The organism is Acinetobacter sp. YH01004, from assembly GCF_013420455.1.
Lineage (GTDB): Bacteria > Pseudomonadota > Gammaproteobacteria > Pseudomonadales > Moraxellaceae > Acinetobacter > Acinetobacter towneri.
In genome coordinates this window covers 1-56,361 of sequence record NZ_VOXZ01000009.1, presented here as the reverse complement: position 1 = coordinate 56,361, position 56,361 = coordinate 1, and the positions used below count along the sequence as shown (strand labels likewise).

Sequence of the window (56,361 nt, the reverse complement as noted above, 5' to 3'; positions counted from 1 at the left end):
TGAATTGCTGGCAGATGATGTGGTGTTTCGTTCACCTGTAGCGTACCAACCTTATGCGGGTAAACAAGTGGTATTTTTTATTTTGACCAATGTAATTCAGGTCTTTGAAAACTTTACTTATCACCGTGAGTTTTATACTGAAGATGGTTGCAATGTTGTACTTGAATTTTCCGCCAATGTGGGAGATAAAAAACTTAAAGGAATTGATATGATTCAATTCAATACACAAGGACAAATTGTGGACTTTGAAGTGATGATTCGCCCGAAAAGTGGTTTAGAGGCATTGGCTGTGCAAATGGGACAACGTATGGCTGCCTTTATGCCAACCGAAAAATAAAATACCGCGTGTGTATGGCAATGAAGTTGTTTTATAGAAATCGGTTTCGGGTTGGCATGCTTGAAAGTGCATGTATTGCTTGGGAGTAAAATGATGTCTACATTACAAAAAATAGCGAAAATTACACAAGCGGTTTTAGATCAGGTCACAGGCGCAGATTTACCGACGTTGTATTATCATCCACATGGAGAAATCCGTCGGGTATTGGATTATTTACCACAGCTCAAAGAAAAATACCGTCCAACACCGTGGCTGTCCAATACACATGCGCATCTTTTATATTTTGATTTAATTAAAAAGAAAACCATTCGTCAGCAGTATGATCGGGTTGATCAACTCACTATGCAAGATGGCGGTATCACCGCAGTTGCTTGGGTGGGTTATGACTTACCTGCAGATACTCCCACAATTGTTTTAATGCATACCATTACAGGTTCTTTGGAAAGTATGCGTGAGTTGGTGCGCGATTTACATCAGCAGACACAGTGGCGTATTGCCTTATGTTTACGTCGTGGGCATGGCAATTTACCTATGCCTGTACCACAAATGAATCTGTTTGGTTCGACGCATGATTTGCGTGAACAAATAGTGTTTATTCAGCAACAATTTCCACAATCTGAATTATATGCTGTTGGTTCTTCCGCAGGGACAGGATTATTGGTGCGCTATTTGGGCGAAGAAGGCGAGCAAACCCCAATTAAAGCCGCGTTTGCACTGTGCCCAGGATATAACACTGAACTAGGCTTTCAGCATGTGCATCCTTTTTACAGTAAAGTGATGACCAAAAAATTATTCCAGTTTTTTATTCAGCCCCATCAGGACATTTGGCAAAACGTAAAATCTTTATCGCAAGTGTTAAGTGCGACTACATTGGCAGAGTTTGAAAAGGCGTATTTTGAATTGGCGGGTTTTGAAGATTATGACAGCTACACACAAGCCATTAACCCAATTTATGTGTTTGAGAATGTCAAAATTCCGCTTATGGTTTTAAATGCAGAAGATGACCCAGTGTGCCACATCAAAAACTTTGACCCTTATAAAGAAACCATACGGAAAATGCCAAATATTATGGTAGTGACGACCCGTAAAGGCAGTCATTGTGGTTTTTATGAAGGTGTCGGTTTTACTAAATCTTGGGCATCGCGTTTAATTTCTAATTATTTTAAAGTGCAATCGCAGTTGCTGCAGGCAAGTTAAAGTGAAGCGCACAAACCTATATAGAAATAGGTAGCTGTATTGCAAATGTATTCACGAGTTATCTCAGCGAAGACTCATCCAAATGAATAAAAAACCCAGTACACAATGACTGGGTTTTTTAACGTCAATTCAAATCTAAGATAAGAACTTACACCTTAAAACTGACTTTAACTTAAAGCTTAGTTTTAAGTGAGCACTTAGTTCTCAAGTGCTGGGGTTGCAGCAGCAATCGCAGCGGCAACAGCATCATCTTCAGATTGAGCACCTGTGTTATTGCTTGGACGTGCTTGAGTTGGTTTATCTTCTGCTACAGGAGCTGCCGCTTTCGGCGCAGGCGCAGGTGCAGCAGCAGGTTGTGCAGGTGTTTCACGACGGATTTCAGTTGTGGTGTTCACTGTTTCAGTGCGCTCCACTTCTACCTGTGCAGGCGCTTCTGGTTCAGCATCTTGAATGTTTTCAACAGGTTCTAGTGGTTCAAATTGAGCAGTTTCAGTAGTTTGTTCAGTTTGAACCTCTACTTGTTCTTGCTCATCTTGCTTTGGCTGTTCTTTTTTTACACATGCAGTTAATAACAACGCCGTTGCAATTGCACCACAAATTAAAAGTTTCTTATTCATAATTGCACAAAATAAAAGATCGGATAGACGGACGTATTATAGCAATAAAATGACAGATGAAAATCCTCTCAAGAAGTTCTAATTTTTTATAGGAAATGCTGATAGAATAACCAATTGTTTATTGTTCTATGAATTGATGCGGAATGACTTTGCTTTATTGGTGCAGAGTAAAGTAAAATTGCGCAACATTGCAGGCCGATTTAGGCTCGATTGTACGAGAAACCCAATGACCCATTTTATTTTCGTGACTGGTGGTGTAGTTTCATCACTAGGTAAAGGTATTTCAGCTGCTTCAGTTGCTGCACTTTTAGAAGCCCGTGGTTTAAAAGTAACCATGGTCAAAATGGATCCATACATTAATGTCGATCCAGGGACAATGAGTCCTTTCCAACATGGTGAAGTTTTTGTCACAGAGGATGGTGCCGAAACTGACTTAGATTTGGGTTATTACGAACGTTTCTTGCGTCGTGCGAAAATGACCAAGTTAAATAACTTTACATCTGGTCGCGTGTATCAAGACGTTCTAAACAAAGAGCGCCGTGGTGATTACTTGGGCGGTACTGTTCAGGTGATTCCACACATTACCGATAATATTAAAGAACGTGTACTTCGCGCTGGCGAAGGCTACGATGTCGCAATCGTAGAAATTGGCGGTACAGTAGGCGACATTGAATCTCTCCCATTCATGGAATCTGTACGTCAATTGATGGTGGAATTAGGGCATAAGCGTACTATGCTCATGCACTTAACTTTATTGCCATATATCAAATCTGCGGCAGAGTTAAAAACCAAGCCAACTCAACACTCAGTTAAAGAATTGTTATCTATCGGTATTCAGCCAGATATTCTCATCTGCCGTACTGAACATGATGTTGATGCTGACACTACCCGTAAAATTGCGTTATTTACCAACGTAGAAGCACGTGCGGTTGTGGTATGTAAAGATGCCAAAACCATCTACCAAATTCCGCGTACATTCTATGAACAAGACGTTGATGATTTAATTTGTGAGCGTTTTGGCTTCAATGATCTTCCAGAAGCAGATTTATCTGATTGGGATAACGTAGTTGATGCATTATTGAACCCTGAATACAGCGTTCGTGTGGCGATGGTGGGTAAATATGTTGAACTGCCAGATGCCTATAAATCTGTAAACGAAGCATTATTGCATGCGGGTATTCAAAACCGCGTCAAAGTTGAAATTGACTATGTCAATGCAGAAGACCTTGAAAGCCAAGACGTTAATACTGTACTTAAAGATGCCGATGCAATTTTAGTTCCGGGCGGCTTTGGTGAGCGCGGTACCGAAGGTAAAATGCAAGCCATCAAATATGCACGTGAAAACGGTGTCCCATTCTTGGGAATCTGTTTGGGTATGCAATTGGCTGTTATTGAATATGCACGTAATGTGGCAGGTATTGCCGATGCAAGTTCAACAGAGTTTAACCGTTCGACTAAGTCGCCACTTATTGGTTTGATTACTGAATGGTTAGATGAGCGCGGCGAAGTTCAACAGCGTTCTGTCGATTCTGACTTGGGCGGCACTATGCGTTTAGGTGCACAAAAATCTGAATTGGTTGAAGGTACCAAAACTCGTGAAGTGTATGGTTCTGCAGAAATTGTAGAGCGCCATCGCCATCGCTATGAAATGAATAACCGTTATATTCCTGTGCTTGAAGAAGCAGGTCTTAAAATTTCGGGTTATTCACCAATTCAGCACTTGGTTGAAACTGTTGAAATTCCGCAACATCCTTGGTTTATTGCGGTACAATTCCACCCAGAATTTACCAGCTCGCCACGTGATGGACATCCATTGTTTGCTGGCTTTATCGGTGCGGCAAAACAACAGCATCAAAAAACCAAATAAGATGGCTTTAGGGATAAACTAGGAAGTTGAAATGTCACAATTAAAACCACAAGAAATTGTACGTTTGGGTGATATACAAATGGCGAATCATTTGCCATTTGTATTGTTTGGCGGCATGAATGTACTTGAGTCTAAAGACCTTGCATTTGAAATTGCTGAAACTTATGTGGATATTTGCACACGCTTAAATATCCCGTATGTATTCAAAGCCAGTTTTGACAAAGCCAACCGTTCTAGCCTGAACTCATTTCGTGGTCCCGGTTTAGAAAAAGGTATTGAATGGCTGGCTGACATTAAAAAGCATTTTAATGTGCCAATTATTACCGATGTGCATGAGCCGTATCAGGCTGCGCCTGTGGCAGAAGTGGCAGATATTATTCAGCTTCCTGCGTTTTTAAGTCGCCAAACCGATTTGGTTGAAGCGATGGCAAAAACTCAAGCCATTATCAACATCAAAAAAGCACAATTCCTTGCGCCGCACGAAATGCGTCATATTTTGCATAAGTGTTTAGAAGCAGGGAATGACAAATTGATTCTTTGTGAGCGTGGTTCAGCATTTGGTTACAACAACTTGGTTGTCGATATGCTGGGCTTTGACATCATGAAAGAAATGAATGTACCTGTGTTCTTTGATGTAACCCATGCTTTGCAAACTCCGGGTGGTCGTGCAGATTCGGCAGGTGGTCGTCGTGCACAAATTACCACCTTGGCACGTGCAGGTATGGCAACTGGCTTGGCAGGTTTATTCCTAGAAGCACATCCTGAACCAGAGCAGGCAAAGTGTGATGGCCCATGTGCATTGCGTCTATCACAACTTGAGCCGTTCTTGGCACAGCTTAAAGAATTGGATACCTTGGTAAAAGGTTTCCAAAAGCTAGATACACACTAAATTAGATCCATATTAAATTATAGACTCATTGATGCCTAAAGCATCACGTTATTAATCAACTGAGGAATTGTTCATGAGCCAAATCGTTGACATTCGTGCACGTGAAATTTTGGACTCTCGTGGTAACCCAACCATCGAAGCAGACGTAATCTTAGCATCTGGCGTAGTTGGCCGTGCATGTGCACCATCAGGTGCTTCAACTGGTTCTCGTGAAGCTCTAGAACTTCGTGATGGCGATAAAGCACGTTACTTGGGTAAAGGCGTTAAAACTGCGGTAAATAACGTCAATACTTTAATTCGTGATGCTTTACTTGGTAAGTCTGTGTTTGAACAAAAAGACATCGACAACACCATGATTGCGCTTGATGGTACTGAAAACAAAGAAAAATTAGGTGCTAACGCAACTTTAGCCGTGTCTTTGGCTGCTGCGCGCGCTGCTGCTGATGAAAAGAAAATTCCTCTTTTCCAATACATCGCAGACCTTCGTAACAACAGCATTTTAACCATGCCTGTACCAATGATGAACATCTTAAATGGTGGTTCACACGCAGACAACAACGTTGATATTCAAGAGTTCATGATTGAGCCAGTGGGCTTTACTTCATTCTCTGAAGCATTACGTGCTGGTGCAGAAATTTTCCACTCATTAAAATCTGTATTGAATCAAAAAGGTTTAAACACAGCAGTGGGTGATGAAGGTGGTTTTGCGCCAAACTTACGTTCTAACGAAGAAGCAATCACAGTTATTCTTGAAGCTATTGAGAAGACTGGCTACAAAGCGGGTTCTGACATCATGTTGGCGCTTGACTGTGCATCTTCAGAATTCTACAAAAATGGTCAGTACATTCTTGCAGGTGAAGGCAACAAAGCATTCACAAGCAACCAATTCTCTGACTATTTAGCTGGTCTTGTAAATCAATATCCAATTATCTCAATTGAAGATGGTTTAGATGAGTCTGATTGGGAAGGTTGGTCTTACCTCACTTCGATCTTAGGTGACAAGATTCAATTGGTCGGTGATGACTTGTTCGTTACTAACCCGAAAATCTTACAACGCGGTATCGATGAAAAAGTAGGTAACTCAATCCTGATCAAGTACAACCAAATTGGTACTTTGACTGAAACGCTTGATGCAATTTACCTTGCGAAAGCCAATGGTTACACAACTGTTATTTCACACCGTTCAGGTGAAACTGAAGATTCTACAATTGCGGATCTTGCAGTAGGTACAGCAGCAGGTCAAATCAAGACTGGTTCACTGTGCCGTTCTGACCGTGTAGCAAAATATAACCAATTACTTCGTATTGAAGAATTGACGAATGCTGCATATCGCGGTAAAGCTGAGTTCAAAGGTTTGAACTAAGCGAAATCAGTAGATGTCATTATTAAATGTATTTGACTCCAAAGCGAGTAAAGCATTGTTGGGCCTTGCGATCTTTTTGATCGCAGGGTTTCAATATTTACACTGGTTTGGTGAAGGTGGTTATCGTGACCATGCTGCACTGACAGAAAAAATCCAACAACAAATAGAATTAAATACAGAGCTGAAGGAGCGCAATCGTGTACTTGCAGCAGAAGTTTATGATTTAAAAAATGGGGTAGAAGCCATTGAAGAGCATGCCCGTTTAGATTTAGGCTTAATTAAGCCACATGAAACCTTTGTGCAAATGAGCACCATCAGCACACAATATAAACCAATTTATATTCAACCAAATTCCACAGTAGATTTACGCACCAATGAATCACAACAACCTGCAGCAGCAACCGCCCCGACACCCTAAACTTTGGGCGGTTATTCCCGCAGCGGGTTCTGGTAGTCGTTTTTCTAGAACTGAACTTAAACAATATCAGTATATTCAAGATCAAACAGTCTTAGCGCACAGCATCGCACGTTTAAATCACTTGCCTTTAGCGGGTTATGTTTTGGCGATTGGTCAAGCAGATGATGTGGCGCAAAACCTAAACTTGGCAGAAAAAGAAAAAGCACATTTTTGCGTAGGTGGTGCAGAGCGAGTGGATTCAGTCTTGAATGCACTGCATTATTTATCTGAAATCGCCCATGTAGATGACTGGGTTTTGGTGCATGATGCAGCGCGTCCTTGTGTGACAGCTGCTTGCCTTGAACAGTTGTATCAGACTGCACTGGCAACAGATCAAAGTGCAATTTTGGCTATTCCAGTGCGTGATACTTTAAAAAAGGTAAGCCAAGGCACAAAAATTGAAACCACGGTAAGCCGTGACCAACTTTGGCAAGCGCAAACTCCGCAAATTGCTAAACTTGATGTGCTTAAAACAGCCATTGAATCTGCATTAAAACAGCAATTGACGATTACCGATGAGGCCAGTGCTTTAGAAGCAGCAGGGCAAATTGTAAATGTTGTGCACGGTCGTTCGGATAATATTAAAATCACCTATCCCGATGATTTAGAGCTGGCACGTTTAATTTTAGCCTCACAACAACATGGATGATAAAAATCTAGTGTAATTAACACCGCGTTAAACTTGAATCTTCAACGATTAAGCTTTAATGATTCACTCTGTGCCGCTTTGCTTCTATAATTGTCCATCCTGTCTATTTTAAATACCTTTGAGTCGCATGAATCCATCGCAGCAGTATCGTTTTTTACGTCACTCATTACGTGATGGTAGAAGCATTAAAAATGATTCCTCACGCTGGACTAAATTACATTTAGATCCATGGTTGCTGTGTTTTCTGATTTTAAATGCGATTCTGGGTTTAATGGTGGTATATAGTGCCACCGCGCAAGATATGGGGATGGTGCTGCGTCAAGCAACCAGTTTTGGCATTGGTTTTATCGCCATGATTATTTTGGCGCAAATTCCGCCTAAGGTATATCAAGCTGCCAGTCCATATTTTTATATCTTTGCAGTCATCATGCTGGCTTTGGTTTTGGTCATTGGTGAAACCCGTATGGGGGCAAAACGCTGGATCAGCTTGCCGGGTATTGGCAGTATGCAACCCAGTGAATCTATGAAATTTGCCATGCCATTGATGATGGCGTGGTATTTTTCGCGTCGTGCTTTCCCGCCTAAATTGATCCATATCATTGTCGCTTTAGTGATTATGATGATTCCTTTTGTCTTGGTGGCATTGCAACCCGATTTAAACATTGGTTTGATTATTCCTGGTGTCTTTGCGCTATTTTTAAGTGGCATGTCATGGCGATTAATCTTAGGAGCAATCACTGCATTGGCGCTCGCAGCACCATTGCTTTGGATGTTCTTTTTGCAGGAGTACCAAAAGAAAAGGGTACTAACCTTATTTGACCCAGAGTCGGATGCCTTGGGGGCAGGCTGGAATATTATTCAATCTAAAATTGCCATTGGTTCAGGCGGCTTTACAGGTAAAGGTTATTTAGAAGGAACGCAATCACATTTGGGTTATCTGCCTGAACATCATACTGACTTTATTATGTCGACCTATGCCGAAGAATTTGGTTTTATTGGCGTATTTTTACTGTTCAGTTTGTTTGCTGCCATTATTTTACGTTGTTTGATGATTGGGATGAATTGTTTCCATAATTTTGGACGTTTGTATGCAGGCACGGTTGGTCTGACTTTCTTTTTCTTTGTATTTCTAAACTCAGGGATGGTGAGTGGTATTTTACCTGTAACGGGTGACCCATTGCCGCTGATGAGTTATGGTGGAACGGCTGTTATTTCCATGTTGGCGAGTATGGGGATTGTGATGTCTATCCATACTCATCGTTAATACAGAATCCATCTCAAAGATGATGTAGGTGAGTTTTGCTATTATCATCTTTTTCTCTTTTTGTGGTTTTAAAAAGCCTAAGCAATTAGGATAAACACAAAACAATCCTTATAATATCCAGTAAATTTACTTTATTTATTAAGCAATAATTTAAAAAGAACAGCATAACAGTAACACAGAGCACCCCATGACCCATTTAATTTTTATTGCACTTTTCCCTTTGATTGCCTTAATTGCAATGGGTTATCTGCTTAAGCAATCACGTATGTTGGATGAGCCATTTTGGAAGGGTGCAGAAAAGTTAAATTACTATATTTTGTTTCCTAGCATGTTGTTTTTAAACCTCGCTACAGCAAACATTGAAGCGAAATCAATCGCACAGATTTTGTCGGTCGTAGGGATTATTGTGGCTTTAGTAAGTTGTCTGTTATATGCCTTGCGCGGCTATTTCAAAACACCCGCAGTCCGTTTTGGGGTGTATATGCAAAGCATGGTACGTTTCAATACGTATATCGGTTTGGCTTTGGTCGCAGCATTGTTTCAGGTGCAGGGCATGGCGCTGTTTGCGATTATTTTGGTGTTCTGCATTCCATTGGTGAATGTTTTATCTGTGCTGGCTTTAAGCGATACTAAGACTTTACAGGCAAAGCAAATCTTATGGTCATTAATGAAAAATCCATTAATTTTAGGGTGTATTGTTGGCGGTCTATTTAATTTATCAGGTTTGAGCTTGTGGGAAGGTGCAGCGCATTTTATTCGTCAAATAGCGTTATGCAGTTTGCCTTTGGGATTAATGTGTGTGGGCGCAGCATTACAATTTAATGGCTTGCAACGAGATGTATTCGCATTGGCATTGAATGTGTTCGGGCGTTTGTTATTTATGCCTGCTTTGGCTTGGCTAATTTGTCAGAGCTTAAATGTTCCAGTGTTGGAGTCGCAAATTTTAGTCTTGTTTTTTGCTTTACCTACTGCATCGGCAGCTTATGTACTTACACAAGTTTTAGGGGGAGATAGTCGTTTAATGGCTTCAATTATTAGCTTGCAAACCGTATTCGCCGCATTAACTTTGCCAATTGTGTTGTGGTTGCTCATTTAATCTGTCTAATACAATCTATTGTTCAGCATTAATCGTATAAACGATAGATGCCCGCAAAGCGTTCACAACCTTTTTGTTTGGTTTGAATTTTTAAGATTGCTTTAGAATAATTAAACTCATAACTGCAATCGTGCTCATTGTCGATGATTTTGTTTTTTTGATCAGGTGTTGTATAAGCTAAAAAGGCAATACTTTGGCTTTCAAGGCGGTTATTTGGATTGCGATAAGCAATACCTTCAATTTTAATGCTGTTTTTATTGAGTTGATGAATTTGTAAATGTACGGGTTGTGCAGCAAATTGACCATTTTCATATTTTAAATAATGTTGAGTCATGCTTTGATTCATTGAAGTGAAAAAATTCAGTTGATCAATTCTAAAATCAAATTGCTGAGTATAACAATTTAAGCTTTTGCATTGCTGTAAGCGTTGGATCCACAATTGCTGAGTATCTTCTAACAAGCGAATAGGCGCATCACTCATCAAATAAGCTGTTAAATGTTGATCACTTAATTTTTCACGCAATTCTGAGAAATTTTCTGTGCACACCTGCGCCAACTTTTTATTGGGTGTAGATCTACAATCAATCCCTTGTGCATAAGAGAAAGATGAATATAAACAGCCAAATAACAGCAGTGTACTTAAGTTTTTGATAAGATGAATCTCAGATTTCAACAGCATGATCGCTTATACTTTCACTATGTTGCGCTAGGTCTAATATAGCGAAATCGAAAGTATGAATACAAGATTTCAATGATTTATTTCTACAGGAGTTGAACATGGTTGCACAGATTCGTATTGGACAAGGATTAGATGTTCATGCCTTTGAAGCGGGAGATTTTGTGACGCTTGCAGGTGTTCAAATTCCTCATACACAAGGTTTAAAAGCACACTCAGATGGTGATGTAGTGCTGCATGCACTATGCGATGCATTATTAGGTGCTTTGGCGCTGGGGGATATTGGGCAGCATTTTCCAGATACTGATCCAAATTATAAAGGTGCAGATAGTCGGGTATTGCTTAAACAGGTTTATCAACTCATTTTAGACCGTGGCTATAAACTGAATAACGCCGATATTACTGTGGCGTGCGAACGTCCTAAACTTGCACCGCATACGCTAGAAATGCGCCAAAGTGTCGCTGATGTATTGGATGTAGAGGTCACACAAATCAGTATCAAAGCGACAACCACTGAAAAATTAGGTTTTACTGGGCGTCAGGAAGGTATTTTAGCAACAGCGATTGTATTGATTTCTCATACAAAATAATCGCGTTAGAATTTTATCTATACAATCTGCTGAATTAAGAAAGTTCAGCAGATTCTAAAGCTTGTTGTAAATCTTGCGTGGCTTTACGACCTTGTAATTGCAAAGAAACGGCGTGAATTAAGCCTGTCCAAGTTTCATTGGGTTTCCAGATATCATGTAAAAAGTCTTGAGCCGTTGCAATATCCACATCCATAAAATATTGACGATACAAATACATTAAACTACTGACGTGGTTGTTATTGCTGCAATGTACCCACACCATTTGGCTTTCTAATAAATGATTGACCAAATCGAGCAATAATAAACATTGATCAGAGGATGGTGTTTCCCATGAAATTGGCAGTTGAATATAGTTTAGTCCAACATCCAGACAAATTTTGTCTTCATGGGGAAGGGCGTGTTCCGCATCACTTTCAGCCAAATTAATGACAGTGCCAATACCATATTCTTTAATTTGTTTTAATTCTTCAGCCGTAGGCTGACCTGAAGAAAACAAACGCTCATGAATGAACTGGAAATTTTTAATTTGGCTAAGTTGGGTTTCAATGTCATTCATGCGCGCAGAATTTCCTATGCTACAAATAGAAACGCCATCATGAAGATGGCGTTTTTAAATCTTAACGATTCACTAAAACGTCTTTTAATGCTTCATGCATTTCAAGCAATGCTTTTTCAGTGGTATCCCAGTCGATACAACCGTCAGTCACAGACTTACCATACTCTAAATCGCATAAGTTTTCAGGAATATCTTGACGACCACCTTTCAGGTGACTTTCGACCATAATCCCAACAATAGACTTATTGCCATCTAAAATTTGCTCAGTGATATTTTTTAATACCAATGGCTGTAAGAATGGGTCTTTGTTTGAGTTAGCATGGCTGGTGTCAATCATGATTTTGGTGCTGACTTTGGCTTTGTTTAATGCATTTTCAGCATCTGCAACAGAGCCTGCATCGTAGTTAGGCTTGCCATTACCACCACGTAAAACCACGTGTGCATACGGGTTGCCGCTAGTACGAATTACTGAAACCTGACCTTGATCATTAAGACCCAAGAAGCTGTGACCGTGTTTTACCGACTGCATGGCATTGGTAGCAACTGTTAAGCCGCCATCTGTACCATTTTTAAAGCCGACTGGAGAAGAAAGACCAGATGACATTTCACGGTGCGTTTGGCTTTCTGTAGTGCGTGCACCAATTGCAGACCAAGAAATTAAATCTTGATAATACTGCGGAGAGTTTGGATCAAGTGCTTCAGTCGCACATGGCAAACCTTTTTCATTTAACTCAAGTAAAAGTTTACGACCAAGACGCAAGCCTTTTTCAATATTAAAAGAGTCATTCATGTCTGGATCGTTAATTAAGCCTTTCCAGCCCACTGTAGTACGTGGTTTTTCAAAATAAACACGCATCACAATATAAAGAGAATCTTTTACTTTTTCGCTTAATACTTTTAAACGATCTGCATATTCATGTGCAGCAGCAGGGTCATGAATAGAACATGGACCAATCACCACAAATAGACGCTTGTCTTTACCATCTAAAATATTGCGGATTGTTTCACGACCACGAAGAACGGTTTGATAAGCATTTTCAGTCAAAGGTAACTCAGTTTTTAATTCTGCAGGAGTCACGAGTGGCTGAATACTTTCAATATTCACGTCATCGATGTCTGATTGTGTAAGAGGATTAGACTGTAAAGTATTCATTGCCGTCACTGGTTTGATCATACAAAAGATTGTTTAATAGTCTGAATATAACATGAATTTCACTGTATTTTGTTATAAAAAGATGAATACTTCTTTAAAAAATAAGTGATGAATCGGGTAGATAAATTAAACGGTCTGTTTTAGCAAAATCCTGTCAGATAAAGCATTCATTATTGGCTGGCTTGTGCCTCAGAAACTGCTGTTGCAGTTTCTGGTGTGCTGATAGGTTTTGATTTCACAGGATTGACCATAAAGTTAATCCCGATAATAAATAAGGTAATACCTAAAACTTTACGAATCACTTTTTCAGGTAAACGTGAACTGACTAAAGTTCCCACCACAATTGCAGGAATCGAGCCAACCAACAACCAAACCAATAGGTGAAAGTCGACATTGCCTGAACTCATGTGACCTAAGCCTGCAACTAGGGTAAGTAAGACGGCATGCACGACATCTGAACCGATAATACGAATCATCGGTAGATTCGGGAACATCAGCACCAATGCCATGATGCCAAAAGCACCTGCACCCACTGAAGAAAGTGTGACAAATACACCCAGTACAACTCCCATAATTACAATGAGGGCACGCTTATCTGCAGCCTGTAGTTTGACCTTTTCAAGGTCTTGGGTCATATCGGGCAATTCTTGTTTATGGTATTTATTAAAAAACGTTTCAATTTGACTGCGAAACACAATTGAGATGCCAGTTAAGGTCAACATAAAGCCCAGTACCACGGTCAGTACCATTTTGTAATGGGTAGATTGGCTTAAATAATTCTCTAAAACCCAGTGGGTCGCAAATGAAGCAGGGATACTGCCCACCGCAAGCCAAATGACAATGGGCCATACAATATTCATTTTTTTGGCATGAACCAATGAGCCGCAGAATTTTGAAATGGCGGCATAAAGTAGGTCTGTTCCAATTGCGATATGCGGTTCAATTTTAAACAAGCTGATCAGAATGGGAGTCATCAGTGAACCGCCACCTACGCCAGTCACACCCACGCAGAAGCCGACCAATACACCTGCCAAAATAAACTCTAAAGGACCAACCATGAAGATATGCCGAAGTCAAAAATCGTGAATATATTATGACTTTTGGCAATAAGCTGTTGTCTTGATTAATGATTTACTTATTCTTAAAACAGATATAGTCAATGTGGAAAATCAGTGCAAAAGATCGCAGATTCAAGCCACGGCTTACTTTCTGTTTCTTACAAAATACAGTGGCTATGCTAAAATGCGAAAATTCATATCCATTAAAATTTAGAGGACAAAACGCTTGCAAAATCGGAAACTTAAAATAGGTATCGTTGTGGGAGAAGTATCGGGTGATACTTTAGGGGCACAACTCATGCGACGTTTTCGTGAGCAAGGCATTGATGCAGAGTTTGAAGGCATTGGTGGCCCACAAATGATTGCGGAAGGTTTTAAAAGTTATTATCCGATGGATATTTTATCGGTAATGGGCATTGTTGAAGTGCTGAAAGATTTGAAAAAACTCTTTGCAGTACGGGATGGTTTGGTCGAAAAGTGGACTCAACATCCCGTCGATGTCTTTGTCGGAGTTGATGCGCCTGATTTTAATTTACGTCTTGCCAAAAGTTTAAAACAGAAAAACTTGCCGATTAAAACCGTGCAATATGTCAGTCCTTCGGTATGGGCATGGCGACAAGGTCGGGTACATGGCATTAAAGCCAGTATAGATTTGGTACTGTGTTTATTTCCGTTTGAAAAAGCCTTTTTTAAAAAATGGGATGTGCCTGCAGCCTTTGTCGGACATCCTTTGGCGAGTCAGTTGCCGTTGGAAAATCCAATTGCTGCAGCAAAACAAGAATTGGGTTTAGACCAACAGCAACAACATATTGCGTTATTGCCTGGTAGCCGACGTGGTGAAATTGAGCGTTTAGGGCCGTTAGTTTTAGATGCGGCTTATATTTTGACGCAAAAATATCCGCAGTTTAAGTTTTTAATTCCTGCAATTAATGATGCACGTAAACAACAAATTGAAGCGTTACTGCAGTCTTATCCGAGTGCATTACAAGACAAAGTGCAATTGATGGAAAATCGTGGCACAGAATCCAAAATTGGTCGTCAGGTAATGAATGCGTCCGATATGATTGCACTGGCTTCAGGCACGGCGACGTTAGAAGCGATGCTATTACATCGTCCAATGGTTACGTTTTATAAGCTCAATCGCATTACGTACTGGATTGCGAAACTGTTGGTGAAAATTCCTTATTATTCATTGCCAAATATTATTGCAGGTAAAAAGGTTATTCAGGAATTAATTCAGGATGATGCAACACCAGAGCGTTTGGCAGCAGAAATTGAAAAGTTAATTTATATCGAAACTGCACAAATTCAAGTGATGCAACATATCACTATGCATAAGCAATTATTGTCCGATAACAGCGAAGACCCTGCACAAGCAATTTTGGCGATTTTAGATCGTTAAACTGTTCATTTCGTGATTGCATTGTTGTTTTGAAACTGCTGCCGATATTGGCTAGGTGTTAGCTCAAATTGCTTTTTAAAGGTTTGGCTAAAGGCAGTTTCAGAAGAATAACCGACACGGTGGGCAATTTGTTGAATCGACAATTGTCCTTGTTGTAAATAATGTGATGCCAAGCGAAGCCGATGTTGCTGTAAGTATGCCAAAGGCGGTTCACCAATCACCTGATTAAATAAATTGGCGAATTTAGAACGTGACATGCAACATTGTTCTGCCAAACTTTCTACCGTCCATGCTTGTTCAGGTTGACCATGAATAGCTGCGAGTGCATTGGAAAGTTCAGGATGTGCCAAAGCGCCGAGCCAGTTATTCGAGTCATCAAGCTGAGAAATATAATCACGCACACATTCAATTAGTAAAATACTGACTAGGTGATCTAAAATTTTATCTCTTCCTGGTCGGATTTGATGACTTTCCACCGCTAAAAATTGCAAGCCAATTTGTAACCATTCAGGTGCAGTGCTACACATGATATGCGGAATATGCAGATATTCGGGGAGGGCACTTAAAAGCGGTTTTGCCATGGTGGTATCCATGTGGCATTGAATCACCAAAATAAATGCGTCTTCAGCTTGTGTGTGATTTGTAGTGCCAAATTTTATTGACTGCTGTGACTGAATTTGAAATAAATCTGAAATATCAAAGTGTTCTGCCCAGTGGGTGTCTGCATCTGCACTTGCGTAATGGCTGCAACCCGATGGAATCAGGACAATATCACCTGCATCAATGTGAAGTTGTGTCTGTGCAGATAAATGAATATGCAACGAGCCTTGCAGCACGACATAAGCCAGCATTGCCCCTTGGTCACGATATTGAAATGACCAATCTCCTTGAGGATTTAAATAGATATATTCTGATTGGTGCAGATGTATATCATCAAAAATTTTACTTAAAGCATCCATATTTTAAGCATAAATCATTATAAAAAATAAACCTGTGATTTCAGGACAATATAGCGCATTTTTGCGCCAAAGACTTTTGCATAGCTTTTTTGGACGTCTGCAACTGTTCATTCTCGTGTCTTTCCTCAAATATATAGGTAGAACAGCGTAGAAGGAAGAAAATAAGATGAACGCACCACTTCATTTGCTTAAAGAGATGGAACAGGATGTTCCTTATAAAAGCGCGGCTCAACTCGATAAAAAGCGTTATTTATGGTTGATCAGCCCATTTTTACCTGTATTGGGGATGGGGATTTTGGCGGGTTATCAATTCGCTCCGAAGCCTGCGAAAAAAGTTTTTGCTCTAGGTGGCCCTTTATTATTGCATGTGATTATTCCAACAATTGATACTTTAATTGGTCAAGATGCCAATAACCCAAGCAATGAAGATGTGAAACGACTTGAGGAAGATCGGTATTATTCGCGTTTGGTGAAAAGTTTTATTCCTTTGCAATATGCCGCCAATATTTATGCAGCTTATTTGGTTGGACGGCCACAAACCTCGTTAGTCGATAAAATTTTTCTGGGTATTTCCATGGGGATGGTGAATGGTATTGCTGTCAATACTGCGCATGAACTCAGCCATAAATCTTCAAAAATAGATCACTTACTGTCACATTTGGCTTTAGCACCAACAGGATATAACCATTTTCGGGTTGAGCATCCGTATGGGCATCATAAACGTGCTGCGACACCTGAAGACCCTGCATCTTCACGTATGGGAGAAACATTTTATGAGTTTTGGCCCCGCACGGTAAAAGGTTCGTTTAAGTCTGCACTGCAAATTGAAACTCAGCGTTTAAAACGTAAAGGCAAAAGTTTTTGGTCGAAAGACAATGAATTATTACAAGGCTGGGGCATGAGTGCGGCATTTTATGCTGCATTGTTGGCGCGTTTTGGTACTGGGATCATTCCGTATTTGGCGACACAGGCTTTTTATGGCATTAGCCTGTTTGAAATAATTAATTATATAGAACATTATGGCTTGCTTAGACAAAAAGATGCGCATGGCAAATATGAGCGCACTATGCCTGAACACAGCTGGAATAATAACAATATTGTGACCAATTTGTTTTTGTATCAATTACAACGTCATTCCGATCATCATGCTTATCCAACCCGACCATTTCAGGCTTTGCGACATTTTGATGAAGCGCCTGAATTACCAAGCGGTTATGCCAGCATGTTGCTGCCTGCCATGATTCCACCTTTGTGGTTTAAAATTATGGATAAACGTGTATTTGAACATTATCAAGGCAATTTAAACAAAGCCAATATTCAGCCTAAACGCCGTGCACGAATTTTTAAGAAATTTGGTGTGGTGGATAATTGATTGAATTATTAAGATTATTTTTTAATATTCATTTTGATATTTCTTTTGTATATATCTTTCAAAGGAAAGATTGAGATGTATACCAGATGTCTATTTTCACTCATCTTACTATGAATTGACTTCATCTCATTTTGGCGCATAATAAAGTTATATATTTATATAATATTGAGGTGGGTATGATTCATACAAACTTGAGAAAAGTAGGTGGTTCGGTCATGCTTGCCGTACCGCCTACATTATTAAAAAGTTTAGGTTTAGATGCGGGAAAGGAAGTTTCTCTGAGCATTGTGAATGGTAAGTTAGTGGTCGAACCTAAAGCGAAGCCATCTTATAAATTGGCTGACTTGCTGCAAGAGCATCAAGCTTTAGCATTAGAGCAAGATGCGTGGCATGATGTAAAAGCAGTTGGGCGAGAAGAAATCTAATGAATCAAGGCGATATTTATTTGATTTCATTAGATCCAACACTTGGACATGAACAACAAGGTAAGCGACCTGTATTTGTTATTTCACCTAAGTCATTTAATCTTATTACTAAAATGCCGATTGTTTTGCCTATTACTTCTGGTGGAAACTTTGCACGAAATATGGGTTTCGCTGTAGAGCTTATTGGTGGGAAAACTACAGGTATTGTGCGTTGTGATCAACCTAGAGCTTTAGATTTTGAAGCTAGACACGCGCGGTTTTTAGAATCCTCGCACGCAGATGTTTTGGATGAGGTTTTAGCAAGATATATCGCAATTTTTTCACCTGAAGATTAATTTATATAGAAAAAGACAGAAATTTATAGCAATATTTCTATGAAAATCTGTCTTTTATCTTACTTTACTATATGCCTTAAATCATAAAATCACTTGAGCTCACTCGAACTTTTACCTAATTCACGACGGGCAATAATCAATAGCTGAATCTGTTGCGTACCTTCAAAAATATCTAAAATTTTCGAATCACGTGCCCATTTTTCCAATAACTCATCTTCGTTATAACCCACCGATGCAGCTAACTCGACACACCTGAGCGTGATTTCATTACACACGCGACCAGCTTTGGCTTTGGAAATAGAAGCTTCGCGTGAGTTAGGCTGTTTATTGTCTGCCATCCATGCTGCTTTGAGCATCAATAAACGTGCGGCTTCCCATTCTGCTTCCATCCGATAAGTCTGTGCTGCGATATGTGAACACTGTAAATAGGGCGTGGCATAATTTGCATCTAATTGGTCTTTAAAAATTTCCTTAATCCGCTCTAAAGCGGCTTTGGCACAACCAACGGCCATAGCTGCCACCAAAGGGCGAGTGTTATCAAAGGTTTCCATCACACCTGCAAACCCTTTGGCAACATCAATTTCTGCATTGCCTAAAAGGTTGCTCGCAGGAACACGGCAATTTTCAAATCGAATTGTTGCTGTGTCCGAGGCTTTAATCCCTAATTTATGTTCTAAGCGTTCCACGGTCATGCCAGGTGTGCCCTTAGTCACAACAAAGGATTTGATCGCAGCACGTCCCAGTTTTTTGTCTAAGGTTGCCCACACAACAACGGCATCGGCGCGGTCACCAGAGGTCACAAAAATCTTTTCACCATTTAAAATATATTCATTGTCTACTTTGGTGGCAGTGGTACGAATAGCCGCAGAGTCAGAACCACAGTTGGGTTCGGTAATTGCCATGGCTGCCCAAACACCATTAAAGCGTTGTAATTGTTCTTCATTGGCCACCGCAGCAATCGCAGAATTACCTAAACCTTGGCGTGGCATACTGAGTAATAAACCTGTATCGCCATAACACATTTCGACAATACTCAGTGCGGTAGACATATTTACGCCATTTTTGTTACCTGTAGATGTGTCACCACGTTTGTTGACTGCTGCACCTGCATTCATGCCATCGCCCGCTTGGTTCATACCATCAACTAAGGCGGCAAGCATGTCTAATTCTTTCGGGTAGGCGTGTTCGGCTTTATCATATTTCCTTGAAATGGGACGTAATACATTTAAAGCAACTTCATGTGCCTGATCGACCAACATTTTGAATTTTTTTGGATTTTGTAAATTCATGGATGTATTCCTTATTTTTCTAGCTGGCTATCGTTTATTGATGGTGTGAGATTAAGCATGCAAGCCTGAATGCATAATTGCAGTCGCACGTAAATCACGATACCAACGCTCTACAGGATGTTCTTTGGTAAAGCCATGACCACCTAAAATTTGCACGCCATTGGTGGCAATTTGCATAGATTTTTCTGCACAGAGCAGACGTGCTAAATATGCTTCTCGATGAAAGTTTTTACCCGATTCGGCAAGACTCGCTGCATTCAGCAACAGCATGCGCATGGCTTCAATTTCAATGGCCATATCTGCAATCATAAAAGCCACACTTTGACGATGTGAAATTGGTTCGCCAAATGCAGTGCGCTCATTGGCATAGCGAATACAATAACTTTTCACTGCTTCACAGCAACCAACTGCCATGGCGCACCACATGAGATTGCCTAAATCTAAAAATGCGCTGTAATCGAAATCATCTGTGCCTAAACGCTCCGCAGGGGTTTGATTAAACTTTAAAGTCGCCGTTTCGCAGGCTTTTAAGCCCATTGCAGGCGCTGCTTTAAATTGAATAGAAGCATCACGTTGCACAATGAACACATCGGCTTGACCATTTAGCTCTGCACTAACCAAAAATAAATCTGCTGTTTCGGCCAAAATCACCAGCGTTTTTTCACCTGTAATTAGGTACTGTCCATTTTGCAAAGTCGCTTTGGTTTTTAGCTGATACGGATTAAACGCAGCAGTATTTTCCTGAATCGCAAAAGTGGCTTGAAGTGGCGTTGGATGGTTCGCGTCTGTTTCGGAAAACGCAGATAAATACTGATTTTGAACCTGTTCTGAACCCCAGCGAGTTATGGCATTCATTACGCCAAATGTGGAAAGTAATCCTGCGGTTAAGCCAAAGTCGCCACGTGCCAATTGTTCGGCAATTAAAATATGGCTGACAATATTTTGTTCAGTGGCAACACCGCCTAAAGCTTCGGGCAGAGCATAGGTGTTCAAACCTAAATCTGTGCTGTATTGCCATAATACTTGTGGGAATTTCGCATCATGATCTGCCTGATGTGCCAATGGATAGATCACTTCTGTAGCAAATTGCTGCATGGCATCGACCAGCATTTGCTGTTCTTCACTCAATGACAAATCAAATAAATCTTTGGATTGACGTGTCAGTCGTTGTTGCGGTAATTTTTGTGTGCTTTTAAAATTTTTTTGAGTGGTTTCAAAGGTTTTAAAACCTGCTTTGGCTGAGTGATATAGAGATTGTTCAACCCATTTGCGTAATTTGAATTGATCGAGCAGATCACTCGATGCCATTTTAGTGAGTAGCGCTAAGCCGAATCCTTGGGCTTTGTTTATCATTTGACTCATGATTGTGTTGTCCTACACAGAGAATGCTTGTTTTTTATGCTGACATGCAGACTATAAAAAAACTATGTCATTGCTGACATGCAGAATTGTCAAAGATAAACGGTAAAAATTTTCTTATAACTGGACTAATATGTGGATTTTTATAGATTATTAATTTTATAGAAATCTACGCTTTTAAAATAAATTGACCTAAATGACAATTGCATCGAGTGGGCAACAATCATTTAGGTCTATATAACAGCTTTGATCAAAGAAATAAAAGTTGGGACTTAAATAAACTTTTGAATCATTTTGCGGACATTGGTTTTCGCATCAATCACGGTCATAAAGGTGTAGGCACCAATAAATTTACGGCTAATAAACATAAATTCTTTAGGCGGCACACTAAAGTAACGCGAAGCCATCGATTTAGATGCTTGTTGCATGACACGGCTATGCAGCTGACTTTTTTTCCAGTCATAGCGCGATTGTTCATCCATCACGCCTGCAGGTAAATCGCGGTTATTGTCTAAGTGACTAAAGGCTTCGGTTGCCAATAGAAACACTTTTGCCATGTCAGGTTTAATGCTTTCAGGGATGCTGTCAAAAAACTCATAACCCGTCATGGCATTCACCATCATTTGTGGGTCGTGGTAATAACCCGCCTTGATCAAATTACGCGCCACAGTCAGCAAGTGTTGATCAAATTGACGAATAGCACCAAAGTCGAGCAGTACAATTTTATCGTGAATATCTTCACCATTACCTAAGCGAACTAAGTAGTTGCCAAAGTTCGGGTCAGTCTGCATTTCGCCCCATTCAAATACTTCACGCACAGCAATTTCTAAAGAGGCTTCGCCTAATTGGTTACGGCGTTCTTGAGGTAATGAGAGCATGACAGGGCTGTTAATCGGTACGCCACGTTCAAAGGTCATACACAGCACTTGGTCGCTACAGTATTCATCCACAATTTGCGGCACAATGTAGCGCGGATCATCTTTTAAACGGGCAGCAAAACGACGTGTCGTTTCCGCTTCAATTTGATAGTTGACTTCACGATGCATCATTTCACGCACTTCATCAAACCACTGATCAAATTCACGGGTTTGCGGCACCATGCGTGTCAATTTGAGCATATTTCTAAATAGGCTCATGTCTGAGTCAATCGCATCTGCTACGCCTGGATATTGGATTTTTAATACCAACTCCAAACCATCCGACTTGCGGGTCGCGCGGTGAACTTGAGCCAAAGAGGCTGTACCTAATGGCTCATGATCAATGGTGAGATCATCAAGTTTGGTACCTAACTGTGCCTGTAATTGCTGTTTAATCGCAGGCCATGCCAATGCGACAGTCTGGTTATTCAGCGTGTTGAGTGCTTGCGTAATTTCTTCAGGTAAAAAATGTTCGCCGTACAGCGCCATCATTTGCCCAATCTTCACGATAGAGCCTTTGAGTTTGCCAATTTCAGCCACCAAGTAATCGGCTTGTTCTTTCATGGCTTTTTTTCGTTTACGTTCTTTTTCTTCTTCGCTTGAAAACATAGAGGTGGCATTCGAGGCTGCCCATCGTGTTCCTGCAAGTAAAGATGCCTTTGCGATGGATAAGCGTCGATCCATAGAGGAAGTCTTGAGTTGTTTAAGCTTATCGTTCTGATCTGACATTAAAATCAATCCTTAAATCAGCAATACGCAGGAAAATTAGATTGTAACGGATATTAGCGCGTCTTAACGTATTAAAAAAGTTCAACTTGCTGAACGACGAGTTTCCTCGTGAAAAAAGTATGAAAAACGGCTTAAAAGTACTTTTACATCCGATATTGCACTTTGGTTTCGGCTTTTTTCATCAATTGCGCTTTGTTGTCTTGGATAAATTTGAGAATCATCAATTTTACAGAATCGTGTAAAAAACCATGCGCATATCCCTTAACAATAATCACGCTGGGCAAACTAAAAAATAGATATTTGGCATCATCTAATGACGAATTTTCAAAAATGCCGTTTTCAATCAAAATTTGCTGAAAAAATTGTTTTTCAATCAAGACTGCTTCGGAGTGGTTGTCGTTCCAATAGCTTTGGCGCATGGCCATCAAATTATTGTGTTTGTAGCTCATAAGGCTGAAAGTTTCATCTATAAAATGAGTAATTCAATTATTGGGATATTGTCACATTTTTCAATGATTGTTGTGCATTTATCATAGACTGAATCATAAAAAGCAGGGGATTGACTATATGCTTTTTAACCTGAATCTTGTAGCATCAATGCAGCAATTTGGGTTTTGTAAAATTATAAAATATTGAAAATTTACCGCGCTTTAAAAACAGACTGCGCTCAGGGGAAAATATGAAAGTTTGGATATTTACACTATTGGGGATGCTGACTTTGGGTACAGCTCAAGTTTGGGCGAATGGCGTTTCACAAGGCTATACGCAATGTATGAACAATAGTTATGGCAAAATTTCCCAATCGCAAAAATGTATTAAAACTGAGCAAAAAGCACAAACCAAACGACTCAAAAAACACTATAAAGCCTATGTAAAACGCAGCGCAGGCAATGCCAGTAATATTCAACAACAGCATCAACTTTGGGAAAACCGTGTAAAACAACGCTGTTATTTATCGACTCAAAGCGATTTTGCCGCATTACAACGTGCACAATGTGTTTTGCTGCAAACAGCAGAGCGCGCTGATTATTATCAAGGTCAGTTTGTGGGAATCAAATAAGTAAAACCATAGTAAATAAATTACTTGGAAACTGCTTAAACATTATAAAACCGAGCAAAACAAGGTATCATAAGGCGTTTTAAAATTTGACCTTGGAGCGCCTTAAGTGGATCGACCGACAATTAGCCCTGAACATTTGCAGGAAGCTGCTGAAAACCTATCAACCATTCGTGATTTTATTCGCTTTGGGGTTACAGCACTACGTCAATACGATGCACATTTAGGTCAAGGTACAGAAGATTATTTTGCAGAAAGTTCTGCATTGGTGTTACAAACTTTGTCTTTAGACTGGAATGCAGACGCTGAAATTTTAGATGCAAAATTATTGCCGAGCGAAGCAGCTGAATTTTTAAGCTTGCTCGAACGTCGTATCAATGAAAAAGTACCAACTTCTTACTTATTAAACTTGGCGTATTTCTTCGGAAAACCATTTTATGTCGATGAGCGTGTTCTAATTCCACGTTCACCTATTGCCGAGCTAATTGAAAATCGTTTTGCGCCATATTGCCTAGATGAAGAAGGTCAAATGCGCGAAGCAGATAACAATTTACCAGCCAATGCTGCGCCTAAAACCCCACAACGTATTTTGGATATGTGCACGGGTTCAGGTTGTATTGCGATTGCTTTGGCTTATGCTTTTCCAGATGCTGAAGTCGATGCAACTGACATTTCAAAAGATGCTTTGGAAGTCGCACAAATTAACTGTGAACATCACAACAAACAATACCAAGTGGCGTTGCTTGAGTCTGATTTATTCGCCAAAATCCCAGCCGAAAATCAGTATGATTTAATCGTATCTAACCCGCCGTATGTTGATGCGGAAGATATGGCAGATTTACCTGAAGAATTCCATCATGAGCCAGAATTGGCATTGGCAGCAGGGCAAGACGGCTTAGATTTAGTCCGTAAAATGTTGGCGCAGGCGGCAGATTACTTAACTGAAGATGGTCTGATTGTGATTGAAGTAGGTAATTCTGAATGGGCGATGAAACAGAATTTCAACACGGTTGATTTGCACTGGTTAAAATTCCAAAAAGGTGGTTCAGGTATTTTTGCATTGACTGCAGCACAATGCCGTCAATATCGCGATTTATTTATTCAATCTGTTCAAGCATAAGGAGTCGTTGGACGTGGCAGGTAATAGTATAGGGCAACTTTTCCGTGTAACGACTTGTGGTGAATCTCATGGCGTAGGTCTGATGGCGATTGTCGATGGCGTGCCACCGGGGATTGAACTGTCTGCAGAAGATTTACAAAAAGATTTGGATCGCCGTAAACCGGGTACGTCTAAGTTTGCGACACAGCGTAAAGAACCCGATGAAGTTGAAATTATTTCAGGTGTCTTTGAAGGTAAAACCACTGGAACTTCAATTGGTTTACTGATTCGTAATACTGACCAAAAATCGAAAGACTACGGTAATATTGCACAGACTTTCCGCCCTGGGCATGCAGATTATACCTATACGCAAAAGTATGGTTTCCGCGATTATCGTGGTGGTGGACGTTCAAGCGCACGTGAAACAGCAATGCGCGTTGCAGCAGGTGCAATTGCAAAAAAATACCTGTTCGAAAAATTTGGAATTGTGATTCGTGGTCACGTCACTCAAATTGGTACAGAAAAAGCTGAAAAGCTAGATTGGAACGAAGTACCAAACAATCCATTTTTCTGTGGCGATGCCGATGCTGTACCACGTTTTGAAGCTTTGGTAACGTCTTTGCGTGAACAGGGTACAAGCTGTGGTGCAAAACTGGAAATTGTGGCTGAAAAAGTTCCTGTGGGTTGGGGGGAACCTGTTTTTGATCGTTTAGATGCCGATATTGCCCATGCCATGATGTCTATCAATGCTGTGAAAGGCGTTGAAATTGGAGATGGTTTTGCAGTGGCAGCGCAGTTTGGGCATGAAACCCGTGACGAACTGACCACTGACGGCTTTTTGGCGAACCATGCAGGCGGTATTTTAGGCGGTATTTCTAGTGGTCAAGATATTCGTGTTGCGATTGCTTTAAAACCAACAGCCAGTATTACTACACCTGGTAAAACCATTAATTTAAACCGTGAAGATACGGATGTACTGACCAAAGGACGCCATGATCCTTGCGTAGGTGTGCGTGCAACGCCAATTGCAGAAGCTATGCTTGCGATTGTATTGATGGATCATTTCATGCGTCATCGTGCGCAGAATGCCGATGTGGTTGCACCGTTTGCACCCATTGAGCCGAAATAACAATATGCTTTAAGCAAGGTGCATAATCATTGCCAAGTGCGAAAATATGTTGTGAAAAAAGCCAAACCGTAGTGTTTGGCTTTTTTCTGCCTGAGTTTTGAGCTTAGTTCTTCTTTTAGATTGTAAGTTTCAAAATTTTATACGCTGTTTTATATGGTGAAGATGCAGAGGAATGATCTGCGGCTCCTAAATATTAAGCCAATAAAAAAGAGCGCATATTGCGCTCTTTTCAAGGAATTTATTTACACCTCATTAAAGAAACCAAGTGTAATAACCCCAAATCATCAATGGCCAAGCCACAAATGGGCTAAATAACCATTTCCAAAACCAAAAGCGTGGAATAAAACCAACACCGTGTACAAAGCCACCTGAAATACCAATCATAATAAACATCATGGCACGGTGGCTATATTCACCGTTGGCATCCAGCATTGCTGCTGGATGAAGAAGCAGTACAGCTGCGAGTGGGAATGCCAATAAACATGAAATAACCATCGCAATCTTGTTCGGTTTTTGAACTGTTGTTTCAGCGTTCACTGCAGTGTCTGTCATCTAATTATTCCTCGTCAAGGTCTTGATGAGATTCAATATACAGGGCACTCAAGACACCTGCAAAGCATGCCATCAGAATACCGAGAATCCATGCAAAGTACCACATAATTTATTCTCCTTAGACACAGCCTTAGTAAAGGCTGTGTGAATTCTCTTTAATGTGCTTGTTGGTGATAACGCCCCACATTTTGTAGTAACACCAAGTGGTGTATAGCAAAATAATTGGTACGAAGATACATGCTGCAACAGTCATTACAGTTAATGTGTTTTTACTTGATACCGCATCCCACATGGTCAAGCTTGCAACTGGGTTGAGGCTTGATGGCATTAAGAATGGGAACAATGCAAAACCTGCAGTTAAAATCGCACCGATCACCGCTAAAGATGAACCTGTGAAACTTAAACCAGCTTTGTTTTTACCTGCTGCAAGAATAATCAAAATACCGCCCAAGATGCCCATAATTGGTGCAATCATGGTAATAGGGTACGCTGAGTAGTTGTTCATCCAACCTGGGTTTGCATTGGTTAAAACTTCTTTAGCCAATGGGTTTGCTACGCCGTTCGTGTCGTATGGAGTGACTAGGGTATAACCTTCGATACCACCGAAGTATAGCCATGCGCCTGCACCCAAGAAACACACAAGGAACACAATGCCCATGATTTGCGTTGCTTTTGCAGAGCGTGCACGTAAGTCACCATCGGTACGCAGCATTAACCATGCACCACCATGCGCGCAAAGCATAGACAAGCTGACTAAACCACACACTAAAGCGAATGGGTTTAATAATGCAAAGAAGCTGCCTGTATATGTTGAACGTACAGTTTCGTCTAGGGTAAATGGTACGCCAAGGAACATATTACCAAACGCAACACCGAACACTAATGCAGGAACTGCACCACCTACAGCCAAACCCCAGTCCCAAGATGTACGCCATTTGGTGTTTTCAAGTTTTGAGCGGTAGTCAAAACCAACTGGGCGCAGGAATAGGGCAAACAGAACTAAGAGTAGTGCCCAATACATGCCTGAGAATGCTGTTGCATATACCATTGGCCAAGCAGCAAATAACGCGCCACCCGCTGTAATGAACCAAACCTGGTTACCATCCCAGTGCGGTGCAATCGTGTTGATTGCAGCACGGCGTTCTTCGTCATTTTTACCTACAAATGGCATGATCGCCATTGAGCCCATGTCGAAGCCATCGGTGAGGGCAAAGCCAATGAGTAATACACCCACTAACACCCACCAAATGATTTTGAGTAATTCATATTCGATCATGCTTAAGCCTCCTCATTGGCTTTTTTCGCAGCTTCAATTTTCTCGAAGTGGTATTTACCAGTATGAAGCGAGCTTGGGCCTAGACGTGAGAATTTGATCATCAAGTACATTTCAATAATCAGCAAAACGGTATAGAACGCTGCCAATGCAATGATTGAGCCCCATACGTCGCCAGTGCTGAGTGAAGATGCAGACAAGTGTGTTGGAAGTACTTCACCAATTGTCCATGGTTGACGACCAACTTCTGCTACATACCAACCTGTTTGCGCTGCAATCCAAGGTAATGGTAATGAGAATAACGCAAATTTTAATAACCAAGGTTTGCTTTCTGCGTTGCGTTTAGCCACTGCAAAAGTTGCAAGTGCGAATAACAACAGCATTAAGAAACCAGAAGCTACCATGGCACGGAATGCCCAGAACAAACTTGGTACGTGTGGAATAGTATCCGCAGCAGCCATTTTAATTTGTTCGTCAGTCGCATCTACTACGTTTGGCGTGTATTTTTTCAACAATAAACCATAACCCAAATCGGTTTGAGTTTGCTCAAATGCAGCTTTAAGTTCAGGAGATTGGTCGCCCGCACGTAATTGCTCAAGTTGTTGATAAGCAACCATACCGTTACGAATACGAACTTCGTGGTTTGCGATCAGGTCTTTAATACCAGTCACTTCTTCGGTGATAGAACGCGTTGCAATAATCCCCATGACATAAGGAATTTTAACTGCGTAATCTGTCGTTTGCGTTTCTTCGTTTGGAATACCAAATAAAGTGAACGCTGCAGGAGCAGGGTGAGTATCCCATTCTGCTTCAATTGCTGCGAGTTTGGTTTTTTGAACATCACCTAATTCATAACCTGATTCATCACCAAGTAGAATTACAGATAAAGTAGAAGCTAAACCGAAAATTGCTGCAATAGCGAATGAACGACGCGCAAATGGCAAGTCTTGCTTTTTCAATAAGTAATAACTTGAAATCGCTAAAACGAAAATAGCACCCGTTACATAACCTGCAGAAACAGTGTGTACGAATTTAACTTGCGCAACAGGGTTAAAAATTAACGCCCCGAAGTCAACCAATTCCATACGCATGGTTTCGTAGTTAAAGGTAGAACCCACTGGGTTCTGCATCCAGCCGTTGGCAACTAAAATCCAGAGAGCGGACATATTAGAACCAAGCGCAACCAGCCACGTTACACATAAGTGCTGCACTTTGGAGAGGCGATCCCATCCAAAGAAGAATAAACCAATGAAGGTCGATTCTAAGAAGAAGGCCATTAAACCTTCAATTGCGAGTGGTGCACCAAAGATATCACCCACGTAGTGTGAGTAATACGCCCAGTTTGTACCAAACTGGAACTCCATGGTTAAACCAGTGGTTACCCCTAAGGCAAAGTTAATACCGAAGAGTTTTCCCCAGAATTTGGTCATGTCTTTATAAATTTCTTTACCAGAAATCACATACGTGGTTTCCATAATGGCAAGAATAAAAGCCAGACCTAAAGTCAGTGGAACAAAAATAAAGTGATACATCGCGGTCATTGCGAATTGGAACCGCGAGAGATCGACCACGCTTTCAGAAATCATCAACGTGTCTCCTTGATTGAGGAAGGACTGCCAGCAATACGCTCAGCAACTTGTGAATCAAAATTTTGAGGAATAGTTGGGGCATCAAACCAAATATTTTTGATGACCATTAACAGCACGACCTTAATTATTAAAATGACCGTGAGTTCACGAACTACTTTTCTATTTAAATCTTTAGGAACTAAGCTCACTTTTATAAGCCTATTTTTTAAACTGTGTTTTATATTATTAAACAAAAACATACAAAAAAAAATAGCTGGCACAGTTAAAATGAAAATATATTGTTAACTTATTATAAATCAATAGTTTGTTTTTGGGTGTTGCAGAGAATAAATGGAGGAAAGTAATATTTTTTAAACTTGACAGAAACACTTGTAATTAATAATTCAAAATCTGACTAAAATACTTATATTTTAAAAAAGCAAATCTGACTAAATTGCTATGAATAAAAATCAATCTAAAAATAGCAATAAATTAGAGATATTATCAGCTAATAATTATTCTCATTCTTTTGTTAAAGTTTAATGACGATTCCGCATATTTTTTTATTTCCCTACAATGTAGTGGTGCTTTGTCTTTGGCTTAGTCTAGGGTAAACAGCATTTTTTCATAATGATTTTGTGTAAATATTGTTCAGATCACATGAAATGTATCGTTTATAAACAAACAGATTGTGTTGAGTTTGAGTGAAAAATTTTAACTTTCTTAGGTCAGCAAGATTGGTTTTAAATCTTAAAAAATAACTTATTGATTGCTAAATAGGTTATTTGATGCCGAAATTTTTTTGGCAAGATAGTGAGATCTTTTTTTGCGCACAATAATAATTTGAGCTTGAAATTCAAGTTCACCAAATTCAGGTTCAACCTGCACATAATGCAGTTGCCCAAACTCATCACGTACACGTGCTTGTGCAGAAAAACCAGGACGGGCATTACCACTGGAAATTGTGGCTAAACGTCCGAGTAAATCGACTTGGCGCACGCTATATTTGGGCTTAATCACTTGGTCTAAACAGTGAATCATGAAGACTGTAAAAAAGATGGCAATAATAAACGCTGGAATAATAATGTAATAAGCAGGAACGAAATGTTGTTGTTGTGAGTAAATCAAAAACTGTAAAAAATATCCTGCAACACTGAAATTCATCAGTAAAAAAACAAAAATCAGTACTTTAGAAAATTTAACATCTAAAAGTGGCGATTCTGTAATTCGTTGTGAAAATGCACGTTTGAGCAACTGACTTGGACGAAAATTAAAGTAATAACCAATCGTTTCGACAGTGCTGAGTAGCAATAAAACAACTAGGCTGAGGTGAAAGGGCATTAAGTTCAAATCAGATAAAAACTCATGCATGCGCTAAACTCACGTGTTGAAATATTTATAGGTGATGCTATTTAGACACAGATCATTGATCTAGCTCTGCTTAGAGAGCATAGATAAATGATCTAGTTTTGTATAGAGCTAAGATTTGGAACTTTTCGCTTCTTTCTGAAAGTTGCAAAAAAGTTAGTCGTTGATCAAGTAAATCCCACCATCTGAATGAACGCTGATCTCGACTTTTTCAAGTGATTGACCTAAACAAGGGCCAGAAATACATTCACCTGTTTCAACCATAAACAATGCACCATGCGTTGAGCATTCGATATATTCTTGGTCGCGGTCTAAGAACTGGTTTTCTAAAAATTCTAATTCCACTTGTAGGTGTGGGCAGACGTTTTGGTAAGCGTAATACATGCCATCACGTTGGGTGATAAAAATTGTGTCACCATTTGGCGTTTCGTAGGCACGTGCTTCACGTTCAGGAATGTCTTCCATCATACAAATTTTATTCATTATGCAGATTCCTTTTGAATGCTATGCAAAAGTTTAGCGTAATCTTCTACCGCAAGACGAGGGCCGAATTGAGAAACCACTTCACTTGAAATCAGAATGGCAAGTTGAGCTGCAGTTTGGAAACCTAAGCCTGCATTGAGTGCATACAGGAATGAACCTGCAAAGGCATCACCCGCACCGTTGGCATCAACAGCAGTGACTTGACGACCTGGTACAGAAAAAGCGTTGTTGCCATCATAAATTAGGGCACCTTGTGCGCTCAATGTAATGACAATGTATTTGCTTTTTTGTTTTAGTTGTTCTAATGCCGCTTCAGCCGTTTCCGTTCCTGTGTACATCATGGCTTCTTGCTGGTTACAGAAGATCAAATCCACACCATCATCTAGTAACTCATCCAAACCTTCACGCGCATATTGCACCATGGCAGGATCAGATAAAGTCAGTGCAATTTTAACCTGATTGGCTTTGGCAATTTCACGCGCTTGTTTTACCGCAGCACGTGCAGTATCACTAGTAGATAAATAACCTTCGATATAAAGCCATTTTGCTGTTTTAAGTGGCTCAAAATCAATTTGTGTAGCAGAAAGTTCTGCGGTAATGCCCAAGTAAGTGTGCATGGTACGTTCAGAGTCATCACTCACAAGTACCATACAAGTCCCTGTAACGCCTTCACTGACCGATTTGGTTGTGGTGTGAATACCTGCTTCATTTAAGCCTTTGAGGTAAATATCACCCAATTCATCGTTACCAACACGGCAGGCATAGAAGGCTTGACCACCTAAAGCACTAAATGCAACGGTGGTATTTGCGGCAGAACCACCCGAAGCTTGGCCTTTATGTCTTTGTGTTTTAATTAAGTTGTTGTATAAATTTGCTTGTGTTTCACCATCGGTTAATTGCATAGTACCTTTTTGCAAGCTATGTTGAATGAGAAAGTCATCCGAGACTTGAAATTCTTGGTCAATTAATGCATTACCAATTGCAAAAAGGTCAACAGTTGCCATGTCTTTAAATCACAGTCAAAATTAAAAACGCTAAGTTTACACCAATGCTCAGGATTGCTGTAGTTTCATGAATAAAATTCAGCTGAATGAATGTTATTGATGAAAAATAGGGGTTTAGCAGAGTTATCAGGAAGGTTAGATGAACATCGAAATTAAAGAAGCACAAGAGTTACCAACGCAAATTCAGACTTTGGCCAAACATGCTGCTCAAGAAGGCTTTGATTTTGTCCATCGTTTAATTGAAGAATGGGAAAGTGGTAAAAACCGCTTTAATCAGCCTGGTGAGTTTTTATTGTTTGTTTACGATGGTGATCAATTGGTTGCATGTGGTGGCTTAAACCAGCAATGGAATGAGCAAGATATTGAAAGTCGTATTGGACGTGTACGTCGTTTTTATGTTTTGCCAAATTATCGTAAACATGGCGTAGGTAAACAGCTCTTGCAACATTTAGAGAAAAAAGCACGTGCTAATTTTTCGGCGTTGTGTTTAAACACTGATACCAAATCGGCAGCGCATTTTTATCAAAAACAGAATTATGTGTATGTCGAAAATCATCCAAACTATAGTTATTTTAAATACCTGATCTAGTTTTGCTCATGCTACAGCCAGTGCAGCGCAGCATTTTGTTGATACTTTGCAAATTTCAATCAATTTAGTCGGGTTTTCAACGTGAATTATCTAAAGAACTAAAGCTATAATGGCTTTAGTTTTTTATTTGCTTATTTTTAGGAGATCACATGACTGTAGATGTCACTGAAACCATTTCCCAGACTGTACATCCTGCGTTTCAGTTGGTACGTCAACACCATGTTGAAGCCTTAGACATTTTAGTGTCTGAATATAAACATAAAGTTACAGGTGCGGTGCATTATCACTTAGCGACAGAACATGATGAAAATGTATTTTTAGTCGCATTTCGCACTCAGCCGATGGACTCCAAAGGTGAGGCACATATTTTAGAACATACTGCGTTGTGTGGTTCTGAAAAATTCCCTGTCCGTGACCCGTTCTTTTTAATGATTCGTCGTTCATTGAATACTTTTATGAACGCATTTACCGCGGCAGATTGGACAGCTTATCCATTTGCAACACAAAACAAAAAAGATTTCCAAAACCTGCTTGCGGTGTATATGGATGCGGCTTTTGCAGCCAATTTAAATCCTCTCGATTTTGCTCAGGAAGGTATTCGTATTGAGCTGGAAAATGGCGAGCCTGTTTATAAAGGCGTGGTATTTAATGAAATGAAAGGTGCGATGAGTTCGCCATCCGATCAGCTTTATCACCAATTGGCTTATCATTTATTCCCTGAAACAACTTACCACTACAATTCAGGTGGCGACCCGAAAGATATTCCAGATTTAACCTATCAAGAATTGGTAGATTTTTATAAGTCACATTATCACCCAAGTAATGCGGTATTTATGACTTTTGGCAATACGCCTGCATACGATTTACAAGAACAGTTTGAACAGTTGGCTTTGGCGAAATTTGAACAGGGCGAAACGTTGTATTCGAAGCCTGAGCGTCGTTTAGCTGCGCCAGTGGCAGTGACTGAAAGTTATGCAGTCGATGCAGAAGAACTCAAAGATAAAACTTATCATGTTTTGGCGTGGTTATTGCCTGAAGCAAGCGATATTAAATTACGCTTAGGTATGCGTTTGGTTGAAGGTGTTTTACTTGAAAATTCTGCATCACCACTGCGTCATTATTTAGAAACTTGGGCGCATGCACAATCTACAGGGCCATTGACGGGCGTGGATGATTCCAACTTTGAAATGACCTTCTTCTGTGGTGTGCAAGGTTCTAACCCTGAACATGCAGCAGAATTTCAGGCGGGCGTTTTAAAAGTTTTACAAGACGTGGCTGCACAGCCTGTGGATACGGCATTGGTCGATGCAATTTTGCATCAAATTGAATTGCATCAGCGTGAAATTAATGGCGATGGTATGCCATACGGATTGAGCTTGATTTTAAATGGTTTAAGCAGTGCAATTCACCACAATGACCCAATTCAGGTGTGGGATGTAGATACTGCGATTGAGCAAGTCAAAGAAGAACTTAAAGATCCAATGTGGTTATCACGGCTAATTCAGACGCATTTAATTGATAACCCGCACCGTGTTCAAATGACTTTGGTTCCAGATGCAGAAAAATCGGCCAAAGATGCTGCACTTGAAAAAGCACGTCTGGCTGAGATAGGCGCACAACTCACAGATGAGCAAAAAGCAGAAATCGTCGCGCAAACGGAAGCTTTAAAAGTCCGTCAAGATACGCCCGATGATTTGAACTTATTGCCAAAAGTTGGTTTGGAAGATGTGCCTGCAGCCTTGCATATTGTGCAGGGTGAGTTGCGTGAAATTATCAGTAACCGCATTGATTATCCTTTAAATTTATATCATGCAGGAACCAATGGAATTTACTATCAGCAAGTGTTGATTCAAATTCCAGATGAAATTGTACAATCGCCATACTTTAATTTGCTGTCCATTTTAATGGGCGAAGTGGGTGCAGGTGAATACGGCTATTTAGAATTGCAACAGCTACAAACCGCAGTTAGCGGTGGTTTGGGCATGGGTGCATCTTTACGTTCTAAAGTCGATGACAAAAATCAGATCAGTGCATGGCTCACATTAACCACTAAGTCTTTGGTGAATAATCTTGAAGCCATCCGCTTGCTGAAACTGGCATTTGAGCAATTACGTTTTGATGAAAAAGACCGTATTATCGAGCTATTACAACAACGTAAAACCCGTTGGCAGTCGCGTTTGTCGGGTTCGGGGCATAGTTATGCCATGCAAATTGCAGGACGTCATCACAGTGCTTTGGCGCAGCGTGATTACAACAACACAGGTTTGGGCGCATTAAATTGGTTGGCAGACTTGGTTGCTAAAATTGAAAAAGATACAGCGGAGTACGAGAAACTGATTGCTGAATTGCAATTGATTCACCATAAATTACTGCAAGCACCTAAACAATTTTTGTTGGTATGTGAAGAACATCAATCTGACCGTTTGGTCGATGAAGTTCAAGAAGTTTGGGATAAACTTACTGTTGCAGAAAATCCTGCTGCTTTAACTCAAGTTCCTGTAGATGATTCAGCGCAAGATCAAGCATGGTTGATTCAAGCCAATGTGCAATTCTGTGCAGCAGCGTATCCTGCGGTGGAAGTGTCGCATCCTGATGCTGCACCTTTGATGGTATTGGCTGCATATTTGCGCAATGGTTTCTTACACAGCGCAATCCGTGAAAAAGGCGGCGCTTACGGTGGCGGTGCAAGCTACGATGGCAATGCATGTTCATTCCGTTTCTATAGTTATCGTGACCCACGCTTGGCAGAAACTTTTGCAGACTTTGAAGCGAGTATTGATTGGTTATTTAATGCAGAGCAGTTGCCGCATCAACTAGAAGAAGCGATTTTAGGTTTGATTGCCAGCATGGATAAACCGGGTTCGCCTGCAGGTGAAGCGATTACTGCATGTTATGCATTATTGCACGCGCGTACACCCTCATTCCGCACAGTATTACGTGAGCGTTTATTGGCGGTGACTTTAGACGATTTAAAACGTGTTGCGGAGCAATATTTGCGTCAGCAGCAAGCATCTAAAGCCGTAGTCGCACCTGTGTCAAAACGTGAAGCATTGCTCGAACTTGGTTTTGAAATTAAACAAGTGAACTGATACGTGAAATAACAACGAAAACTTAGGGGGATTTATGAGCGCGTTCAAACTGTTTGAACGCACAGGACTGTCGCTGAGTGTTGCCGCACTCAGCACTGTGTTTGTGGCGAAAACCTATGCACAAGACCCAGCTAGCTTAGTTGCACCTGCAACACCTGAAGCCTGTGTGGCTTTAGAGTCAAATGCTGATCGTTTGGTGTGTTACGATGCTCTGTTTAAAATTCCTGAAGCAGAAAAAACAGCGCTGATTAGCGAACGTCAAGCCGCTCAGGCACTTGCACCTGAAACTGTGAAAGAAAAAATTGCAGTGGGTGTGAGTAATTTATTTTCATTTGATGTACCAAAGCTTGATCCGAATGTATCTTTACTGGATAAGCGCTGGGAGCTTTCACCCGATAGCAAATTAGGCACATGGAATTTACGTGCTTATCAACCTGTGTATTTGATGCCTACTTTTTGGACGTCCGATAAAAATGAACGTCCACAAAGCTTGAATGAGCAAAATACCGTTCCCGTGGGTAAGGAGCAAAACCTGACCTCAATGGAAACCAAATTTCAGCTGTCTTTAAAAACCAAAGCGGTAGAAAATCTGTTGGGTGATAACGGTGATGTGTGGCTAGGTTATACCCAGTCATCACGTTGGCAGGTTTATAATGGTGATGAGTCACGTCCATTTCGTGAAACCAATTATGAGCCTGAAGCCAGTTTGATGTTCCGCACCAACTATACACTTATGGGGCTGCATGGTCGTTTATTGGGTGTGACGTTGAACCATCAATCCAATGGTCGTTCTGATCCATTATCACGCAGTTGGAATCGGGTGATTTTTAATTTAGGTTTTGAAAAAGACAATTTTGCCTTGATGTTACGTCCGTGGTATCGCATTGAAGAAGACCGCAGCGATGACAATAACCCTGAAATTAAAAATTATATCGGGCGTGGCGATATGTTGGCATTTTATCGCTGGAAAGAGCATGACTTTTCTTTGATGCTTCGTCATAGCTTAAAAGGCGGTGATGACGCGCACGGTGCAGCACAGTTTGACTGGGTTTTCCCAATCAGTGGAAAATTACGCGGTCATTTCCAATTGTTTGATGGTTATGGTGAAAGCCTGATTGATTATAACCACCGCGCCACCTATGTGGGTTTAGGTGTTTCATTAATGAATTGGTTTTAATGACCTAGCATTGATTTAAAAACGGTTTTAACTGAATTTAAAACGCCAATTTTGAAGATTGGCGTTTGTTTTTGAAGTCGGATCGTATCCAGCTTTTATCCAACTTGAATATCTGCGGTTGGATGTTTAAGTCGGCTTTTTTGTGGTGTGGCGATTAAATAAGCCAAAGTCAGCGGCCCTAAACGACCTGCAAACATCAACAACATTAAAATAATTAAGCTGGCAGGTTGTAATTCACCTGTAACACCACGGGATAAACCCACCGTGCACGCTGCAGATACAGCCTCAAACAACAGGTCTAAAAAATTCAGTTTCGGTTCAAGGGCAAGTAAGCTAAACAAACCGAGGCAAATTAACATACCTGTGATGCTGATCACCGCCAAAGCTTTAAAGGTGGTACGTTCAGGTACAGCATGATTAAACACACGCACCTCATCTGAACGTCTTAAAAAACTGATCACACTTAAAATGACAATAATAAATGTGCCAACTTTAATACCGCCTGCGGTACTGAGCGAACCACCACCAATAAACATCAGAAGCATGGTGAGCAAGGTCGAGCTATTTTGCATACTTGCGACATCTAGACTATTAAAGCCTGATGAGCGAGGAACGGTAGCGTGAAACCATGCATTGAGGGCTTGATCGCCAATACTCATGGCTGCAAGGGTATGTGGATTATTGGCTTCAATCGCCCAAATCAGCAGAAAGGCCACAAAGTTTAAACCAGCAATGGTCGATAAAATCAGCTTGCTATTGGGTGAGAGTTTTTTCCAGCGTTTGGCACGTTTAATATCCATGAGTACCACAAAACCAATACCGCCAATGATATACAGCATACTAATAGTTAAGGTAATCAGGTATTGATCTGCAAAACTCATTAAGCTATTGGGAAATAATGAAAATCCACCATTGTTAAAGGCTGAAACACTATAGAAAGCCGCATAGAAAAATGCATCGCTAAATGGATAATCCTGCATCCATGCCAAGGTTAAAATAACCGTGCCAATCCCTTCAAAAAACAATGAGTAGAGCAGCACGCCTTTAATGGTCATCGACACTTTAGACAGGTTGGTTTGCCCAATGGTGTCTTGCGCCATGATTTGTTGTTTTAAACCAATTTTGGATGACAAACTTAAAACCGCTAAAATCGCAAAAGTCATAAAACCTAAGCCACCACATTGTAACAACAACATAATGACCATTTGCCCAAATACGGTATAAGCATCGCCAATATTCACTACAGACAATCCAGTGATCGTCACTGCAGATGTAGCAGTAAATAAGGCATTAATCCAACTCATCTCGCCATGATGGGAAATGGGCAGTTTCAGCAAGATTGTGCCAATGCTAATAAAGCTTAAAAAGCCCAGTGCCAAAAGACTGGGTGGGCTTAAATTGACAGTTTTGATTGGTTGTTTCGCTGTTTTTTTCATTCTGACTTAAATTGTTTAGATAAGCGTTTTAATGGTTCAAGTTGTCCTTCAACCACCAAAATATCATCTGTTTGTAGCATTAAATTGGATTCAAGCGTATAGAAAATCGTTTCGGCACGTTTAAACAGTAAAAGTTTAACTTCGGGTGCATGTGACATCAGACTATGAATGCGCGTGCCATGCAAGTTGTCTTTAATTTTTACTTTTACAATATAGTGGTTGTCGTTTAGGCTCATATAACGACTCACCATCGGATAACTCAGCGATTGCGCGATGCGAACGCCCATATCTTCTTCAGGGTGAATAATTTTACTTACGCCCAAGTGGGTCAAAATCATGGTGTGCGCTTTACTTTTGGCTTTAACGTAAATTTTAGAAATACCCAAATTCTTTAAATTTAAGACACACAAAATACTGGCTTCAATATCTTCACCAATGGCGACCACCACTGCATCACAATTTTGAATATTCAGTTCTTCCAAAACGTGTTCATCGGTTGCATCGGCAATCACCGCATGGGTAATTTGATCGGCAATGTTTTCTACAAACTTTTTATTGCTATCAATCCCAATGACATCATGGTTGAGTTTGACCAATTGTGTCGCCACAGTTGCACCAAAGCTACCTAAACCAATGACAGCAAATTGTGTCATAGCATCATCCTGAAAAATTATATTATTCTTCCAATATTCTAAAATATTTTAGGGCTCTATACTGTAGCAATATGACTAAAAAACCGCTGAAATCAGCGGTTTTTTGCACTTATTGAGATGTGTGATCGGTTATTTTAAGAAACGCTGATAACCCAAGTTATTAGTAATCTCTTGGTATGGATAAGTGATCTTTTCCAAAGTTTCAATTAAACCATCTGGGTTCTGTTTGGCATCCGAAGCTTCTAAACCGACCAATACACGACCTTCCGCTGCACCGTGGTTACGGTAATGGAACAGGGTGATGTTATGGGTTGGGCCTAAGCGCTCCAAGAAAGTCAGTAATGCACCCGGACGCTCTGGAAATTCCACACGGAATAGACGTTCATTTTCAATATCGGCATGACCACCGACCAAATAACGAATGTGTAGTTTTGCTACTTCATCATCCGACAAATCATCAACATCGTACTGGGTTTTGAGTAACTCATAAATGTCGTGGCGTTCTTTTTCACCAGATTTTAAGCTGATGCCGACAAAGACTTGTGCAGCAGTGGCATCGCTGGCGCGGTAGTTAAACTCGGTGATATTACGACCTTGCAGCGCACGGCAGAAGTTAAGGAACGCACCTTTTTCTTCTGGAATGGTCACGGCAAAAATTGCTTCTTTATGTTCACCGAGTTCAGTACGTTCCGCAATATAGCGTAAACGGTCAAAGTTCATGTTTGCGCCACAGACAATTGACACAATATTTTTATTTTGCAATTGGTGTTGCTCGACATATTTTTTGATGCCTGCCAAAGCCATTGCACCTGAAGGTTCTACAATGCTGCGGTTTTCATCAAAGGTGTCTTTAATTGCCGCACAGATTTCATCGGTATTCACCAAAACTACATCGCGCTCAACAATTGGGCCTGATTGATCTGATTTTTGTAGTTGTAAAACTTCAAACGGTTTCTCACCAATTTGTGCGACAGCAGTACCATCGGCAAATAAACCCACTTGCGGCAAAATAACCCGTTCATTGGCTTCAAAAGCCGCTTTTAAGCAAGCCGATTCATCATATTCTACAGGAATGACTTTGACATGCGGTGCGACATCGCCCAAGTAGGCTGCAACACCTGCAATTAAACCGCCACCACCAACAGCAACGAAAACATATTCGACATCGCGCCATTGACGCAAAATTTCATTGGCAATCGTACCTTGACCTGCCATGACCAATTCATCGTCATACGGTGGAATAAAAGTCATGCCTTCATCTTGGGCACGTTGAATTGCATATTTGTTGGCAACATCAAATGAGTCACCATGTAATACCACTTCGCCACCCAAGCGTTTTACCGCTTGTACTTTAATATCTGGCGTGGTTTTAGGCATAACGATAATGGCGCGAATGCCCAGTTTTTGCCCAGACAATGCTACACCTTGCGCATGGTTGCCTGCAGAGGCAGTAATTACACCACGTTCAAGTTGGTCTTTGGGTAATTGGCTAATACGGTTATACGCACCACGCAATTTAAAAGAGAATACAGGTTGTAAGTCTTCACGTTTAAAGCGAATGTTATTGTTCAGTTTTTCACTAATTCGTGGCGCTGCGTCGAGTGGGGTTTCGATTGCAACATCGTAGACCGTTGCTTGTAAAATTTGTCGAACCAAACGAGACAGCATGTTAATCTTCCATCTAACAGTTTAAAATAGGGGGTTATTGTAACAAACCCCTGCACATTTGCGCTGTAAAATCGGCAACAAATGTCAAAAATAGTTGAGTGAAGTCATGAGTCTGTATGCTACCCAAGATGAAAAGAAGCAAGCGGCTGCCAAAGCAGCATTAAAACATTTGCCTAAAGGCGGGATTTTGGGGGTAGGTACAGGCAGTACAGTGAATTTCCTGATTGATTTATTGCCTGAATTACAATTAGAAGCAGCTGTGGCAAGTTCTGAAGCGACTGCGGAGCGCTTAAAGAAACTTGGTATTGAAGTGGTCGATATGAACTCTGTGGGCAGTTTAGATGCTTATGTTGATGGTGCAGATGAAATTGACCGTCACATGCACATGATTAAAGGCGGCGGCGCAGCGTTGACCCGTGAAAAAATTGTGGCTTCTATTGCACGTAAGTTTATCTGTATTGTCGATGATTCAAAATGGGTAGAGCAATTAGGACGTGAGTTTCCATTGCCAATTGAGGTGATTCCAATGGCTCGTTCTGCGGTAGCACGCAAAATTGTGGCTTTAGGTGGCGATCCTGCTTACCGTGAAGGTGTGGTGACTGATAACGGTAACGTGATTTTAGATATTTATAATTTAAATATTTTAAATGCGTTGGAATTAGAAAAAACCTTGAATGATATTCCGGGTGTTGTGACCAATGGTATTTTTGCCATCAATAAAGCTGATATTGCAATTGTAGCGACCAATAACGGCATTGAAGAACGTACTGCGGTTTAATTCGTCCCCCAAGCCCCTTGTTTTTAATAGGGGGCTTTTCTCCCTCCTTTATTAAAGGAGGGTCGGGGAGGATTTAATAAAAGAACAACAATGACATTATCCGACTTACCTGAAATTCAAATTACACCACATGCAAAAGCAACACGTTTACGGTTACGTGTCGAGCCGAATCAAATTCGCTTAACTGTGCCGAAATATTGCACTCAGCGACAAATTCAGGATTTTTTGCAACAATCTGAACAGTGGATGATTGAAACTTGGCATAAACAGCAAGCACAGCAAGGACTTGTGCAGCGTGAATTGCCAAATCAGTTATCACTTTTTAATTTGCCTGAGCCTTTAAATATTCATTATCAAACACAAAAACACAGTTTTATTTTAGATTTAAAACAGCATTGTCTTTGGGTCAGTGACCGTCAACCTGCAGCATATTTAAAAGCCTTTGTTATTGCTTATGCCAAACAAATGTTGCCGATGTATTTGCAAACAGTCAGCCGTGAAATTGCTTTGCCATTTAAACAGTGTGCAATTCGTCAACCGAAAACCCGTTGGGGCAGTTGCAGTGCACAACAGCATATTATGCTCAATAGCGCTTTGGTGTTGTTTCCTGAACAAATTGTGCGATATGTGGCTGTGCATGAGTTGGCACATACCCGACATTTTGATCATAGTCCTGCGTTTTGGGCTGAAGTGCTGCGGCATGATGTGCACTATTTGCAGCATCGCAAACAGTTAAAAACAACGCCTTTGCCTTGGTGGTGGTATCAATAAAAAAGCCAACACCCACATGATAAGACTACAATGCAAAGGTGTTGCACGTATTGACTACAATCCAAATCATCTTTTATAAAATCAACAGAATAAAGAAAAGCCCCAAAACCCTAGTAAAACAGTTTAGAAAACCAAAACTTCCTGTCATACTATAGCGTTAGCTTAAACATGCTTTTGAATTGAGGTAATGCACGTGATTTCAGTTGGTATTGTCGGTGGTACAGGTTATACAGGCGTTGAATTATTGCGTCTTTTGCTACGACACCCAAATGTAAAAGTAAATGTACTGACTTCACGTACAGAAGCGGGTCGCCGTGTAGATGATATGTTCCCAAGCCTGCGTGGGCACACAAACCTATGCTACTCAGATTTAAACATCGAAGAATTAAAACAGTGTGATGTGGTGTTCTTTGCTACACCGCATGGCGTTGCCATGCAACATGCTGCGGAACTTGTTGCAGCCAATACCAAAGTAGTCGATTTAGCAGCAGATTTCCGTTTGCAAGATTTAGCACAGTTTGAAAAATGGTATGGCATGCAACATGCTTGCCCAGACATTTTAAAAGATTCAGTTTATGGCTTGTCTGAACTCAACCGGGAACAAATTAAACACGCACAGGTGATTGGTAACCCAGGGTGTTATCCAACCACAGTGCAACTTGGTTTAGCGCCATTATTTAAACAAGCTGAAGCTTTAGTGAAACCTGAAAGTATTATTATTGATGCAAAATCGGGTGTATCTGGTGCAGGGCGTAAAGCCAGTTTGGGCATGATTTACTCTGAAAATGCCGACAACTTTAAGGCTTATGGCGTTGCGGGGCATCGTCATCATCCAGAAATTGTAGAAGCATTGGAAAATATTTCGGGTCAAAAAGATGTGTTTAATCACATTGTGTTTGTACCGCATTTAGTACCTATGATTCGCGGTATGCTCAGCACCATTTATGTAGATTTAACTGATGCAGGTGATGCAGCAGATTTACAAAGCCTGTATGAGCAGTTTTATGCCAATGAACAGTTTGTAGATGTCATGCCAGCCAACAGTTCACCAGAAACACGCTCAGTACGTGGCGCTAACCAGTTGCGTATCGCATTGTATAAGCCACAACCGAAAAAATTAGTACTTTTGGTGGCACAAGATAACTTGGTGAAAGGTGCAGCAGGGCAAGCAGTACAAAATATGAACCTCATGTTTGGTTTTGCAGAACATGCAGGACTTGAGGTGATTGGTTTATTACCATAAGAACACGTTTTTCAACTTCACACACATTTAGATTTCGATTTAAATGTGTGTTTTGAATGAATCAAAACAAGAGATGACGATGCATAACACCGATACAGAAACCACGTCACAGACGAATTCAAGCATGACACCCTCATCTACACCGCCAGAAAAAAAGCCATTTCTTGAAAGCAATGCGCCTTTGGCAATTGGTGCTGCCATTTTAATTTTAGGTAGTGGCTTTTTGGGCTATTCAGTCGGGCATCGTCAGGGCTTAACTGTGGTTGGTTACGATGCCGATGCAGAACAACTGGTTGAAGTGGTGCAAGAACAAAAAACGCGTTTGGAAAGTCTGAATAAGAGCTTAAATGCTGCGGTTCAAGAACGCGATGTTGCGGTCAGTAACTCCAATGATTTGTATCAAGCTTTCACTCAAGCAACTGAAGATAAGCAACGTACTGAAGGCATGAGTGCGATTTATCGTGAAGTTTTGCGTCAACGTGGTGGTTTAAGCCTGACCGTGCAAAATCTTGGGGTGAAACCATTACCAGACAATGCTTATGAATATCAGGTCGATTTGGTACAAGTGAGTCCAAACAAGCGACGTGCAAGTGGTACGGTAGAACTGCGTTTAATTCAAGGCACAGAAGTGCTGGTTGTTCCGATGGAAGACAGCAATTTTAATTTTGATAATTATGAGCGTTTAACAGGGCGCTGGAGCATGCCTAAAGGCTTTAATCCAGACTTTATTGAAGTCCGTTTAAATGGCGCAACTCCTGTGATTAAACGCTTCAGTTGGAGCAAAGGCAAAGCCGTGGAGGCAGATTCTGCCTTTATTTCTGAAATTCCACAAGCAGAAGCTAGCGCTCAATAATGTGTGATATGTAAAACTTATGCGAACCCAAAAAAGATCCATCTGTTTAAATGAAATTAAAACCACTTTTCATCAATCTGGCTATGTCGATTGGCATTTAACCCCGCGTTTAAGTGTGGATGATGCAGGACATGAAGATGATGGTGATATTGCGGTACAAACTGCGCCGCCACAATTAAAACGCCCACCTTTATATGTTGTCGTTTTAATGAACGATGATTACACCCCAATGGACTTTGTAATTGAAATTTTACAACAATACTTTGCAATGAATCTTGACCAAGCGACTCAAGTAATGCTAACTGTACACTATGAAGGAAAAGGTGTCGCAGGGGTCTATCCGCGGGATATTGCGGAAACGAAAGCGAACCAAGTCAATAATTACGCTCGATCACAAGGTCATCCATTACTTTGTCAGATTGAGCCTAAAGATTAAGGGGGTTACATGCTCAGTCGTCAATTAGAAGTATCACTACGTTTGGCTGTTAGCATGGCTCGTCAAAAGAGACACGAGTTTCTAACGGTTGAACATTTATTATTGGCTTTATTAGACAATGATTCGGCAGTCAATGCACTCAAGGCGTGTGGTGCAGATGTTATTGTGCTGCGTAAAGAACTCGAAGAATATGTAGAACAACATACCCCTAAACTTGCTGAAAATAACGATCAGGCACCGCACCCGACCGAAAGTTTTGACCGCATTTTGCAGCGTGGTATTTTCCATGTGCAATCTAGCGGTGGTGACCGTACGGTTGAAGGCGCAGATATTTTAGTGGCAATGTACTCTGAACGTGATTCATTTGCCGTGTATCTACTCAAGCGTCATCAAATTAACCGTTTGACCTTAACGCAATACTTATCGCACGGTACACGTAAAGACGAAACGCAAGCGGAAGAAGAGGTTGAAGAATTAGATAGCGAAAGTTCAAGCTCTGCCAATGCTGGCCCGTTAGAGCTTTACACGCTAAATTTGAATACTGAAGCGCAAAAGGGTAAAACCGATCCGTTAATTGGGCGTGAAAAAGAAATTGAGCGTGCTGCACAAATTCTATGCCGTCGTCGTAAGAACAACCCATTGTTGGTGGGTGATCCAGGCGTGGGTAAAACCTCTATTGCCGAAGGTCTGGCGTGGCTGATTGTGAATGGTAAAGCGCCAAAACCACTCGAAAATGCCGAAGTATATAGTTTGGATATCGGTGCGTTGGTAGCGGGTACAAAATACCGTGGTGACTTTGAAAAGCGTTTAAAACAACTGTTAAATGCCTTGAAAAAGAAACCTGATGCCATTTTATTTATTGACGAAATCCACATGATTATTGGTGCAGGCTCAAGCATGGGCAGCACTATGGATGCATCAAATTTAATTAAACCTGCGTTGGCAAATGGTACTTTGCGTTGCATTGGCTCGACGACATTCCAAGAATATCGTCAGGTATTTGAAAAAGACCATGCACTTTCACGCCGTTTCCAAAAAATTGATGTGAATGAGCCTTCAATTTCAGAAACGATTGATATTTTACGTGGTTTAAAATCGAAATTTGAAGAATTTCACCATGTTAAATATGATGATAAAGCATTGGTGTCTGCGGTAGAGTTATCGGCCAAATTTATCAATGACCGTTTCTTGCCAGACAAAGCCATTGATGTGATTGATGAAGCAGGTGCGCAGCGCCGTTTAAGAGCTGAGCAAGATGATACTTTAATCACAGTAGAAAACATTGAAGATATCGTCTCTAAAATTGCACGTATTCCACCTAAAACCGTATCGAAAGATGACAAGACTGTACTTGAACATCTTGAGCGTGATTTAAAACGTGTGGTCTTTGGTCAAGATGAAGCTATTGAAGCGTTAGCATCAGCAATTAAACTGTCACGTGCTGGTTTAAAAACACCAGACAAACCAGTGGGTAGTTTTGTATTTGCTGGCCCGACAGGCGTTGGTAAAACCGAAGTTACCAAGCAGTTGGCAAAACTGTTGGGTGTGGAATTGGTTCGCTTTGATATGTCTGAGTACATGGAGCGCCATGCCGTTTCACGTTTAATTGGTGCACCTCCAGGCTATGTCGGTTTTGATCAGGGTGGCTTACTCACCGATGCGATTCATAAAAATCCGCATTGTGTGTTGTTGTTGGATGAAATTGAAAAAGCGCATCCTGATGTATTTAACCTATTGCTGCAAATTATGGATCATGGTTCATTGACCGATAATAATGGTCGTAAATCAGACTTCCGTAATGTGATTTTGGTTCTGACCACTAATATTGGTGCGGAAAGTATTTCCCGCGTGAGCATTGGTTTCATGGATCAAGACAACAGTAATGACAACCAAGAAGCGATGAAAAAAGCCTTCTCACCTGAGTTCCGTAACCGTTTGGATGGGGTCATTCAATTTAAAGCTTTACCTACTACAGTAATTGAAAATGTAGTGGATAAATTCTTGACTGAATTACAAGCGCAGTTGGATGATAAAAAAGTCATTCTTGAGGTTGATCAAGATGCGCGTGAATGGATGGCTGAGCATGGATATGATCGCTTAATGGGCGCACGTCCAATGCAACGTCTGATTCAGGAACACTTGAAAAAGCCATTGGCAGAAATGATTCTGTTTGGTGAACTTGCAGAACAGGGCGGTAATGTGGCTGTTTCTGTGAAGAAAGAGAACGGTAAGGCAGTCGGTTTGAAACTTGAAGTCTTTGAAGATCAAACGGCTGAACCAGCCTAATCAATCCTTATTTGAATTTTGAAAATAACCCATGTTGAACATGGGTTATTTTTTATGAATTCGCAGATGCGTGAACTTGAATCGTTACTGCTAAAAGAGAGACCACACAGGATTTATGGATTTTCAGATCACTAAAATTGCCAGCACAACGTTCTTGTTTTTTGTTACGGCAGTTATGGAAATATTAGGCTGTTATTTTCCTTATTTGATTTTAAATCAGGGGAAATCACAGTGGTTATGGCTGCCAACAATTTTAGCCTTAGCGGCTTTTGTGTGGTTATTGACTCTACATCCTGCGGCATCGGGGCGAATTTATGCGGCTTATGGTGGTATTTATATTTGTACAGCCTTGATTTGGTTAAAGTATGTAGATCAAGTCAATTTAACACGTTGGGATATGTTCGGTGGAATGATAGTAGTTTTAGGCGCATTGATCATTATTTTACAACCGCAAGGTTTAATACGTTAGGTTATATTTGGGTTTACGCATTAAACCTTAGGCATTAAATCTTAAAGCTGAGGTTGTTTTAGTTTTAAATACAGTTTAGTCTGCTTTAAATTGGCACTCGCTATTTGCCAATTGCACATTAAACTGGGTTTTTTCTGCACTGAGTTTTAAGTTCAATACATAGGGATTTACCCGTTGGAACTGATGCTCAAAAATAGATTCACAATTATGAATTAAGTTTTGTTTAATCATATTTTTGACATTGTTATAACCTGTACTTTCTACAAACTGCGTGAAGTCAGGTGAAATAATCATGCCACGAATATTGATTTGTTTGTCTGTCGCCGTACTTTGTTCAATCACTGTATTTTGATCGACCTGATAAGGCATAGTACGAGAATCTTCATCACTAATGACATCTAAAATTTCATTTAAAGCGACGATATTTTGAATTTTATAATCTGCACTTAGAATCTTTTGTTGGACTAAATATTGATCTAATTCACTGGCTTTGGCATAGAGTGAAGCACTCGCGATCAGTGTAGTAGTGCACAGCGTAATTGTGGCAAGTGTTTTATCAATCATATTGTTTATCTAGGCTCTTTTAGAAATTTTAGAAAAATAGACCATAACTCAAGATTATAGCGAGCCAAATAAAAAAACAGCACCTTTTGGTGCTGTTTGTAACAAAACTCATCAAAGTTTTGCGAATATTTAAGACGGGTTTTAAAGCTTAGTCTTTTTTAAGATTTTCATTCAATAAAAACTCAACCAATGCTTTTTGAGCATGTAAGCGATTTTCTGCTTCATCCCACACTACAGCATTTTTGTGATCGAGCATATTTTCAGAAATTTCTTCACCACGGTGCGCAGGTAAGCAGTGCATAAATAAACAATCAGGATGTGCTAAATCCATCAGGTGTTCATTCACTTGATAGTCTGCAAACGCTTTTTCACGAATTTTTTGTTCTTCTTCCTGTCCCATGCTTGCCCAAACATCGGTCACAATCAGATCAGCATTCACTGCTGCATCCTCAGCAGAATCGACCAATTCTACGCAGTGTGCAAATTCAGACAGGAAGCGCTGTTCTGGCTCATAACCTTTCGGTGTCGCAATTTTTAAATTAAAGCCCCACATGTGTGCTGCTTCAATATATGAGTTACACATATTGTTGCCATCACCAATCCACGCCACAGTTTTACCTTCAATTGAACCACGGTGTTCAACATAGGTTTGCATGTCTGCAAGGAGTTGGCATGGGTGATGATCGTCAGTTAAGGCATTGATCACAGGAACTTTAGAGTAAGAAGCAAAGCGTTCTACAATGTCGTGACCAAAGGTACGAATCATCACAATGTCAAGCATACTTGAAATGACGCGTGCAGAATCTTCAATTGGCTCACCGCGACCTAATTGTGTGTCACGTGATGATAAGAAGATCGCGCTACCACCAAACTGACTCATGCCAGCTTCAAACGATACACGGGTTCGGGTGCTGGATTTTTCAAAAATCATACCCATGACTTTGCCAGGAAAAGGCTGGAAAACTTCATTGTTATGCTGTTTACGCTTGAGCTCAATGGCGCGTTGCAAAATTTGATTCAGTTCTAAAGTCGATAAATCGCGTAATGTTAGAAAGTGACGTAGAGCCATTCGTTACTCCACAATAATTGCTGAATGAGAAAAAACAACAATTAGTTGTTGGTTGGTTAAGTGAAAAAGGGAATCGGCTAATATACTATAGGATGCAGAAATTGCAAAAAATCTAAGCTTTTTGATGAGCGTCTAGAAAGCGATCTACACAATAACTTACATAATTGGTTGTTTCTTGTTCTGTTTCTTGTTTTGGAATACCCATGATGATACGCCATTCAAAATTTCTTAAAATACCGAAATACAGTTGTGCAGAATAAATAGGCTGTTCACAGCAAATTAAACCTTGCTGACTGGCATGTTCCAATACTTTGGCAATACAAAGTTGCACATGCAAAGGGCCGCGCTCATGTATGTGTAAGGCAATATCAGGATTGCGCTGACTTTGCTCTAATACCAGACGCATAAAGGCTGCATTTTCTGGTTCCAAAATATGATGATAAAAATTCAATAAGGTTTGAATCAAATAACCACGTAAATTTGAATCAATTTGTTCAAAGGGAATGTGAATATCCTGAAAAAATTTATCACGGCGATAATCACAAATAGCTTTGAATAACCCTTCTTTATTGCCAAAGTATTTATAGATCGACGCTTTAGAACCGCCTGCGTGTTGCACAATATCATCTAAGGATACGGCATCGTAACCACGCTCTAAAAATAGCTCAGTTGCACTGACTAATAACGCTACACATCGCTCATGACCACGCTTGGTTGGTGGTATATCTTTACCTAAAGGAGCGAAATGGGCGAGTTCGTGCATATTGAGTAAAAAATCATCAATTAAATAGAAGGGAGATTGTCATTATAACAAATATATGTACAGCGTGCTGTGTCGAAGTGTACTTGCACATGGCATGATTTGAGCTGAAAAAGCCATATTTTTAGAAAATAGTTTAAATTTTGCTTATTTAGTGTACTAAAAAGCTGTGTTTATCAAAAATAAAGAATAACCAACATCACGAAAATTTATTGTGCAATAAATTTGAAAATTATTTGACTAAAGTTTTAGAGTATAGATTCTAAAAAGCCATGGCGTGATCTCGCATTCTCGATATACTCGAATCTCGAAAAATATAGTAAGAAAAGCGGAAAGGAAGATGACAGAACAAACATCTGCGGGCTTAAGATTCAGACAAGCCTTGGAAGTCGAAAAGCCATTACAAATTATCGGCACGGTAAATGCTTATGCTGCCATGATGGCAAAACAAGTGGGCTATAAAGCCATTTATTTATCTGGTGCAGGTGTTGCCAACTATTCTTACGGTTTACCTGACTTGGGCATGACCAGTTTAGACAACGTCTTGGAAGATGTACGTCGTATTACTGAGCGTGTTGATACACCATTATTGGTGGATATTGACACAGGTTGGGGCGGTGCATTCAATATTGCCCGCAGTATTAAACAAATGATTGCTGCGGGTGCTGCTGCAGTTCATATTGAAGATCAGGTTGCACAAAAGCGTTGTGGACATCGTCCAAACAAAGAAATTGTAACCCAGCAAGAAATGGTTGATCGTATTAAAGCGGCTGTTGATGCGAAAACCGATTCAAACTTTGTAGTCATGGCACGTACTGATGCCTTGCAAAAAGAAGGTTTACAGGCGGTTATTGACCGTGCTTGCGCATGTGTGGAAGCGGGTGCAGATGCAATTTTTGCAGAAGCTATGACTGATATTACCATGTATAAAACTGTATGTGATGCCGTAGGTGTACCTGTATTGGCAAACATTACCGAGTTTGGTGATACCCCTTATTACACCACTGAAGAATTGGCTGAGCAGGGCATTCGCATGGTGTTGTATCCACTTTCACCAACTCGTGCTATGCAAAAAGCAGCACTTGAAGTGATGCAATCCATTCGTAAAGATGGCACGCAAGTGAATGTCTTAGACAAAATGCAACAACGTAAAGAATTATACGAATTCCTTGATTATCATACTTTTGAAAATACATTAGACAAGCTGTTCAAACAGGAGAATTAAAAAAATGGCTGAAGGAAAAGTACTCACAGGCGCAGGATTGCGTGGACAAGTGGCAGGTAAAACCTCACTCTCAACTGTTGGTAAAAGTGGCGCAGGCTTAACTTACCGTGGTTATGATGTGCAAGACTTGGCAGAAAACTGTCAGTTTGAAGAAGTTGCATACTTGATTTTCTTTGGTGAATTGCCGACTTCAGAGCAATTGGCTGCCTATAAAGCAAAATTGAAATCTTTACGTGCATTGCCTCAAGCACTCAAAGAAGTGCTTGAGCGTATTCCTGCAGATTCACACCCAATGGATGTGATGCGTACAGGTGTTTCAATGCTAGGTAACTTAGAAACCGAACAGTCATTTGAACAGCAACAAGATGTAGCAGACCGCATCTTGGCGACTTTGCCAGCTATTATTTGCTACTGGTATCGTTATAGCCACGATGGCGTGCGTATTGAAGAAAATACGGATGATGATTCAATTGGCGCACAATTCCTGCATTTATTACGTGGTGAAAAACCAAATGAATTGCATGAACAAGTCATGAATGTGTCATTAATTTTGTATGCAGAGCATGAGTTCAACGCATCAACATTTACAGCACGTGTTTGCGCATCAACTTTGTCTGACATGCATTCATGTATTACAGGCGCGATTGGTTCATTACGTGGCCCATTACACGGTGGCGCGAATGAAGCAGCGATGGAAATGATTGAAAATTGGACATCGCCAGAAGAAGCTGAACGTGAAATGCTAGGCAAGTTGGAACGTAAAGAAAAGATCATGGGCTTTGGTCATGCGATTTATAAAGACAATGATCCACGTAACGGCATCATCAAAATCTGGTCTGAGCGTTTAGCGCAAGATGTAGGTGATACAGTACTTTATCCTGTATCGGTGCGTTGTGAAGAAGTGATGTGGCGTGAGAAGAAATTATTCTGTAATGCTGACTTCTTCCATGCGTCTGCGTATCACTTTATGGGTATTGCGACCAAACTATTTACACCAATCTTTGTGATGAGCCGTGTAACAGGTTGGGCAGCACACGTGATGGAACAGCGTGCAGATAACCGTATTATCCGCCCAAGTGCAGATTATACAGGCCCAGAATTGCGTAAAGTTGTACCAATTGCAGAGCGTTCGGCTGCTTAATTGGTTGTCTAAAAAGCTGTACCGTGCATGAACATCATGTGATGCAGCAGTTTAGGCTGAAGATAAGGTTTCATTGTTAAGCAATGGAACCTTATTTTTTTTGAGGTTTGGATGAGGGTAGTCAAAAATACAATGAGTAATTATTGAAGCGTTAGAGAATTAAAAAAGATCGGGCGTACGATAGCGCATTTTTAAATATTTGATCATAAAAGAAGGTTGTTGTATTTTGTTTCTTAAGGTTGTAAATGGTTGCATGATTGGCTAAAATTTATTCCATAATTAATATGAGGAAAAAGCAATGTCACATGTAGCAGTTAAAATCGACAGCGATATTGTTGAATCAGCAAAGATTTACGGGATGGCTGAAAGTAGAAGTGCAACTAAACAAATTGAGTACTGGGCTAAAATTGGAAAAATCGCACAAGACAATCCCGATTTAACTTTTCAAGATATAGCAGATTTGTTGCTTAGTATGGCGCATGTCAAAGCAGGGAATACAACACCATATAGCTTTGGTTGAGTTCAATGAATATACAACAAACTCCCTTATTTGAACGGACAGTGAAAAAACTAACCAAGCAGCAGAAAAAAGATGTTGATAATGCCGTAATAACCGTTTGGAATAATCCTGATATCGGAGAAGCTAAAGTGGGGGATTTAGCAGGAGTATTTGTTTATAAATTTAAAATGGACAAACAGCTTGTGCTACTGGCTTACTCTGTGAGTGATGACGAAATCATGACACTCTATCTTTTAAAATTGGGCAGTCATGAGAATTTTTATAGAGACTTAAAAAGATAGGTTTACTTCAGGGTGCAGTACAAGTGTTTGTATCTTGCATTAGATCAATCAGGTCTTGAGCGACTAACAGAGTGAGCTGTTCTAGTCGTTGTAATGGATTGCCATCTAAAAAATATTTGTACTGAAAAGTTTGCTGCTGATAATGAATGGCGATAAAAAATGTCCCTACAGGTTTTTCTGGTGTGGCACTGCCGCCTGGTTTCAGTAACCCTGTGCATGCCACAATAAAATCAGCATGTTGAAATAGTTTTTTGCCTTGAACTGCCATGGCTTGTGTGACTTCTGCGGATTCAGCGGTATAGGTGGCAATTAAGTCACTATTCACATGCAAAATCTCACGTTTAATGCTTGGGTCGTAACTGACTAATCCACCAAGTAAAATATTGGCACCGCTATTTTTATAAATAGAAAACTGACTACATAAGTAACCTGAGCTGGCACTTTCAATAAAAGCCACAGTCTGTTGGCGTTGTTCAAGTATGGCACAGCATTGTTTGAGCATGATAAATCTGCAAGTGAATAGAATAAGTTGCTCAAGTGTACTGAATTTTGTCGACTTGTGCGAAAAAAACATCAAAAAGTGAAATGCTAAAATAAGAATGTTCACGATTTAACTGCCTATAAATACAGCAAAATTTACAATTATAGGTTTAATCGTGGCATGAACGGTGATACAAATAAAAGTAAAGCAAAAAGTAATAAAAAGGATGCTGTGATGAAAACAACGGTGAAATATATCGTTTTAAAAAGTTTGGACTATCAACTTGGTACATCATTATTTGAGGATGAAATTGATGCTGATGCACAATATTTTGACCAAATTCCAAGCATTATTGAATATCAAAACTTGCGCTTTAAAGTGGTGAGTAAAGAACAAAAGCGTTTACAGTTGATTGAGGAAAATGAAGAACATCAAACCATCATTGTCAGAGTTTTGGTGATTTAAAGTCATTTCAATCTAGATTAGTCAGAGCTTCAATATAACAGCAGAATGATTGAGCATCAGTGGAGCGTATCGAAGTTGGTGTTTTTTTAGTCACTGGATGCAAAAAATTGTATTTCACATCACAAGAAAAAATTGAAGAATTGATTAAAAATGCTAACTACGTCACATATTTGTGTTGGTATTTTTGTAGATTAGCATTTTTCAAACGGGCTGTAATGGCTTAAATAAGCTTATGTTTTTTAGATCAATTTTTATTTAAACAGACTGATAATTGAGATAGAGAGAAAATTAATTAAAATATCTTAAAAATATAATCATGACAGATAGAACAAAATATAATTGAATTTTAACGTATTTTTTGAATATGTCTTACATTTTATTTTTTATTATATTGTTAAATAATAAAGTGTTTTTCTTAGATAAAATTAAAAAAACAGTGTATTTTCTTTATTAGAATTGAGCATTTTTGTTATTGCTGTGTATAGTCCTTGCATCTCACAATAGTGAGGAAGTTTAAAGGGGCTAAATATAATGAATCATAATGCAATTATCATGATGACGCTGATCATTTTAGCTGTGGGATTTTCTCTAGGCATTTATGTGTATTTTGAACAAAAGAGAAAGCAAAATGAAGAAATTCAGCTGATCATTACAGAAGCAAGACAGGGTCTAGTAGAGTTAGATCGGAAATAATGATCTAGGTGTAAATCGTATACTTCGATGCGGATCCAATGGGATATGTTAAAGGTGAAAAATAGACTTAAAAAAGTAATTTTATGCCACTGTTTGTCGGTCAGATGACGATAAAATAAATGAACGAAACATAGCTGTAGTTTCTTAGTTTTCCCACATTCCCATGTGGGATTTTTTTTGTCTAAAATTTAGACTAGCGCAGTATTTATTAAGATAAGTCATTATTTTTATGTACAAAAGTGACCTTTATTATAAAGATTAAAATAAGGTGCATATTCCTGCATAAACCTACCACCTATTCCTATTCGTTACCTACCACTCATTCCTATTCCAAGTCGGCCACTTAGGGTTTATTCAGTAATAGAATTACAAGAAGAATGAACCTCATAAAAAGTATTCAAATGCCAATATTGCACAACAGCGCTACTTATATCATTTAGCGATGAACTGATTTACGATTACGTTCGATGATCGATTAAAAAATCGAACTTACACAAAATAATTTACAGGCTCTAAAATACGTTTAGTACTTTTAGCAGTATCAATAACAATACCACCACCTTTCTTCGCAACCGTTACCATCCCTGTACTAATCGCTGCTGAAAGACCATTGAGTGCTGTTGTCATCTCCTAATTTTGGTGGGTATTTAGCCTTATCGACTACAGCCCCTTAATTAATTACTTCAAGAAAATCATCTATTAAATTGAGTAAATCTAGACTTTTGCATTTAGAAAAAATTATCTTATTTACAATGTTATCTTTGTATTCAAAAAAATGATCTTCATATAAAAACCAAGTAAAATAAATAGTATTATTATTCCTTGCTGCCCTTTTACTGAAATCATCAAAGGTTTCTTCTAAAGTGATTCTGTAATTCTCAGATAATAAACCTTTAGGATAGAAAAATTTTTTACAATTTTCATCATTTATCACATTGCTATAATAGTAATTATCATTTAGTAAGTTTTTTAGTGAATTTATAAAGCTAGTCACATAAGTAGGAGAGTCTAAAGTTCCTAGATACTCCCCCTCAATACATAAACGCAATGGGATGAAATTACTATTCTGATAATTTCCATCAAACTCTATAAAAACTTGATCGTTTCCAATTCTATTCATTTGCTATCTACCATTTTTATCAAGTCAGAAGGGACATCAGAAATCTTGATATTTCGTTCCTTTCCTGAGGACATAATACCTTTTGTCGAACCATTCCAATGGAAATTGCCATTACCATCATCTTGAAACCTATGATAAATGACCTTCCCATCTTTATTTTCAATTGCCCATCTATTTTTTGGATCACTATCAATTTTTACACTGTTTTCCCATAATTTTACATGATTGTCAGGAATTATTGCTTTAGTAGAGTTATAAGGCATATTTCCATCTTTCAAGTCATGATGTCCTGGATTTTCATAATATTGTGTTTCAACATTAATAACTTTATCTTTAGTTGATGGCTTGGTGCCTTCGACTATGTAATTACCAATAGTATTATTAAGTTGACAAAAATAACTAATCATGCGAAAAAGTTTTTTTAGTTAACAGATGTTCACACATGCCTCGAATTGTTTCTGTACCACTTAGTTTAGAACAGCGAGAACGACTCATTTTTCTGGCC

Annotated in this window: 61 protein-coding genes and 1 pseudogene (1 of these 62 only partly in view); 34 read left to right on the top strand and 28 right to left on the bottom strand. The window is 40.0% G+C overall.

What is annotated here, in order from left to right; all coding sequences use genetic code 11:
- Together FTT71_RS07970 and FTT71_RS07965 are read left to right on the top strand one after the other, a co-directional pair.
- Positions 1–337, top strand: the 3' portion of a protein-coding gene (locus FTT71_RS07970) for a nuclear transport factor 2 family protein (protein ID WP_004973337.1). 77 nt of this gene lie to the left of the window's left edge; the window shows 337 of its 414 coding nt (coding positions 78–414); its start codon lies off the left edge, out of view; the stop codon is at positions 335–337.
- A gap of 90 nt (positions 338–427) precedes the next feature.
- Positions 428–1,534 carry a YheT family hydrolase gene (locus FTT71_RS07965; protein ID WP_026438425.1) on the top strand — a complete coding sequence of 369 codons (1,107 nt, stop codon included), beginning with the start codon at positions 428–430 and terminating at the stop codon, positions 1,532–1,534.
- 197 nt (positions 1,535–1,731) lie between these two features.
- Here FTT71_RS07965 and FTT71_RS07960 read toward each other — a convergent pair whose 3' ends face one another.
- Positions 1,732–2,151 carry an internalin gene (locus FTT71_RS07960; RefSeq protein WP_096900861.1) on the bottom strand — a complete coding sequence of 140 codons (420 nt, stop codon included), beginning with the start codon at positions 2,149–2,151 and terminating at the stop codon, positions 1,732–1,734.
- A 226-nt stretch (positions 2,152–2,377) separates the two neighbouring features.
- On the opposite strand from FTT71_RS07960, the gene FTT71_RS07955 reads away from it, so the two are divergent.
- From FTT71_RS07955 to FTT71_RS07925, 7 genes are all read left to right on the top strand, one after another.
- The gene (locus FTT71_RS07955; RefSeq protein WP_004973343.1) at positions 2,378–4,018 is read left to right on the top strand and encodes a CTP synthase; all 1,641 of its coding nucleotides are present in this window, start codon (positions 2,378–2,380) and stop codon (positions 4,016–4,018) included.
- A 31-nt stretch (positions 4,019–4,049) separates the two neighbouring features.
- Positions 4,050–4,907, top strand: coding sequence for a 3-deoxy-8-phosphooctulonate synthase (gene kdsA / locus FTT71_RS07950; RefSeq protein WP_004973345.1), 858 nt, complete (start codon positions 4,050–4,052; stop codon positions 4,905–4,907).
- A gap of 73 nt (positions 4,908–4,980) precedes the next feature.
- Positions 4,981–6,270 carry a phosphopyruvate hydratase gene (gene eno / locus FTT71_RS07945; RefSeq protein ID WP_004973347.1) on the top strand — a complete coding sequence of 430 codons (1,290 nt, stop codon included), beginning with the start codon at positions 4,981–4,983 and terminating at the stop codon, positions 6,268–6,270.
- Between the two features lie 13 nt (positions 6,271–6,283).
- Positions 6,284–6,688 carry a septum formation initiator family protein gene (locus tag FTT71_RS07940; RefSeq protein WP_167846043.1) on the top strand — a complete coding sequence of 135 codons (405 nt, stop codon included), beginning with the start codon at positions 6,284–6,286 and terminating at the stop codon, positions 6,686–6,688.
- On the top strand, positions 6,645–7,376 hold the full coding sequence (ispD, locus tag FTT71_RS07935; RefSeq protein ID WP_167846042.1) for a 2-C-methyl-D-erythritol 4-phosphate cytidylyltransferase: 732 nt from the start codon (positions 6,645–6,647) through the stop codon (positions 7,374–7,376). The genes FTT71_RS07940 and ispD overlap by 44 nt, the downstream gene beginning before the upstream one ends.
- A gap of 127 nt (positions 7,377–7,503) precedes the next feature.
- Positions 7,504–8,640 (top strand): rod shape-determining protein RodA, encoded by a 1,137-nt coding sequence (gene rodA / locus FTT71_RS07930; RefSeq protein ID WP_180062386.1) that lies wholly within the window; start codon positions 7,504–7,506, stop codon positions 8,638–8,640.
- A 187-nt stretch (positions 8,641–8,827) separates the two neighbouring features.
- The gene (locus FTT71_RS07925; protein ID WP_154320714.1) at positions 8,828–9,736 is read left to right on the top strand and encodes an AEC family transporter; all 909 of its coding nucleotides are present in this window, start codon (positions 8,828–8,830) and stop codon (positions 9,734–9,736) included.
- Between the two features lie 28 nt (positions 9,737–9,764).
- Here the strand turns inward: FTT71_RS07925 and FTT71_RS07920 are convergent, their stop codons facing one another.
- Positions 9,765–10,415 carry a hypothetical protein gene (locus FTT71_RS07920; protein WP_004973366.1) on the bottom strand — a complete coding sequence of 217 codons (651 nt, stop codon included), beginning with the start codon at positions 10,413–10,415 and terminating at the stop codon, positions 9,765–9,767.
- A 98-nt stretch (positions 10,416–10,513) separates the two neighbouring features.
- Here FTT71_RS07920 and ispF point away from each other — a divergent pair, with 98 nt between their 5' ends.
- Positions 10,514–11,002 (top strand): 2-C-methyl-D-erythritol 2,4-cyclodiphosphate synthase, encoded by a 489-nt coding sequence (gene ispF / locus FTT71_RS07915; protein ID WP_004973369.1) that lies wholly within the window; start codon positions 10,514–10,516, stop codon positions 11,000–11,002.
- 34 nt (positions 11,003–11,036) lie between these two features.
- Here ispF and FTT71_RS07910 read toward each other — a convergent pair whose 3' ends face one another.
- The 3 genes from FTT71_RS07910 to FTT71_RS07900 form a co-directional block, all read right to left on the bottom strand.
- The gene (locus FTT71_RS07910) at positions 11,037–11,558 is read right to left on the bottom strand and encodes a protein tyrosine phosphatase family protein (protein WP_004973370.1); all 522 of its coding nucleotides are present in this window, start codon (positions 11,556–11,558) and stop codon (positions 11,037–11,039) included.
- A 61-nt stretch (positions 11,559–11,619) separates the two neighbouring features.
- Entirely contained in the window at positions 11,620–12,711 is a 1,092-nt protein-coding gene (locus FTT71_RS07905; RefSeq protein WP_042068745.1) for a 3-deoxy-7-phosphoheptulonate synthase, read from the bottom strand.
- Positions 12,712–12,881: 170 nt separating this feature from the next.
- The gene (locus tag FTT71_RS07900) at positions 12,882–13,769 is read right to left on the bottom strand and encodes a sulfite exporter TauE/SafE family protein (protein ID WP_004973373.1); all 888 of its coding nucleotides are present in this window, start codon (positions 13,767–13,769) and stop codon (positions 12,882–12,884) included.
- A 226-nt stretch (positions 13,770–13,995) separates the two neighbouring features.
- Between FTT71_RS07900 and lpxB the strand changes: the two genes are divergently transcribed.
- Positions 13,996–15,171, top strand: coding sequence for a lipid-A-disaccharide synthase (lpxB, locus tag FTT71_RS07895; RefSeq protein WP_004973375.1), 1,176 nt, complete (start codon positions 13,996–13,998; stop codon positions 15,169–15,171).
- A 5-nt stretch (positions 15,172–15,176) separates the two neighbouring features.
- Here lpxB and FTT71_RS07890 read toward each other — a convergent pair whose 3' ends face one another.
- Positions 15,177–16,130, bottom strand: a complete 954-nt coding sequence (locus FTT71_RS07890) for an AraC family transcriptional regulator (protein WP_180160849.1) — start codon at positions 16,128–16,130, stop codon at positions 15,177–15,179.
- 166 nt (positions 16,131–16,296) lie between these two features.
- Between FTT71_RS07890 and FTT71_RS07885 the strand changes: the two genes are divergently transcribed.
- From FTT71_RS07885 to FTT71_RS07875, 3 genes are all read left to right on the top strand, one after another.
- Positions 16,297–17,502, top strand: a complete 1,206-nt coding sequence (locus tag FTT71_RS07885) for an alkane 1-monooxygenase (RefSeq protein WP_180160848.1) — start codon at positions 16,297–16,299, stop codon at positions 17,500–17,502.
- A gap of 176 nt (positions 17,503–17,678) precedes the next feature.
- Complete coding sequence (locus FTT71_RS07880) at positions 17,679–17,927, top strand: AbrB/MazE/SpoVT family DNA-binding domain-containing protein (protein ID WP_004973383.1); 249 nt, start codon at positions 17,679–17,681, stop codon at positions 17,925–17,927.
- Complete coding sequence (locus FTT71_RS07875; protein WP_004973384.1) at positions 17,927–18,262, top strand: type II toxin-antitoxin system PemK/MazF family toxin; 336 nt, start codon at positions 17,927–17,929, stop codon at positions 18,260–18,262. Before FTT71_RS07880 ends, FTT71_RS07875 begins: the two co-directional genes overlap by 1 nt.
- Before the next feature lie 89 nt (positions 18,263–18,351).
- On the opposite strand, the gene FTT71_RS07870 is transcribed toward FTT71_RS07875, so the two are convergent.
- The 4 genes from FTT71_RS07870 to FTT71_RS07855 all read right to left on the bottom strand — a co-directional run bounded on the left by FTT71_RS07870 (position 18,352) and on the right by FTT71_RS07855 (position 23,005).
- The gene (locus FTT71_RS07870) at positions 18,352–19,551 is read right to left on the bottom strand and encodes an acyl-CoA dehydrogenase family protein (protein ID WP_179991099.1); all 1,200 of its coding nucleotides are present in this window, start codon (positions 19,549–19,551) and stop codon (positions 18,352–18,354) included.
- A 51-nt stretch (positions 19,552–19,602) separates the two neighbouring features.
- Entirely contained in the window at positions 19,603–20,913 is a 1,311-nt protein-coding gene (locus FTT71_RS07865) for an acyl-CoA dehydrogenase family protein (RefSeq protein WP_004973388.1), read from the bottom strand.
- Positions 20,914–21,182: 269 nt separating this feature from the next.
- On the bottom strand, positions 21,183–22,556 hold the full coding sequence (locus FTT71_RS07860; RefSeq protein ID WP_180160847.1) for an AarF/ABC1/UbiB kinase family protein: 1,374 nt from the start codon (positions 22,554–22,556) through the stop codon (positions 21,183–21,185).
- A 143-nt stretch (positions 22,557–22,699) separates the two neighbouring features.
- The gene (locus FTT71_RS07855) at positions 22,700–23,005 is read right to left on the bottom strand and encodes a hypothetical protein (RefSeq protein WP_154320717.1); all 306 of its coding nucleotides are present in this window, start codon (positions 23,003–23,005) and stop codon (positions 22,700–22,702) included.
- Between the two features lie 230 nt (positions 23,006–23,235).
- Here FTT71_RS07855 and FTT71_RS07850 point away from each other — a divergent pair, with 230 nt between their 5' ends.
- The 3 genes from FTT71_RS07850 to aroC all read left to right on the top strand — a co-directional run bounded on the left by FTT71_RS07850 (position 23,236) and on the right by aroC (position 25,841).
- Complete coding sequence (locus FTT71_RS07850; protein WP_004973395.1) at positions 23,236–23,616, top strand: DUF1311 domain-containing protein; 381 nt, start codon at positions 23,236–23,238, stop codon at positions 23,614–23,616.
- Positions 23,617–23,722: 106 nt separating this feature from the next.
- A complete protein-coding gene (prmB, locus tag FTT71_RS07845) occupies positions 23,723–24,733 on the top strand; it encodes a 50S ribosomal protein L3 N(5)-glutamine methyltransferase (RefSeq protein WP_004973398.1) in 1,011 nt (336 codons plus the stop codon).
- A gap of 13 nt (positions 24,734–24,746) precedes the next feature.
- Positions 24,747–25,841, top strand: a complete 1,095-nt coding sequence (aroC, locus tag FTT71_RS07840) for a chorismate synthase (protein ID WP_004973401.1) — start codon at positions 24,747–24,749, stop codon at positions 25,839–25,841.
- A gap of 252 nt (positions 25,842–26,093) precedes the next feature.
- Here the strand turns inward: aroC and FTT71_RS07835 are convergent, their stop codons facing one another.
- From FTT71_RS07835 to FTT71_RS07800, 8 genes are all read right to left on the bottom strand, one after another.
- A complete protein-coding gene (locus FTT71_RS07835) occupies positions 26,094–26,393 on the bottom strand; it encodes a cyd operon YbgE family protein (RefSeq protein WP_004973403.1) in 300 nt (99 codons plus the stop codon).
- Between the two features lie 4 nt (positions 26,394–26,397).
- Entirely contained in the window at positions 26,398–26,499 is a 102-nt protein-coding gene (gene cydX, locus FTT71_RS07830; protein WP_004860610.1) for a cytochrome bd-I oxidase subunit CydX, read from the bottom strand.
- 24 nt (positions 26,500–26,523) lie between these two features.
- Complete coding sequence (gene cydB / locus FTT71_RS07825; RefSeq protein ID WP_004973405.1) at positions 26,524–27,669, bottom strand: cytochrome d ubiquinol oxidase subunit II; 1,146 nt, start codon at positions 27,667–27,669, stop codon at positions 26,524–26,526.
- A 2-nt stretch (positions 27,670–27,671) separates the two neighbouring features.
- Positions 27,672–29,252 (bottom strand): cytochrome ubiquinol oxidase subunit I, encoded by a 1,581-nt coding sequence (locus FTT71_RS07820; RefSeq protein ID WP_096900849.1) that lies wholly within the window; start codon positions 29,250–29,252, stop codon positions 27,672–27,674.
- Entirely contained in the window at positions 29,252–29,443 is a 192-nt protein-coding gene (gene cydP / locus FTT71_RS07815) for a cytochrome oxidase putative small subunit CydP (protein ID WP_004973408.1), read from the bottom strand. Before cydP ends, FTT71_RS07820 begins: the two co-directional genes overlap by 1 nt.
- A 553-nt stretch (positions 29,444–29,996) precedes the next feature.
- Positions 29,997–30,605 carry an OB-fold-containig protein gene (locus tag FTT71_RS07810; RefSeq protein WP_096900848.1) on the bottom strand — a complete coding sequence of 203 codons (609 nt, stop codon included), beginning with the start codon at positions 30,603–30,605 and terminating at the stop codon, positions 29,997–29,999.
- 153 nt (positions 30,606–30,758) lie between these two features.
- A complete protein-coding gene (locus tag FTT71_RS07805) occupies positions 30,759–31,070 on the bottom strand; it encodes a Rieske 2Fe-2S domain-containing protein (protein WP_179988655.1) in 312 nt (103 codons plus the stop codon).
- 14 nt (positions 31,071–31,084) lie between these two features.
- Positions 31,085–32,089, bottom strand: coding sequence for an adenosine kinase (locus FTT71_RS07800; RefSeq protein ID WP_004973415.1), 1,005 nt, complete (start codon positions 32,087–32,089; stop codon positions 31,085–31,087).
- 139 nt (positions 32,090–32,228) lie between these two features.
- Here FTT71_RS07800 and FTT71_RS07795 point away from each other — a divergent pair, with 139 nt between their 5' ends.
- The 3 genes from FTT71_RS07795 (at position 32,229) to FTT71_RS07785 (ending at position 36,944) form a co-directional block, all read left to right on the top strand.
- Positions 32,229–32,678, top strand: coding sequence for a GNAT family N-acetyltransferase (locus tag FTT71_RS07795; protein ID WP_004973417.1), 450 nt, complete (start codon positions 32,229–32,231; stop codon positions 32,676–32,678).
- 149 nt (positions 32,679–32,827) lie between these two features.
- Positions 32,828–35,767: an insulinase family protein gene (locus FTT71_RS07790; RefSeq protein WP_180160846.1), complete on the top strand. Its 2,940-nt coding sequence runs from the start codon at positions 32,828–32,830 to the stop codon at positions 35,765–35,767.
- Positions 35,768–35,801: 34 nt separating this feature from the next.
- Positions 35,802–36,944, top strand: a complete 1,143-nt coding sequence (locus FTT71_RS07785; protein ID WP_179988619.1) for a phospholipase A — start codon at positions 35,802–35,804, stop codon at positions 36,942–36,944.
- Between the two features lie 95 nt (positions 36,945–37,039).
- Here FTT71_RS07785 and FTT71_RS07780 read toward each other — a convergent pair whose 3' ends face one another.
- The 3 genes from FTT71_RS07780 to ilvA form a co-directional block, all read right to left on the bottom strand.
- Positions 37,040–38,380 carry a TrkH family potassium uptake protein gene (locus FTT71_RS07780; protein WP_180160845.1) on the bottom strand — a complete coding sequence of 447 codons (1,341 nt, stop codon included), beginning with the start codon at positions 38,378–38,380 and terminating at the stop codon, positions 37,040–37,042.
- A complete protein-coding gene (locus FTT71_RS07775; protein ID WP_096901585.1) occupies positions 38,377–39,033 on the bottom strand; it encodes a TrkA family potassium uptake protein in 657 nt (218 codons plus the stop codon). The genes FTT71_RS07780 and FTT71_RS07775 overlap by 4 nt, the downstream gene beginning before the upstream one ends.
- A gap of 129 nt (positions 39,034–39,162) precedes the next feature.
- Entirely contained in the window at positions 39,163–40,701 is a 1,539-nt protein-coding gene (gene ilvA, locus FTT71_RS07770; RefSeq protein WP_019837302.1) for a threonine ammonia-lyase, biosynthetic, read from the bottom strand.
- 106 nt (positions 40,702–40,807) lie between these two features.
- Here ilvA and rpiA point away from each other — a divergent pair, with 106 nt between their 5' ends.
- The 7 genes from rpiA to FTT71_RS07735 all read left to right on the top strand — a co-directional run bounded on the left by rpiA (position 40,808) and on the right by FTT71_RS07735 (position 47,537).
- On the top strand, positions 40,808–41,479 hold the full coding sequence (gene rpiA / locus FTT71_RS07765) for a ribose-5-phosphate isomerase RpiA (RefSeq protein WP_004973429.1): 672 nt from the start codon (positions 40,808–40,810) through the stop codon (positions 41,477–41,479).
- Between the two features lie 90 nt (positions 41,480–41,569).
- Positions 41,570–42,250 (top strand): M48 family metallopeptidase, encoded by a 681-nt coding sequence (locus FTT71_RS07760; protein ID WP_180079393.1) that lies wholly within the window; start codon positions 41,570–41,572, stop codon positions 42,248–42,250.
- Between the two features lie 187 nt (positions 42,251–42,437).
- Positions 42,438–43,493 (top strand): N-acetyl-gamma-glutamyl-phosphate reductase, encoded by a 1,056-nt coding sequence (argC, locus tag FTT71_RS07755; RefSeq protein WP_171458206.1) that lies wholly within the window; start codon positions 42,438–42,440, stop codon positions 43,491–43,493.
- Positions 43,494–43,572: 79 nt separating this feature from the next.
- Entirely contained in the window at positions 43,573–44,346 is a 774-nt protein-coding gene (locus FTT71_RS07750; RefSeq protein ID WP_180160844.1) for a DUF6776 family protein, read from the top strand.
- Between the two features lie 19 nt (positions 44,347–44,365).
- The gene (clpS, locus tag FTT71_RS07745) at positions 44,366–44,782 is read left to right on the top strand and encodes an ATP-dependent Clp protease adapter ClpS (RefSeq protein WP_004973438.1); all 417 of its coding nucleotides are present in this window, start codon (positions 44,366–44,368) and stop codon (positions 44,780–44,782) included.
- 9 nt (positions 44,783–44,791) lie between these two features.
- Positions 44,792–47,068, top strand: a complete 2,277-nt coding sequence (gene clpA / locus FTT71_RS07740; protein WP_004973441.1) for an ATP-dependent Clp protease ATP-binding subunit ClpA — start codon at positions 44,792–44,794, stop codon at positions 47,066–47,068.
- Between the two features lie 115 nt (positions 47,069–47,183).
- Positions 47,184–47,537 carry a YnfA family protein gene (locus FTT71_RS07735; protein WP_004973443.1) on the top strand — a complete coding sequence of 118 codons (354 nt, stop codon included), beginning with the start codon at positions 47,184–47,186 and terminating at the stop codon, positions 47,535–47,537.
- 75 nt (positions 47,538–47,612) lie between these two features.
- On the opposite strand, the gene FTT71_RS07730 is transcribed toward FTT71_RS07735, so the two are convergent.
- The 3 genes from FTT71_RS07730 to FTT71_RS07720 form a co-directional block, all read right to left on the bottom strand.
- The gene (locus tag FTT71_RS07730) at positions 47,613–48,101 is read right to left on the bottom strand and encodes a hypothetical protein (protein ID WP_004973445.1); all 489 of its coding nucleotides are present in this window, start codon (positions 48,099–48,101) and stop codon (positions 47,613–47,615) included.
- Positions 48,102–48,249: 148 nt separating this feature from the next.
- Positions 48,250–49,170, bottom strand: coding sequence for an ornithine carbamoyltransferase (gene argF / locus FTT71_RS07725; RefSeq protein ID WP_180160843.1), 921 nt, complete (start codon positions 49,168–49,170; stop codon positions 48,250–48,252).
- Positions 49,171–49,282: 112 nt separating this feature from the next.
- Positions 49,283–49,933: a TetR/AcrR family transcriptional regulator gene (locus tag FTT71_RS07720; protein ID WP_096901590.1), complete on the bottom strand. Its 651-nt coding sequence runs from the start codon at positions 49,931–49,933 to the stop codon at positions 49,283–49,285.
- A gap of 337 nt (positions 49,934–50,270) precedes the next feature.
- On the opposite strand from FTT71_RS07720, the gene prpB reads away from it, so the two are divergent.
- The 4 genes from prpB to FTT71_RS07700 all read left to right on the top strand — a co-directional run bounded on the left by prpB (position 50,271) and on the right by FTT71_RS07700 (position 53,097).
- Positions 50,271–51,155, top strand: coding sequence for a methylisocitrate lyase (gene prpB / locus FTT71_RS07715; protein WP_004973459.1), 885 nt, complete (start codon positions 50,271–50,273; stop codon positions 51,153–51,155).
- 4 nt (positions 51,156–51,159) lie between these two features.
- Complete coding sequence (prpC, locus tag FTT71_RS07710; RefSeq protein ID WP_004973461.1) at positions 51,160–52,296, top strand: 2-methylcitrate synthase; 1,137 nt, start codon at positions 51,160–51,162, stop codon at positions 52,294–52,296.
- Positions 52,297–52,594: 298 nt separating this feature from the next.
- Complete coding sequence (locus FTT71_RS07705; protein ID WP_004973462.1) at positions 52,595–52,816, top strand: hypothetical protein; 222 nt, start codon at positions 52,595–52,597, stop codon at positions 52,814–52,816.
- A gap of 5 nt (positions 52,817–52,821) precedes the next feature.
- On the top strand, positions 52,822–53,097 hold the full coding sequence (locus FTT71_RS07700; RefSeq protein WP_004973465.1) for a type II toxin-antitoxin system RelE/ParE family toxin: 276 nt from the start codon (positions 52,822–52,824) through the stop codon (positions 53,095–53,097).
- Positions 53,098–53,104: 7 nt separating this feature from the next.
- Here FTT71_RS07700 and FTT71_RS07695 read toward each other — a convergent pair whose 3' ends face one another.
- Complete coding sequence (locus FTT71_RS07695) at positions 53,105–53,599, bottom strand: CinA family protein (RefSeq protein WP_096901591.1); 495 nt, start codon at positions 53,597–53,599, stop codon at positions 53,105–53,107.
- A gap of 213 nt (positions 53,600–53,812) precedes the next feature.
- Between FTT71_RS07695 and FTT71_RS07690 the strand changes: the two genes are divergently transcribed.
- Complete coding sequence (locus tag FTT71_RS07690; RefSeq protein WP_026438431.1) at positions 53,813–54,043, top strand: hypothetical protein; 231 nt, start codon at positions 53,813–53,815, stop codon at positions 54,041–54,043.
- Positions 54,044–54,574: 531 nt separating this feature from the next.
- Positions 54,575–54,736: a hypothetical protein gene (locus FTT71_RS07685; RefSeq protein WP_004973471.1), complete on the top strand. Its 162-nt coding sequence runs from the start codon at positions 54,575–54,577 to the stop codon at positions 54,734–54,736.
- A gap of 489 nt (positions 54,737–55,225) precedes the next feature.
- On the opposite strand, the gene FTT71_RS07680 is transcribed toward FTT71_RS07685, so the two are convergent.
- The 3 genes from FTT71_RS07680 to FTT71_RS07670 are packed head-to-tail and all read right to left on the bottom strand — an operon-like array spanning position 55,226 to position 56,263.
- Entirely contained in the window at positions 55,226–55,363 is a 138-nt protein-coding gene (locus FTT71_RS07680) for a hypothetical protein (RefSeq protein ID WP_158660382.1), read from the bottom strand.
- A 43-nt stretch (positions 55,364–55,406) separates the two neighbouring features.
- A complete protein-coding gene (locus FTT71_RS07675) occupies positions 55,407–55,856 on the bottom strand; it encodes a hypothetical protein (protein WP_180160842.1) in 450 nt (149 codons plus the stop codon).
- Positions 55,853–56,263: a hypothetical protein gene (locus tag FTT71_RS07670; RefSeq protein ID WP_180160841.1), complete on the bottom strand. Its 411-nt coding sequence runs from the start codon at positions 56,261–56,263 to the stop codon at positions 55,853–55,855. The genes FTT71_RS07675 and FTT71_RS07670 overlap by 4 nt, the downstream gene beginning before the upstream one ends.
- 35 nt (positions 56,264–56,298) lie before the next feature.
- Between FTT71_RS07670 and FTT71_RS13395 the strand changes: the two are divergent.
- Positions 56,299–56,361 (top strand): annotated as a pseudogene (locus FTT71_RS13395) (helix-turn-helix domain-containing protein); the annotation flags it as partial.

What these genes read in the sequence shown, in the direction of transcription:
- FTT71_RS07965 (WP_026438425.1), top strand. Translation starts at nt 428, where the DNA reads ATGATGTCTACATTACAAAAAATAGCGAAAATTACACAAGCGGTTTTA.
- FTT71_RS07960 (WP_096900861.1), bottom strand. Translation starts at nt 2,151, where the DNA reads ATGAATAAGAAACTTTTAATTTGTGGTGCAATTGCAACGGCGTTGTTA.
- FTT71_RS07955 (WP_004973343.1), top strand. Translation starts at nt 2,378, where the DNA reads ATGACCCATTTTATTTTCGTGACTGGTGGTGTAGTTTCATCACTAGGT.
- kdsA (WP_004973345.1), top strand. Translation starts at nt 4,050, where the DNA reads ATGTCACAATTAAAACCACAAGAAATTGTACGTTTGGGTGATATACAA.
- eno (WP_004973347.1), top strand. Translation starts at nt 4,981, where the DNA reads ATGAGCCAAATCGTTGACATTCGTGCACGTGAAATTTTGGACTCTCGT.
- FTT71_RS07940 (WP_167846043.1), top strand. Translation starts at nt 6,284, where the DNA reads ATGTCATTATTAAATGTATTTGACTCCAAAGCGAGTAAAGCATTGTTG.
- ispD (WP_167846042.1), top strand. Translation starts at nt 6,645, where the DNA reads ATGAATCACAACAACCTGCAGCAGCAACCGCCCCGACACCCTAAACTT.
- rodA (WP_180062386.1), top strand. Translation starts at nt 7,504, where the DNA reads ATGAATCCATCGCAGCAGTATCGTTTTTTACGTCACTCATTACGTGAT.
- FTT71_RS07925 (WP_154320714.1), top strand. Translation starts at nt 8,828, where the DNA reads ATGACCCATTTAATTTTTATTGCACTTTTCCCTTTGATTGCCTTAATT.
- FTT71_RS07920 (WP_004973366.1), bottom strand. Translation starts at nt 10,415, where the DNA reads ATGCTGTTGAAATCTGAGATTCATCTTATCAAAAACTTAAGTACACTG.
- ispF (WP_004973369.1), top strand. Translation starts at nt 10,514, where the DNA reads ATGGTTGCACAGATTCGTATTGGACAAGGATTAGATGTTCATGCCTTT.
- FTT71_RS07910 (WP_004973370.1), bottom strand. Translation starts at nt 11,558, where the DNA reads ATGAATGACATTGAAACCCAACTTAGCCAAATTAAAAATTTCCAGTTC.
- FTT71_RS07905 (WP_042068745.1), bottom strand. Translation starts at nt 12,711, where the DNA reads ATGAATACTTTACAGTCTAATCCTCTTACACAATCAGACATCGATGAC.
- FTT71_RS07900 (WP_004973373.1), bottom strand. Translation starts at nt 13,769, where the DNA reads ATGGTTGGTCCTTTAGAGTTTATTTTGGCAGGTGTATTGGTCGGCTTC.
- FTT71_RS07890 (WP_180160849.1), bottom strand. Translation starts at nt 16,130, where the DNA reads ATGGATGCTTTAAGTAAAATTTTTGATGATATACATCTGCACCAATCA.
- FTT71_RS07885 (WP_180160848.1), top strand. Translation starts at nt 16,297, where the DNA reads ATGAACGCACCACTTCATTTGCTTAAAGAGATGGAACAGGATGTTCCT.
- FTT71_RS07880 (WP_004973383.1), top strand. Translation starts at nt 17,679, where the DNA reads ATGATTCATACAAACTTGAGAAAAGTAGGTGGTTCGGTCATGCTTGCC.
- FTT71_RS07875 (WP_004973384.1), top strand. Translation starts at nt 17,927, where the DNA reads ATGAATCAAGGCGATATTTATTTGATTTCATTAGATCCAACACTTGGA.
- FTT71_RS07870 (WP_179991099.1), bottom strand. Translation starts at nt 19,551, where the DNA reads ATGAATTTACAAAATCCAAAAAAATTCAAAATGTTGGTCGATCAGGCA.
- FTT71_RS07865 (WP_004973388.1), bottom strand. Translation starts at nt 20,913, where the DNA reads ATGAGTCAAATGATAAACAAAGCCCAAGGATTCGGCTTAGCGCTACTC.
- FTT71_RS07860 (WP_180160847.1), bottom strand. Translation starts at nt 22,556, where the DNA reads ATGTCAGATCAGAACGATAAGCTTAAACAACTCAAGACTTCCTCTATG.
- FTT71_RS07855 (WP_154320717.1), bottom strand. Translation starts at nt 23,005, where the DNA reads ATGAGCTACAAACACAATAATTTGATGGCCATGCGCCAAAGCTATTGG.
- FTT71_RS07850 (WP_004973395.1), top strand. Translation starts at nt 23,236, where the DNA reads ATGAAAGTTTGGATATTTACACTATTGGGGATGCTGACTTTGGGTACA.
- FTT71_RS07835 (WP_004973403.1), bottom strand. Translation starts at nt 26,393, where the DNA reads ATGACAGACACTGCAGTGAACGCTGAAACAACAGTTCAAAAACCGAAC.
- cydX (WP_004860610.1), bottom strand. Translation starts at nt 26,499, where the DNA reads ATGTGGTACTTTGCATGGATTCTCGGTATTCTGATGGCATGCTTTGCA.
- cydB (WP_004973405.1), bottom strand. Translation starts at nt 27,669, where the DNA reads ATGATCGAATATGAATTACTCAAAATCATTTGGTGGGTGTTAGTGGGT.
- FTT71_RS07820 (WP_096900849.1), bottom strand. Translation starts at nt 29,252, where the DNA reads ATGATTTCTGAAAGCGTGGTCGATCTCTCGCGGTTCCAATTCGCAATG.
- FTT71_RS07810 (WP_096900848.1), bottom strand. Translation starts at nt 30,605, where the DNA reads ATGCATGAGTTTTTATCTGATTTGAACTTAATGCCCTTTCACCTCAGC.
- FTT71_RS07805 (WP_179988655.1), bottom strand. Translation starts at nt 31,070, where the DNA reads ATGATGGAAGACATTCCTGAACGTGAAGCACGTGCCTACGAAACGCCA.
- FTT71_RS07800 (WP_004973415.1), bottom strand. Translation starts at nt 32,089, where the DNA reads ATGGCAACTGTTGACCTTTTTGCAATTGGTAATGCATTAATTGACCAA.
- FTT71_RS07795 (WP_004973417.1), top strand. Translation starts at nt 32,229, where the DNA reads ATGAACATCGAAATTAAAGAAGCACAAGAGTTACCAACGCAAATTCAG.
- FTT71_RS07790 (WP_180160846.1), top strand. Translation starts at nt 32,828, where the DNA reads ATGACTGTAGATGTCACTGAAACCATTTCCCAGACTGTACATCCTGCG.
- FTT71_RS07785 (WP_179988619.1), top strand. Translation starts at nt 35,802, where the DNA reads ATGAGCGCGTTCAAACTGTTTGAACGCACAGGACTGTCGCTGAGTGTT.
- FTT71_RS07780 (WP_180160845.1), bottom strand. Translation starts at nt 38,380, where the DNA reads ATGAAAAAAACAGCGAAACAACCAATCAAAACTGTCAATTTAAGCCCA.
- FTT71_RS07775 (WP_096901585.1), bottom strand. Translation starts at nt 39,033, where the DNA reads ATGACACAATTTGCTGTCATTGGTTTAGGTAGCTTTGGTGCAACTGTG.
- ilvA (WP_019837302.1), bottom strand. Translation starts at nt 40,701, where the DNA reads ATGCTGTCTCGTTTGGTTCGACAAATTTTACAAGCAACGGTCTACGAT.
- rpiA (WP_004973429.1), top strand. Translation starts at nt 40,808, where the DNA reads ATGAGTCTGTATGCTACCCAAGATGAAAAGAAGCAAGCGGCTGCCAAA.
- FTT71_RS07760 (WP_180079393.1), top strand. Translation starts at nt 41,570, where the DNA reads ATGACATTATCCGACTTACCTGAAATTCAAATTACACCACATGCAAAA.
- argC (WP_171458206.1), top strand. Translation starts at nt 42,438, where the DNA reads ATGCACGTGATTTCAGTTGGTATTGTCGGTGGTACAGGTTATACAGGC.
- FTT71_RS07750 (WP_180160844.1), top strand. Translation starts at nt 43,573, where the DNA reads ATGCATAACACCGATACAGAAACCACGTCACAGACGAATTCAAGCATG.
- clpS (WP_004973438.1), top strand. Translation starts at nt 44,366, where the DNA reads ATGCGAACCCAAAAAAGATCCATCTGTTTAAATGAAATTAAAACCACT.
- clpA (WP_004973441.1), top strand. Translation starts at nt 44,792, where the DNA reads ATGCTCAGTCGTCAATTAGAAGTATCACTACGTTTGGCTGTTAGCATG.
- FTT71_RS07735 (WP_004973443.1), top strand. Translation starts at nt 47,184, where the DNA reads ATGGATTTTCAGATCACTAAAATTGCCAGCACAACGTTCTTGTTTTTT.
- FTT71_RS07730 (WP_004973445.1), bottom strand. Translation starts at nt 48,101, where the DNA reads ATGATTGATAAAACACTTGCCACAATTACGCTGTGCACTACTACACTG.
- argF (WP_180160843.1), bottom strand. Translation starts at nt 49,170, where the DNA reads ATGGCTCTACGTCACTTTCTAACATTACGCGATTTATCGACTTTAGAA.
- FTT71_RS07720 (WP_096901590.1), bottom strand. Translation starts at nt 49,933, where the DNA reads ATGCACGAACTCGCCCATTTCGCTCCTTTAGGTAAAGATATACCACCA.
- prpB (WP_004973459.1), top strand. Translation starts at nt 50,271, where the DNA reads ATGACAGAACAAACATCTGCGGGCTTAAGATTCAGACAAGCCTTGGAA.
- prpC (WP_004973461.1), top strand. Translation starts at nt 51,160, where the DNA reads ATGGCTGAAGGAAAAGTACTCACAGGCGCAGGATTGCGTGGACAAGTG.
- FTT71_RS07705 (WP_004973462.1), top strand. Translation starts at nt 52,595, where the DNA reads ATGTCACATGTAGCAGTTAAAATCGACAGCGATATTGTTGAATCAGCA.
- FTT71_RS07700 (WP_004973465.1), top strand. Translation starts at nt 52,822, where the DNA reads ATGAATATACAACAAACTCCCTTATTTGAACGGACAGTGAAAAAACTA.
- FTT71_RS07695 (WP_096901591.1), bottom strand. Translation starts at nt 53,599, where the DNA reads ATGCTCAAACAATGCTGTGCCATACTTGAACAACGCCAACAGACTGTG.
- FTT71_RS07690 (WP_026438431.1), top strand. Translation starts at nt 53,813, where the DNA reads ATGAAAACAACGGTGAAATATATCGTTTTAAAAAGTTTGGACTATCAA.
- FTT71_RS07685 (WP_004973471.1), top strand. Translation starts at nt 54,575, where the DNA reads ATGAATCATAATGCAATTATCATGATGACGCTGATCATTTTAGCTGTG.
- FTT71_RS07680 (WP_158660382.1), bottom strand. Translation starts at nt 55,363, where the DNA reads ATGACAACAGCACTCAATGGTCTTTCAGCAGCGATTAGTACAGGGATG.
- FTT71_RS07675 (WP_180160842.1), bottom strand. Translation starts at nt 55,856, where the DNA reads ATGAATAGAATTGGAAACGATCAAGTTTTTATAGAGTTTGATGGAAAT.
- FTT71_RS07670 (WP_180160841.1), bottom strand. Translation starts at nt 56,263, where the DNA reads ATGATTAGTTATTTTTGTCAACTTAATAATACTATTGGTAATTACATA.